We start from the raw sequence: 57,272 nt of genomic DNA, 5'->3' as shown, positions 1-57,272 counted from the left end.
GGTCGAACAGCTGGGTTGCGACCTGCTGATCAAGGACGTGCAGCACGAACCGGTGCTCAAGCGCCTGCTGGTAACGCCCCTGGACTGGCAGTTGCTCAAGGACAGCCCGGTCGCCGTGCACCTGGTCAGCGATATCCGCCTGCCCCTGCCGCGGCAGATTGCCGCCGCGGTGGACCTGAACAGCCATGGCGCTGGCGAGCACCTGGACGAGCAGGTCATCCACTGCGCCCATGCCCTGGCCCTGCAGTGCAATGCCGAGCTGCACCTGCTGCACGTGTGCGACGCGGCCAAGACCCACATTGCCGACTTCGGTGCCGGTACGGTGACCATGCCCGGCTTCGATGTCAGCGTGCGGACCGCGCAGCGGGCAGCGTTCAACCGGCTGGGCGACCAGCATCAGATCCCGCTGGAACGCAGGCACTTCCTGGAAGGGGCCGCGATCAAGGCCATTGCCCAGTTCGTCGGCCACAGCCGGGCGGATGTGATAGTGATGGGCAGCCATCGGCATGACACCCTGCAGACGTTCCTGGGCGGGACCACCGCGCATGTGCTGGAGCATCCGCTGTGCAATGTGCTGGCGATCAAGGCGGTTCGTTGAGAGCTGCTGCCCCTGAACTGGCCTATTCGCGGGCTCGCCCGCTCCCACAGGTTCGTCACAGGCTCAGGATTTGTGCATGACCTGTGGGAGCGGGCGTGCCCGCGAAGAATCCAGCACAAATTCCACGTGGTATCTGGCACACCAGTGCCACACAAAAAGAATGCATTTGATAATGATTCGTAGTAGTTTTTCGGCGTTTATCCACCCTACCCTCAGCGCCCTACTCCAGGATCGTACCGTCGATGCGTCGCACGTTCGTTTCGCTTTGTGTGCTTCATGCTGTCTCCCCGCTGGTCTTTGCCGAGCCTGAACCGCTCAGCGAACCCGCCCAGATCGAACTTCAGGCCCTGAACATTACCAGCAGCGCCGACAGCGAACGTGCCGATGGCCCGGTCGAGGGCTACAAGGCTTCCCGTTCGGCCAGCGCCACCCGCACCGACACCGCCCTGCACGAGACCCCGCAATCGGTCAGCGTGGTGCCCAAGGATGTTCTGCAAGACACCGGCGCCACGCGCCTTCAGGACGGCCTGGACTACGCCGGAGGTGTCGGCCGCGCCAACAACTTCGGCGGCCAGGGCCTGACCAGCTTCACCGTGCGTGGCTTCACCACCGGCGAATTCTACCGCAACGGTTTTCCGATCAACCGTGGCTACCCCAATGCGCCCGATGCCAACACTGTCGAGCGCCTTGAAGTGATCCGTGGGCCGGCCAGCAGCCTGTACGGCCGTGGCGACCCCGGCGGCACCTTCAACGTGGTCAGCAAGCAGCCGCTGCCAGAGTCCAAGGTCACCCTGGGCAGCCAGTTCGATGACCAGGGCATGCACCGCGCGACCCTGGATGCTACCGGGCCGCTGAACCAGGATGGCTCGCTGGCCTACCGCCTGAACCTGCTGGGCGAAGGTGGCGAGAGCTTCCGCGACGATGTGGAAAGCGAGCGCTATGACGTGGCGCCAGTGCTCAGCTGGCAGGTCAACGACAGCACCAGGATCGTCTTCGAAGGCGACTTCATGCGCAACAACCATCCGCTGGACCGCGGCCTGACCCGCTACCCGACCCAGACCGGCAGCGCCTCGCGTAACACTTACATCTGGGAAAAAGGCAGCGACAACCTACTGCACAACGACAACAACATGGCGCAGGTGCGCTTCGAGCACCTGCTCAACGACAACTGGACGCTGGGCGGTGGGTTCCAGTTCCTGGATGGTTCGCTCAAGGGTAATGCGGTTGAAGCCAACAAAGCACCTGCAGACGGCCGCACCCTGGAACGTAACTTCAACTACCGCAAGCTGGAGTGGACCGACCGCGACTGGCAACTGAACCTGACCGGGCATTTCGATACCGGAGCGTTCAGCCATACCTTGCTGACCGGCGTCGAATACGAGAACTACGACTACAACTCGATTATCCAACGCTCCTCCGCTGCTGATGGCACCTACCCCATCGACATCTACAACCCAGTCCTTGGCCAGACTCGACCTGCGCTCACCCGCACCACCACCTGGGACAAGGAAAACCTGCAGACCTGGGCCTTCTTCATCCAAGACCAGGTGGCCCTGACCGAGCGCCTGAAGGCGCTGGCGGGAGTGCGCTTCGAACGTTTCGAGCATGACTACGACGACAAGCTGCCGACCAACCGCGACTTCAACAAGGCCGAAAACGGCGTCACTCCGCGTTTCGGCCTGATCTACGACCTGACTGATACCGTGGCGGTCTATGCCAACACCGCGCGTTCGTTCAAGCCCAACACCGGCACGCCTGCCAGCGGCGGCGGTGGCTTTGACCCGGAAAAAGGCAAGTCCTACGAACTGGGCATGAAATGGGAGGCGCTCGACCGCCAACTCAGCATCGATGCCGCGATCTACCATATCGTCAAGGAAAACGTACTGGCCAACGACCCGAACGACACCACCAACACCTACAAAATCGCCGCCGGGGAGGTGCGCAGCCGTGGTCTGGACATCAACATCGCTGGCAATCTGACACCGGAGTGGCGCGTGATTGGTGGTTATGCCTACGTAGACGCCGAAGTGACCAAGGATACGACCCTGCCCAAGGGCACGCGCCTGGCCAACATCCCGCGCAACAGCTTCAGCCTGCTGAACACGTACGAGTTCCAGGATGGCCTGGCCAAAGGGCTGGGGTTGGGGGTTGGGGTGAAGTACGTGGATGATCGCGCCGGCCAGACGGCAGCCACGACCTACACCATGGAGCGCTACAGTGTGGTGGACCTGCTGAGTTACTACAAGGTCAACGAACACGTGCGGTTGAACCTGGACGTGAAGAACGTGTTCAACAAGGGCTATGATGAGGGGGCGTTCAACAACTACGTCTACCCGGGGGCACCGCGCACGGTGCAGGCCGGGGTTTCCTATACCTTCTGAATTGCCGGGGCTGCTTTGCAGCCCATCGCGACACAAGGCCGCTCCTACAAGGAAACCGCGATTTCCTGCAGGAGCGGCCTTGTGTCGCGAAAGGGCCGCACAGCGGCCCCAGGCATCAGAACCCTTTGCTGTAGAACAGCGAGTACGATTCGATGCCATCGTTAGGCTGCTTGAGCCCAGCGTTGGAGTAATGCATCGCGCGGATGCCCACCTTCTGCTCCCCCGGCAATTTCAGGCCAAAGCCGATGCGGTCTTCGAAGTTGACCGCCGAGCCCAGGCGCTGGTCGCCCACGTCGGTCTTGGAAAACGCTGCCAGGCCAATACCGGCTTCGATGTAAGGGGTATAGGTGAAACCACTGAACTCGTAAGTGAACACCGGGCTGAACGACAGCGAGTGCGCGCCACTGGCTTCACCACCTTCCCAATAGGTGTAGGCCGCGTCCCAATATCCGGTCAGATAACCGGTACTGCTTTCAAGCCATTTCTTGTCCCAGTCGAACGACAGGCCAATACGGTAGGTCATGTCGCCTTGGCCAGTGGCGCCAACGGCGCCGCTCACCTGCGCTGCCTGGGCCAGATTCGCCCCGGCAAAGGCCAGCACTGCAGCAGCCAGCGAAGCTGCTAGACGGGTTTTCATCAATGACTTCTCCTGATGGTCTACACGGCACGCGGGGGCTTGGGCCCCTCGACTTTATGCGGGACCGGCTGCATCCCGGCCGGTCACACGGAGTAATACTTTTCTGATTATTGTCCAGATAAACAGAAAGTTGAAAGTGAATTGCCACTATTGGCTAATTCCGTCTACCAGCATCTGCCCTGCCGAACGACAGCACTCAGTCGTATTCCGCCTCGTCGTGTTCGCCCAGCAGGCGCCTTTGCCTCGGTGTGGCCTCCTCCAGCACCTGCGGGTTGAAACGCCAGCTCAGGTATGGCGAAAACTTCTGTGCGACCATGCGCCGGCCATAGTGCACTTGCAGCATGTCGCGCACCTGCGACTGGCTGCAGTTGGCCGCGCCGCAGTGCCAGACATCGCTGCGAAACACCAGCGCATCGCCTGCCTTGCACAGCACCGGCTGTGCCTCACGGCCCTGCCAGTGTTGCTCGCCCGCCTGCGGTGGCCGCGCCGCGCGGTGGCTGCCGGGCACGATCCAGGTCGGCCCGATGTGATGGTCGATATCGCTGAGGTACAGCTGCGCAGTCAGGATCTGCGCAGGTTGGGTAAAGTCGCCGCGCTCGCTGAGCCAGGCGGGCAACTGCATGGGTAGATAGTCCAGGTGCAGGGCCATGCCAGGGTAGCCCGGGTGGCTACGCCAGGCGGTTTGCCCGATAACATGGCAGTCAGCGCCCAACGCTGCTTCGGCCAGGGCAATCAGCGGTGGCAGGTCGAGAAAAGGCAACCATAACGGGTTGCGGTTGAACACGCATTTATAGTGTTCCAGCAACCCTTGGTAATCCCAGTGAATGGGCTGCAGGTCATCGATGGCACAGCGCAACAAGGCGATACGCAAGGGTTCGAGCACACCGGGGAGCAACACATAGCCCCGCTCGTCCAACATCTCCAGCTGAAGGTCCAGGTTCATGGCGATGCGCTCCTTTCAGGCAGGAGCACATGCGTACTCCTGCCTGTGTTCCATCAACGCCAGTTCAGGTCCACGGTCGTCGGAGTCTTGCCATTCACGGTCACCAACTGTTGCACCGTCTGACCTTGGGCGTTGCCAGTGACTTTGTACTTGCCGGGAGGCAACTGCACGTACAGCAGCGGCCCGGCATCCACAAGGCTGAGCACGGACTGGCCCTGTGCATTCTGGATGTCGATGTTGGCACCGCTCTGGAATTTGCCTTCCGGGCCGGTGGAGAGTTCTACGTGCAGGTCATAGCCCGGAATCTTGCGCAGGGCATTGGCTTCATCCTGGCCGATGCCGCCTTGCAGATAACGGACGCCGTTCTGCTCCTGCTGTTGCAGTTGCACGGCCTGCATGTCGATTGGGGCATCGAGGTCGGCGGCGGCCGCCAGGGTCCATGGCAGCGCCAGGGCGATCAGCAGCGCCGTGCCGAGGGCATAATGGTGGTTACGCATGATACGACCCTCCTTTCGAGGATGGCTTACCTATTATCTGATCCTCCGGGCGTAACGGCGTTCGTGCTGATGCGTGGTCGTGCGGATGAATTTCACTTAAACAGTGTGAATATCCATGTAACTCCTCAGCTTGCACGCTTTTCTTCAAGTAACTTCACGAACATGCTCAGGCTGCGCGACACCGTACCCCGGCGCCACACCAGCCAGGTTTTCAGGTAGCGGAAATCCTCCGACATCGGCCAGGCACTGACGGTACTGCAACCAGGCATGTTGTCGAGCATGCTGCGCGGCATCATGGCTAGCCCGGCACCGGCGCTGACGCAGGCCAGCATGCCGTGATACGACTCCATTTCGTGGATCTTGCCCGGCACAGCCTGGTCCTGCACGAACCAGTTCTCGAAATGGTGGCGGTACGAACAGTTGGCACGAAAGGCATAAATGCTCTCGCCGTTGACGTCCTGGGCGCGGGTTACCGGGGCGTGGTTGAGCGGCGCGATGACCATCATTTCTTCCTCGAACACCGGCATGCCCTCCAGCGTAGGGTGCAACACCGGCCCGTCGACGAACGCCGCCACCAGGCGGCCGGACAACACCCCTTCGAGCATGGTCCCGGAAGGCCCGGTGGACAGGTCCAGGTCGACCTTGGGGTAGCGCTGGTTGTAGGCCGCCAGCAAGGCCGGGATGCGCACCGCCGCCGTGCTCTCGAGCGACCCCAGGGCAAAGGTGCCTTGCGGGTCTTCACCGGCCACGGTCAACCGCGCTTCGTGTACCAGGTCGAGGATGCGCCGGGTGTACTCGAGGAAATTCCAGCCTGCGGGGGACAAGCGCAGGCGGCTTTTTTCACGAATGAACAGCTCCACGCCGAGGTCTTCCTCCAGTTGCTTGATGCGGGTGGTCAGGTTCGACGGCACTCGGTGGATATGCTGCGCGGCAGCACTGATGCTGCCTTGCTCTGCCACGGCCTTGAAAATCTCCAGTTGCACCAGGTCCACAGCCTTTCTCCAAACGTGAATGTTTCGCTCATTATTATTCAGTTTTCATTAAAGCCCTAGCCCACTAGTCTGGCGTCACGGATCAACAACGAGAGTGTCCCAACATGAGCGCGATCAGCAGCCTGACCCACGCCATCTCCCTCGACCCCTACAGTGGCGAGCAGATCGGCGCCTACCCGTTCGACACCGACGCCGCACTGGAAGCGGCGCTGCAACGCGCCAAGGTTGGCTACCGCCAGTGGCGCCAGGTGTCACTGGGTCAGCGCAGCGAATACCTGCTTGCCCTGGCGAGCACCCTCGAAAACAAGGCCGAAGCCTTCGCGCAAATGATCAGCCGCGAAATCGGCAAGCCGATCGCCCAGGCTCGCGGTGAGGTCAGCAAGTGTGTCGGCCTGTGCCGCTGGTACGCCGAACACGGCCCGGCAATGCTCGCCGCCGAGCCGACCCAGGTCGAGAAAGCACGCATCGAGTACCGCCCGCTCGGCCCGATCCTGGCCGTGATGCCTTGGAACTTCCCGGTCTGGCAGGTACTGCGCGGCGCCGTGCCGGCGATCCTGGCCGGCAACACCTACGTGCTCAAGCACGCGCCGAACGTGATGGGCAGCGCCTACCTGCTGGGCGATCTGTTCAAGGACGCCGGCCTGCCGGAAGGCGTATTCGAGGTGCTGAACGTGACCCCGGACGGCGTCACCCGCGCCATCAATGACCCGCGCATTGCCGCAGTGACGTTGACCGGCAGCGTGCGTGCCGGCATGGCGATTGGTGCACAAGCCGGCGCCGCGCTGAAGAAGTGCGTGCTGGAGCTGGGCGGTTCCGACCCGTTCATCGTGCTGGCCGATGCTGACCTGGACGCCGCCGTGAAGGCTGCGGTGATCGGCCGCTACCAGAACACCGGCCAGGTCTGCGCTGCGGCCAAGCGCCTGATCGTGGAGGAAAGCATCGTTGACGAATTCACCCGAAAATTCGTCGAGGCTACTCGCGAGCTGAAAATCGGCAACCCACTGGAGGACGACACCTACATCGGCCCTATGGCCCGTTATGACCTGCGCGACGAGCTGGATGGCCAAGTCCAGGCAACCCTCGCCGAAGGCGCCACCCTGCTGTTGGGTGGCCACAAGGTGGATGGCGTGGCCAACTTCTATGCGCCGACCGTGTTCGCCAATGTCACCCCTGAGATGACCGCGTTCAAGCAGGAGCTGTTCGGGCCGGTGGCGGCGATCATCAGCGCACGGGATGCGGAGCATGCGGTGGAGCTGGCCAACGATAGCGAATTCGGCCTGGCCTCGACCATCTACACCGCCGATTACGCGCTGGCCGAACGCATGACCGCGGCGCTGGATACCGGCGGCGTGTTCATCAACGGTTATTGCGCTTCCGACCCCCGCGTGGCGTTTGGCGGGGTGAAGAAGAGCGGCTTCGGGCGTGAGCTGTCGCACTTTGGTGTGCGTGAGTTCACCAATGCCCAGACGGTGTGGCTGGACCGTAACTGATTCATGACCCTGGGGCTGCTTTGCAGCCCATCGCGGGCACGCCCGCTCCCACGGATTGGCGCATTACCTGTGGGAGCGGGCGTGCCCGCGAAGGGTCGCAAGGCGGCCCCAGGGCCTCAATCCCGAACCTGGTCCTTGACCCAGTCCAGCATCCCCCCCGGCACGATCAGTTCATGCCGCGCCCGCGAACAGGCGGTATACAACCCTGCCAGCATTCGCGCCCGCTCATTGCGGTTGCCCGCCACCTGCGGCGCCACCAGCAGCTCTGGCGACACCATCACCCGGGCGAACTCCAGGTTCTTCACATCCCGCACGCGCCCCAGGAACAGCTTGGGCGCCTTGTCCCAACGATAACGGCTCTTGGCCCTGGCAAAGTGCTCCGGCGTGTAGCCCTTGCGCAGCATGTTGGCCACGGCAACGAAGGCCTTGTCATCACCCTTGTCCTGCTCCAGCGCCTGCCAGCTGGCGTAGCGGAACAGCATCGGGTGACGCGGCCGGGTGCCATGGCGGTACAGCTCGATGCAGTCTTCGACGAACAACTCGAAGTCCTTGCGCGCGCTTTTCAGCAGCACGAACGGCACGCCTTGGTGGGTCAGGCGCTGGAACCAGCCAAACAGGCCCCATTCATCGTCGACGATAAGCGCCGTAGGCTGTTCCGGCACGCTCACCGTATCGAAGAAACTGACCCGGGTGTAATGCTCGGCGCTGCCACTGAAGGCCGCCTGGATCGCCGCCGGGTGTGCCTGGATCAATGGGTTGAGCACGTTGTCCATCGCCGGCCCGGCCCGCAGTGAATGGTCGATGTAACGCTGACGGATAAAGCCGCCATGGTGCGCGCTGAGGCCGTTGAGATTCTGCAGTTCGTCACCCAGGGCAATGATCGATTGCGGGCTGCGGTCGAGCACGGCAAGCATCGGAGCCGACAGCTCGTGGGCCTCATCGACGATTACATGGGTGTAGCGGCTGTCGATCACGTGGCCGGTCAGCGACAGCAGTTTGACCCGGTGGTAGTCGCGCACCGGCAACTGGATTTCCCGTGACGACGGGCGAATCAGCTCCTGCCAGTACAGGCGTGCCTTTTCCAGCAACACTTCCTGATCCAGCGGCGTGGTTCCCGGCCCGGCCCAGGGCAGGTGGTGCAACTGCAGCTGGGTGTCGGCGCTGTGACAGAACGTGCGTACCGCGCGAATGCACAACGCAACCACATCACGCGCGGCGAGCGGACCGATGTCGGGGATAGCCAGCCAACGTACCACCTGCGCATCCTGCGGGCGCCACGAAAGCCTGGTGCGATACGGGTCGCGCAAACGCCAGCCATTGCTGGTGAGATCGCGGTTGAGCAACTCGTCGGCGAGCTGGCCGAAGGTCAGCGCGGTGTAGGCGGCAGCATCCTTGACCCGCGCCTGCAAGGCGCGCAGCTGGCCTTCGGTCAAGGCCAGCAACAGCGTGCGCTGCGGCTCTAGCAGGCGGGCGAACTGGTGAATCAGGAACGTCTTGCCAGTGCCGGCAAAGCCCTGTACCGCCACCGACTCATCGATACCACTTAGGAATTCGCGCAGCAGGCGGTTCTGTTGGTCGCTGAGCATCAGGTCGCTGGCAAGGGAAGGCAGGTACACCGGGTGCAATGGGGTTGCTCGCTGGCGGTAGTTGTCGGCGAACTGGAAGTTCCACTGGCCCTCGGCGTCCAGCAACTCGTCGGCCTGGTACGCCACCTCGGTGGACAGCAGTGCGATACCGTTATCGCCCAGCATGCCGAGGCCCATGGCGAAGGCTTCGCGATCGAAGTGCTGTGCTACCTGGTCCTGGAAGCGCCCCGGTGCGGCGCTTTCGACTTCTTTGGCAATACGCACTATTTCGGCAAAGCGGCGTTCCTGCGCATCCGCCGAGGCGGTGGCGGGCTGGCGCGGCAGGTTTTGCACGAACAGCACTGCGGCCGCGTCGAGGACGCTTGCAGTGGTGAAGAAATCGGTAGTGGGCTCGCTGGCGAGGCTGTCAGCCTGGTCGCTGGGCAAAGGCAGGTAGAACATCGGCACCTCGGGTCGAATCAGGGCGGCACGATAGCAATTTTCGCGGTGGATTGCTGGGTTGTGTAGTGCCTGGGCCGGCCTCTTCGCGGGCTCGCCCGCTCCCACAGGATCACCTCAGGGCCAGGCATTGTGAGGTCCCTGTGGGAGCGGGCAAGCCCGCGAAGAGGCCAGCAGCTACACCATCAAACTACATCCCTAAACTCAGCCCCTGCCCCGCTTCAAAGTTTCACTGGGAAACTCCTTGAACAACTGACGATAACTCTCTGAAAACCTTCCCAAATGCCAGAAAGACCAGCGCATCGCCACCTCGGCCACGGTCACACCACCGCCACGCAACAGATCGCGCCGCGCACCGTTCAGCCGGCGCAGGCGCAACCAGTGCGCTGGCGGCATCCCGGTAAAGGCCTTGAAGGCTTGCTGCAATTGACGCAGGGAAACCCCGGCAACATCCGCCAGTTCCACCAGGTTCAGCGTTTCTTCCGGGCAGTCGGCCGCCCACTCGCTTACCCGGCGCATGATCGCCCGCTCCTCGTCGCGCCGCCCCAACGCCACACCCTGCAGGCGCTGGCAGGCGTTGTCGAGAATGAACAGGCAGTCCTCCAGCAGCTGCTCCGCCAGGGCCTGCCCCTGCAGCGGGCAATCCGCCTCACCCAGGCGGGTCAGTGTCGCGCTCAGCCAGCTGCCGAACAGCGCATTCTGCCCGCTGCCCAGTGGCACCATGAACAACCCTTCCAGGCGCTGCGGGTCAAGCCCATGGCGGGCCAGGAACGCCTGGTCGAATACCACCGCCACTTCCTGGTAGTTCTCAGGCGTGATCCAGATGTTGCGGCTCTGTTCGTTCAGCAGGTACAGGCTGTTCTCGCTGCGGTCGAAGCAGAACGCCAGCGAGCCGCTCGGCGCTCGGAAAAACTGCTCCACCCGGGTGTTCAGCCGCTCCTCGTACACCTCTACACCGTCCAGCCCCAGGCAACGCAGCTCACCGCTGAAATGCCCGGGTGACATCTGCCGGTACTGCTGCTGCCATCCGGGGGTAGCACGTACTTGTTCGGTAACGTCGGTGGTGTGGAAAGCCTGGACTTGCAGGGCATTGGCGGTTGTCACGCTCGGTCCTAGTTGCACTCTTTTAGTGCATTCATTGCCGGAGAAAGTGGATAGATCAGCCTTGCGGGCTGCGACCAAGATAGTCTGCAGTGCGTCACCTGGGAAGCGGGACGCCCTCGAAACCGGATGACGGTTCACGCTGGCATGCTCGCTCCCCCACTAAAACCCAACCAAGAGGTCTGTATGAACGCCCCCTTCGATCAGCTGTCCACCTGGCTGAAAGAACACCGGATCACCGAAGTCGAATGCGTGATCAGCGACCTGACCGGCATTGCCCGCGGCAAGATCGCGCCCACCGCCAAGTTCCTCCACGAGCGTGGCATGCGTCTGCCCGAGAGCGTGCTGCTGCAGACGGTCACCGGCGACTACGTCGACGATGACATCTACTACAACCTGCTCGATGCCGCCGACATCGACATGGTCTGCCGCCCCGACCCGGCCGCCGTGTACCAGATCCCGTGGGCGATCGAGCCGACCGCTATCGTGATCCACGACACCTTCGACAAGCAAGGCAACCCCATCGAGCTGTCGCCGCGCAACGTGCTGAAGAAAGTGCTCAAGCTGTATGCCGACAAAGGCTGGCAGCCGATCGTGGCCCCGGAGATGGAGTTCTACCTGACCCAGCGCTGCGAAGACCCGGACTTGCCCCTGCAAGTGCCGCTGGGGCGTTCCGGCCGTGCCGAAAGCGGCCGCCAGTCGTTCTCGATCGATGCCGCCAACGAGTTCGACCCGCTGTTCGAAGACGTCTACGACTGGTGCGAGATCCAGGGCCTGGACCTGGACACGCTGATCCATGAAGACGGCCCGGCGCAGATGGAAATCAACTTCCGCCATGGCGACGCCCTGGACCTGGCCGACCAGATCACTGTGTTCAAGCGCACCATGCGCGAAGCGGCGCTCAAGCACAACGTGGCCGCCACCTTCATGGCCAAGCCGATCACCGACGAGCCCGGCAGTGCCATGCACCTGCACCAGAGCGTGGTCGACATCGCCACCGGCAAGCCGATCTTCGCCAACGAAGACGGCAGCATGAGCCAGCTGTTCCTGTACCACATCGGCGGTTTGCAGAAGTACATCCCCAAGCTGCTGCCAATGTTCGCGCCCAACGTCAACTCGTTCCGCCGCTTCCTGCCGGACACCTCGGCACCGGTGAACGTCGAGTGGGGTGAAGAAAACCGTACCGCCGGGCTGCGCGTGCCCACTTCCAGCCCCGAGGCGATGCGCGTGGAAAACCGCCTGCCAGGCGCCGATGCCAACCCGTACCTGGCCATCGCCGCCAGCCTGCTGTGCGGCTACCTGGGCATGGTCGAGCACATCGAGCCCAGCGCACCGGTACAGGGCCGCGCCTACGAGCGGCGCAACCTGCGCCTGCCGATCACCATCGAGGACGCCCTGCAGCACATGGAAGACTGCGAAACCGTGCAGCAGTACCTGGGCAAGCAGTTCGTCCAGGGCTATGTGGCGGTCAAGCGGGCCGAGCACGAGAACTACAAGCGCGTGATCAGCTCGTGGGAGCGTGAATTCCTGATGCTCAGCGTCTGAACCACCCAAGGGGTGCTTTGCACCCCAACACACCGAACTCGAAGAACAAGACCAACGAGGTGTCTCCATGCGTCATCTGCAAACCCTGATCCCCGCCGCATTCACCCTGCTGTTCGCAACCACCACCCACGCCACCCCCTCGGTCAGCGTGTACAACTGGACCGACTACATTGGTGACACCACCCTGGCCGACTTCCAGGCCAGCAGCGGGATCAAGGTGGTCTATGACGTGTTCGATTCCAACGAAACCCTGGAAGGCAAGCTGCTGGCCGGGCGCACCGGCTATGACGTGGTGGTGCCGTCCAACCACTTCCTTGCGCGCCAGGCCCAGGCCGGTGCCTTCCTGCCGCTGGACCGCAGCAAGCTACCGAACTGGCAGCACCTGGACCCCAGGCTGCTAAAGCAGCTTGAACAGAACGACCCCGGCAATCAGTACGCCGTACCCTACCTGTGGGGCACCAACGGTATCGGCTACAACGTCGACAAGGTCAAGGCGGTCCTTGGCGTCGACCATATCGATTCGTGGGCGGTGCTGTTCGAGCCCGAGAACCTGAAAAAGCTCAAGCAGTGCGGCGTAGCGTTCATGGACTCGCCCGACGAACTGTTCCCGGCCATGCTCAACTACCTGGGCATGGACCCGCGCAGCGAAAAACCGGCCGACTATGCCAAGGCGGAAGCCCGCCTGCTCGAACTGCGCCCCTACATCACCTACTTCCACTCCTCCAAGTACGTTTCCGACCTGGCCAATGGCGATGTCTGCGTGGCCTTCGGTTACTCCGGTGACGTGTTTCAGGCCGCCAACCGCGCCGTGGAGGCGAAAAACGGCGTGAAAGTCGCCTACAGCATTCCCAAGGAAGGCAGCAACCTGTGGTTCGACCTGCTGGCCATCCCCAAGGACGCCAACAACCCCGAACAGGCCCTGGCGTTCATCAACTACCTGCTCGACCCCAAGGTGATCGCCAAGGTCAGCGCCACGGTCGGCTATGCCAACGCCAACCCCGACGCCAAGGCCTACATGGACGCGTCGCTGGTGCACAACCCCGAGATCTACCCACCCCAGGACGTGCTGGACAAGCTGTACATCTCCAGCACGCCGAGCCCGAAGATCATGCGCGTCATGACCCGCTCCTGGAGCAAGATCAAGTCAAACCGCTGAGTCGAGAACGCCCATGTCTTTCACTACCCAACACACCGCTTCGTACTATGCCGCCACGGCACGCGACGCGGCGCCCTACCCTGGCCTGGATGGCGACCTGACCGCTGATGTGTGCGTGGTTGGCGGCGGGCTCACCGGGGTCAATACCGCCCTGGAGCTGGCCGAGCGCGGGCTCTCGGTGGTGCTGCTGGAAGGCCGGCGCATCGGCTGGGGCGCCAGCGGCCGCAACGGCGGCCAACTGATTCGCGGCATCGGCCATGACGTCAGCGGCTTTGCCCGGCATGTCGGCCAGGACGGCGTGCGTTACCTGAAGCAGGCCGGCATCGACTCGGTGGCGCTGGTGGCCAGCCGCATCGCCCGGTACGGCATTGCCTGCGACCTGCGCTGGGGCTTCTGCGAACTGGCCAACACCTCTGCGCAGTTCGCTGCATTCAAGGACGAACAGGACGATCTGGCCGCACTCGGTTATCGCCCTGAAACCCGCCTGGTCAGTGCCGAGCAATTGCATGAAATCGTCGCCAGCGACCAGTACGCCGGCGGCCTGGTGGACATGGGCTCGGGCCACCTGCACCCGCTCGATCTGGTCCTGGGGGAAGCCCGCGCAGCCCAGGGCCTGGGCGTGCGCATCTTCGAGCAGAGCCCGGTGCTGCGCATCGAGCATGGCCCCCAGGTGACCCTGCACACGGCCCGCGGCAAGGTGCGGGCAAGCAGCCTGGTGCTGGGTTGCAACGCCCACCTCGATGAACTGGAGCCACGCCTGAGCGGCAAGGTGTTACCGGCCGGCAGCTATGTGGTGGCTACCGAGCCACTGCCCGAACCACTTGCCAGCAGCCTGATCCCGCAGAACATGGCGCTGTGCGACCAGAAGGTCGGCCTTGACTACTACCGCCTCACGGCAGACCGGCGCCTGCTGTTCGGCGGTGCCTGCCACTATTCCGGCCGCGACCCCAAGGACATCGCCGCCTACATGCGGCCCAAGGTGCTGAAGGTGTTCCCGCAACTGGCCAACGTGCGCATCGACTACCAGTGGGGCGGCATGATCGGCATCACCGCCAACCGCTTCCCTCAGGTCGGGCGCCTCAGCCAGCACTCCAATGTGTACTATGCCCAGGGGTATTCCGGGCATGGGCTGAACGTGACGCACTGGACGGCGAAACTGCTGGCCGAAAGCATCGCACTCGGCCACAGCCAGGGGCTGGACGTGTTCAGCGCCGTGCCACACCTGACCTTCCCGGGCGGCAAGGCACTGCGCTCGCCACTGCTGGCGCTGGGGATGTTGTGGTATCGATTGCGGGAGGTGCTGGGGTGAGGTGTCAGCGATCTTGCCTGCGAATCGGAAGTTAAACGAGATTTTTCAAAAATTACCGTAATCCACTGTTTTAAAAAGATTTTCAAACCAAACACAGCACTTAAAGAAGAACCTGCAACCCTTTGTTTTTAATGAGATTCAGCAACTTCAAAGCCGGTCCAGACGGGCGCGTCTCGCCCTGCTCCCATTTGCTAACGGGCATAGTTTTCCGAGGGCGGTAGTAACTGAAAAGCCAGCGAGGTCCCAAGACACTGTAGGAATTTGCGCGCCTGGGAACATTACCGCAGCCAATTCCCACTACAGATTGAACCTACCCACTGGCCAACTGTCGCGCACCTGCTAGCGTTGTTCTGGCCGACCTATCATGGATGCATTTTCATCATGAAATCATTGCCTCGCCTTACCTTGCTGTGCGCCGCATTGCTTACCGTCGCTGCCTGCTCCAGCAACCGCGTGGACCCCAAGGACTACTCCGGCTTCCTCAAGGATTACAGCCGGCTGCAAGAGACCAAGAGCCCTTCGGGCGACCCGGTGATGCGCTGGATCGACCCGAAGGTCAATATCAACCAGTACAGCCAAGTGTTCATCGAGCCCAGCCAGTTCTACCCCAGGCCGCAGCCGACGGAGGTCATCTCGACCCAGACGCTGCAGGAAATCACCCGCTACTTCAACGAAGCGCTGCGCCGTGAGATGGGCAGCGTGGTGCCATTGGCCAAGGGCCCCGGCCCGGGCGTGATCGTGGTGCGCCCGGCAATCACCGCAGTGTCCACCAGCAACGAGGGCCTCAAGCCCTATGAGGTGATCCCGATTGCGTTGATTTCAGCCGGTGTGAACACTGCAATGGGTGGCCGGGACCAGGAGGTGGATGTCGGTGTGGAGGCTGCGTTCCTCGATGGTTCCAGCCAGAAGGTGCTGGCCCAGGTGGTGCGCAAGGGCACGGGGCAGGAACTGGAGAACAAGACCACCAAGCTGACCCTGAATGACGTCAAGCCAGTGCTGGACGGCTGGGCCAAGGACATGCGCGCGAGCTTCCTGGAAGCGAAACAGAAAGCCCGCTAAAAGCCCACTGCCCCTGTAGGAGCGGCCTTGTGTCGCGAAAGGGCTGCGAAGCAGCCCCGGCTATTTCAGTGTAAACGCATGAATCTGGGGCCGCTGCGCGCCCCATCGCGACACAAGGCCGCTCCTACAGCTGACCGCGTCAGCACTCGACAAACGCAACGGCCAGGCCGCCGCGCGAGGTCTCCTTGTAGTTGGCATGCATGTCCGCCCCGGTATCGCGCATGGTGCGGATCACCCGGTCGAGCGAGATGAAATGCTCGCCATCCCCGCGCAACGCCATCTGTACGGCGTTGATCGCTTTCACCGCAGCAATCGCGTTGCGCTCGATGCATGGCACCTGCACCAGGCCACCAACCGGGTCGCAGGTCAGCCCAAGGTTATGCTCCAGGGCAATCTCGGCGGCATTTTCCAGTTGCGGCGGCGTGGCACCCAGCACCTGGGCAAGGCCGGCGGCGGCCATCGAACAAGCCGAACCCACCTCGCCCTGGCAGCCGACCTCGGCCCCGGAAATCGACGCGTTCTTCTTGCACAGGATGCCGACCGCCGCCGCCGCCAGCAGGAAGTCCACCACATCCGCGTCGCACGCGCCCGGGTTGAACTTCATGTAGTAGTGCAGCACGGCCGGAATGATGCCAGCCGCACCGTTGGTAGGCGCAGTCACCATGCGCCCGCCGGCGGCGTTCTCTTCATTCACCGCCAGGGCGAACAGGTTGACCCATTCCATGGCACTGAGGGTGGAACCGATCACGTTGGGCTTGCCCAGCTCCTGCAGGCTGCGATGCAGCCGCGCCGCGCGGCGCTTGACGTGCAACCCGCCAGGCAGGATGCCTTCGTTGCGCAAGCCATTGTCGACGCATTCGCGCATGGCGCCCCAGATCCGCAGCAGGCCCTCACGTACCTCGGCTTCCGGGCGCCAGGCACATTCGTTGGCCATCATCAGTTGCGCCACGCTCAAACCATGGGCCTTGCACAAGGCCAGCAACTGCGCAGCACTGTCGAATTCGTACGGCAGCACCAACGCGTTCACTTCGACTGCAGGCGCATCGATCTCGGCTTGCTCGACGATAAAGCCACCGCCTACCGAATAGTAGGTCTGGCGCAGCAGGCTGCCCTGCCCGTCCATGGCTTCCAGGCTCATGGCATTGGGGTGGTACGGCAGGTTTTCGTCGAGCAGCAGCATGTCGCGGCTGTACTCGAACGCCAGTGGGTGGCTGCCATCGAGCATCAGGCAGTGCTCCTGCATAACCTGGCCAATGCGCGACTCGATGGTGGCCGGGTCGATGCGGTCCGGCCATTGCCCCATCAGGCCGAGCAGGCAGGCGCGATCGGTGGCGTGGCCAACCCCGGTGGCCGACAGCGACCCGTATAGCCGCACCTCGACACGGCTTACCCTGGCCAACAGCCCCTGTTCACGCAGGGCCTGGGCAAAAGTAGCCGCCGCCCGCATGGGGCCGACGGTGTGGGAACTGGACGGCCCGATGCCGATTTTGAAAAGGTCGAAAACACTGATAGCCATGCTAATGCCTGACCGTGCCCGGGACTAATGCCGCAGCACGGATATCTGGAAAAATTGAGTGGTATTGCGATTTTGCGCGATACTGCCGCGCTGACTCACGGATGACCAACGAAACTTCCTAAGCAAGGCTTTAGTGGTACTAAACGATGCGACGACAACTCAATGGCCAGATGTTCGTCTGGCTGCATGTGTTCGCCTGTGCCGCCCGGCACTTGTCCTTCACCCGCTGTGCCGAAGAGCTGCATATCACCCCGGGTGCAGTCAGCCAACAGATGCGCCAGCTGGAAGAACGACTGGGCTACCGGCTGTTCCTGCGCCGGGCACGCGGCGTGGAACTGAGCGCCGAAGGGCAACGCCTGGCGCAGACGGTGGCCGAAGCCTACGGCAGCATCGAAGCCGAACTGCTGCGCCTGGACGCCGGTGAAATCCGCGGCACCTTGCGCCTGCGCTCGATCCCGTCGTTTCTGGCCAAGTGGCTCACACCCCGCCTGCCACGCTTTCAGCAACGCTACCCGGACATCGAGTTGCGGCTGGTGGCCGAAGACAGTGCCCAGGCCCTGAACCCGGGCGATTTCGACCTGGCCATCGACCTGAACGATGGCAGCTACCCCGGCATGCTCTCGACACCGCTGCTGGACGAACAGATCTTCCCCGTGTGTTCCCCCACCTTGCTGCGCGGGCGCCCACCGCTGCATGGGCCGGCGGACCTGGCACACTACCCGCTGCTGCACGACATCACGGCCTGGCGTGGCAGTTCGGAATATGCCGAATGGGAGTTCTACCTGGAGGGCATCGGCGCCATCGGCCTGGATGTACGGCGTGGGCACACCTTCAACCGCAACCACCTGACCATCGAGGCGGCGATTGCCGGCAGTGGCGTCGCGATTGCCCGGCGCACGCTGCTCAACGACGAACTGGAGCGCGGTGCGCTGATCGTGCCTTTCGGCGTGCCGATCGCCAATCACAAGCGTTATGTGGTGCATTACCCGCCGGGTGGGCTGAACCAGCCGGGGGCACGGGCGGTGCATGACTGGTTGGTGGAGGAAGCGCGGGTGTTCAGGGAGCTGCACCCATTGAACAAGGACTAGGCCAGCCAAGAGCCCTTGCACACTTTCATGGAATTGCGAATGACTCAATGAATTGGCAGGAACCCTGTGGGAGCGGCTTTAGCCGCGAACACCGGCGCAGCCGGTGCCATGCACCGCGTTGGATTCTTCGCGGGTAAACCCGCTACCACAGAGTGTGCAAGCGCTTGCGAGATTTTTGCGTCAGTAGGCCTGCTTGCCGGTAAACGCATTCAGCGTGCGCACCAGAATCACGAAGTCCAGCCATAGCGACCAGTTGTTGATGTACTCGATGTCCGAGTCCACCCGCTGAATCATCTGCTCGATATCCTTGGTTTCGCCCCTGAACCCGCGCACTTGCGCCAGGCCGGTCATGCCAGGCTTGATGTTGTGGCGGGCAAAGTAGTCGACGATGTCCTGCGAGTACAAGGTGTCATGTTGCAACGCATGCGGCCGCGGCCCAACCAGCGACATCTCCCCGGTCAGTACATTGAACAACTGCGGCAGTTCATCCAGGCTGGTGCGGCGGATGAAGGCGCCGACCCGGGTCAGCCGCGGGTCGTTCTTCTGCGCCTGCTTGATCACGCCCGCTTCCGGCTGGTGGACATGCATGCTCCTGAACTTCCAGATGCGGAACGCTTCCCCGGTCCAGCCGGTACGTTCCTGACGGAAGAACACCGGGCCGCGGCTATCGAGCTTGATCGCCAGCGCAACGGCCAGCAACACCGGCGATGCAAACAGCAGGATCAGCGCCGCCAATAGCCTGTCTTCGAGATTTTTCAGGAACAGGCTCATGCCCGTCAGCGGTGTTTCCGACAAGGTCAGTACAGGAATGCCGGCGATTTCCCTCACGCTGTGGTTGATCAGGCGCAACGAGAAGATGTCCGGCACCCAGTTCACCGCGATGCACTTGTCGAGAAGCTTCAAATACACATCGTTGATCACCTCGGAACCACCCAGCGGGGTCACCAGGTACACCGTGCGAATGCCGTGGCGGGCCACGATATCGTCGAGCTCGGCAATATGCCCGAGCACCGGCAGGCGCTGCTTGCCTTCGGTGTTTTCGCGCCCCGGCTCCTCGGCCGCGATCAGCACGCAACCCAGCACACGCTCGCCGAACCAAGGGTTGTTGCTGATTTTCTGATACAGGAAATTGGCCAGGTCACCGGCACCAATGATCAGGGCGTTGTCCAGGCGTGCATGGGCGGTAAAGCGCTTTTGCAACTCTCGCACGGCAAAATGCAGGAACAACTGGGCAATGTAGCCAATGATGAACAACTGCACGACCAACAGCCGCGAATAGGTTTCGCTCTGCTTGGTCAGGAATGCCATGACCACCAGGAAGCAAAAGGTAGCCGACCAGGCCTTGAACAGCCGGAACGCCTTGATGGAAAGCCCGACGTTGGTACGGTAGATCGCGTAATGATCGTAAATGACTGCCAGTGCGCCAACCAGCAACAGCATCATGATCACATAATCGGAAGTGATGTAGCCAAACTGGTCGTAGATCAGGTACCAGGCAATACTGGTGACTGCAATTCCGTCGAGACCGGCCTGAATGGCGTTACTTACGCTACTTCTTCTTTGCAGCAAGGAACGACTGCTTCTGGGTTCGAAAACCATTTCAGACCTCATCGATTTGCGCGCAGCACGTGGCTTTGGTCAAACAGCCAGTCTTGACGAAAGCTCATGCACAGCCAGTGAGCCAGAACCGTGCAGCCTCAGCCCATGATCTCACTGTAGCAGCCACCCGCCATCAGTGTGCCGTAATCACTGCCCGCCCCGGCGGTACCGCAAGGTGCGCAGCAGGAACAACGGGTTGCCCACCACGTAGCGCATGAACAAACGCTTGGGCTCGCGCCACAGCCGGTACAGCCACTCCCCGCCCAACCGCCGCAGCCACTCGGGCGCCCGGTTGACCTTGCCGCCGAGAAAATCCAGGATCGCACCGCCGCACACGATCAGGCACGGCCCGCCAGTGGCCGCCAGCCTCGCCGCCACTGCCTCCTGCCGGGGCATGCCCATGCCCAGCACGATCAGCTCCGGTTGCAGCTCCCTGGCCAGCTGCAGGTAGCTGTCGACGCTGGCGAAGCCATCGTGAACCGACACCGGCAGCACCCCGTACAGGGCAGCGCTGCGCTGCGCGGCCTGGTCCAGGTAAGGTTGCCGAGTGCCCCAGAAAGCGACCCGCCGCCCCCGGTAGGCGGCCATGAGCCTGGGAATGAAGTCGGTACCATTCATGTTGAGCCCGGGTTCAAGCCCCAGCCGGCGATACAGGATCGCCATGCCGGAGCCATCGCGCAGCAGCACGTCGGCAGCAGACAGTGCCTGGTGGTATGCACCATCGCGTACCACCAGGTTCATTGCATGGGCATTGACGAAGCCCAGCACGGTCGGCACCTGCGGGGTGGCAAGCCTGTCGAGCAGCTGCTGCGCGGCAGCGGCATCAGGCACCACGTCGAGCTTGCCGACCAGGGTATTCCAGCGTTTCTGCCACTCTGCCATCAGCCTTCATCCCGTTTCGAACGTACCCATTCAACCTGGCGCTTGATCACAAACCGCAGATACAAGGGGACCTTCCTTGCGACGTAAAACGGCGCATACAGCAACACGGAAAACGGGATCAGTTCGCGACAGAAGCGCGCCCAGGCCAGCACGATGGCAAGGCCCAGCAATGCCAGCGCGCAAAGGGCGATCCACGCCGGTGCCGCCAGGCCGAACAGCAGGTACGCCAGCCAGGCCACCAGGTTGAACCCGAGCAGGGCCAGTACCAGCAACGCCAGGGGCGGCACCAGCAGGTCCATGGTCATGGCCAGCAGGCTGCTGTTACGCTGGGTGATTGCGACCAGCGCACGCCTGGGCGCATCGGCCAGCATCAAGCCCAGATGCCCATGCTCCCAGCGCGTGCGCTGGCTAGCCAGGCCTTGCTGGCCGGCCGGGAACTGGCTGCTGACCACCGCCTCAGGGCAGAACACTGGGGGCTTGCCCCGTTGGCACAGGTCCAGTCCCAGCTTCACATCCTCTACCAGGTGCCCGTTGGCCAGGTCGATCAAGGCCAGGTCATGCCAGCCGAACGCCATGCCCGCGCCCATCAACTGGCAAGGCAGGCCCAGCCGTGCCCAGCCACGCGGGCGCACCAGGTTCTTGACCCGCCAGGCGAACTCGGCAACCTGCACCTTAAGCCCAGCCCCAGCCGGTGCACGCATCAGGTACAGTGCCTGCACCGGGCGGTCGACCTCACGGCAGCGCCGCGCCAGACGCTCGATTGCCCACTCGCCCACCTGGCAATCGGCGTCCACCACGATCACCACCTCGGGTGGCTGCCCGGCCAGGTGGCGCACGCCAAAGTCGAGGGCGTAGCCCTTGCCGCGCAACTGTGCGTCGTGGCGTTCCACCACTTCGGCACCAGCCTCGCGCGCCAGCCGCGCAGTGTCGTCCGTGCAGTTGTCCGCCACCACCAGCAAGCGGTCGCCAGGGCGCAACTGCGGAACAATGCTCGCCAGCGTGGCACGAATGATCGAAGCCTCGTCATGGGCTGGCACCAGTACTGCCACCTGCGGACGAGCATGGCTGCCCAAGGGCTGAACACGCGCCGGCAGGCAGGCCATCAGCACCTGCAGCAACAGCAGCAGCACCGGCAACAGGACGAGGGCCGCCACCACACCCAATAACCCAGCCAATACACTCATCATGCGGACGCCTTGAAGTAGCCGGCCAACCTGGCCGCCTCGGTATCGATGTCATGCCGTTGCAGCACCCGCTGGCGAGCCGCCTCGCCCATGCTCTGCAGCACTTCGGCGGGCTGCGCCAGGCACTCGGCCATGGCCGCCGCCAGCTCGTCCACGGCGCCGGCGGGGAACAACCAGCCGTTCTCGCCCGGCCGCACCAGCTCGGGAATGCCGGCCACGTAAGTGGTCAGCACTGGCCGGCGCAAGGCCATGGCCTCCATGATCACCACCGGTAAACCCTCGGCAAAGCTGGGTAGCACCAGCGCGCGGGCGGCGAGGATTTCCTCGCGCACCTGTGCGCTGCTGATCCAGCCAGTGATGCGCACCTGCTGCTGCAAGCCATGCCGTGCAATCAACGCCTCGATCTGCCCACGCATTTCACCGTCGCCGGCCAGCACCAGCTCGCAGGTGATCGACCGGCCGGCCAGTACCCGCACGGCCTCGAGCAACAGCAGCTGGCCTTTCTGCTCGCACAGGCGGCCGACGCAGACCAGGCGCGGCGCCGTGGGCACGCTGACCGGTGCCACCTGATGGAAACTGCGCTCAAGGCCACAATGCACCACCTTCACCTTGGCCCAGTGATCATGTGCCACCCAGCGAAACAACTGGCTGCGCCCGTACGAGCTGACCGCCGCGACAAATGCAGCACGCCGCACCTTCTCGCCCATGTGCAGGAACTGCGGCTTGTCGAACTCCTCCGGCCCGTGCACGGTAAAGCTGTAGGCTGGCCCGCCCAGCACGTTGGCCAGCATCACCACCTCGGTGGAATTGGTGCCGAAATGCGCATGCACATGTTTTGCCTCGCCTGCCTGCAACCACTGCAGTACCTGACAGGCTTCGGCCAGGTAGACCAGGTGGTAGGGCCAGGCGCGGTCGGCCCGCAGGCCAAGGCGCATGGCCAGCCATAGCGCCCGGAAGAACCGCCGCGGTTGCGCGCGCAGCACTTGCCAGGCCGGTGCCAGCAAGCCTTTGACGCCACGCTGCAGCACATAGCGGGTTCTGGCTCGTTCGCTCGCGTCCTCGGCGTCCTGCAACTCGGCGTCCCACCCGCGCAGGGCAATGCGCTGCACCTCTACCCCCTGGCGCTCCAGCGCCAGGATCTCGCGGCGGATGAAACTGTGGCTGACCTTCGGATACTGGTTTATGAAGTAAGCAATGCGCATAGGAATCCAGATCAAGACCCGCGTAGTGAACCTTCGGCCCTGCCGCAGCAGGGCCGGCCATTACTTCAGGCTGTCGACAACCGGTGGCCGGCGCCCCGCCGCTGCCACCTCGTCAGATGCATCCCCCTGTTCCTCTTGTAGTCCAAGCGTGTGACCGCTGCCTGGCAACGCGGCCTGCAAGCGGGCAAAAATCTTGTCGAGCAGCGCCTGGCGACGGCGGTACATTGCCCGTTTCTTCGCCGGAATATCCTGTTCCGCCCGCTGCGCCGCAGCCAGCGGAAGGGCGAAGAAGTCAGCATGGGTCGATGCCGTAGCGCCGTGCTCCAGCCAGATCAGGTCGTAATTGGCCGCCAGGTCGTGGCCTTTGTCGTTGCCAAAATACGCGTGCCGATGGTGGCGGCAGGCGTCACTGACGGCATACAGATGCACCACGCCCAGCGTCCTGGCCAGGCACTTCAATGCCTCCAGCAGCAGGCTGCGCGGGCGCAGCCCTTCGAAATCCTTGGTCAGGTCGCGGTAGATGGCCAGTGACGTTTCGCTGTCGATCCCCTTGTGGATGCCCTGCACGGCACCGATGAACAGGCACAGTTCGCCCTGGCTGCGGCACAGGCTGAATGCCAGGGATGCCACGCGCAGGTCGCCCTGGAACAGGTTCAATACCAGCTCGCCTTCGCGCTTGAACCAGATCGGCCGGTCCAGGACCAGGCGACAGGCCGGCGAATGGCTGGACAGCTCGCACAGCGTCAGGCTTTCGTCCCGCCCCAGCAGCAACAGCGCCGGAAACTGCCCGGCCAGCACTTCGAAGTGCGAAGCCACCACCTCCAGGCGCTGCGGGGCCTGCCAGCATTTGCTGAGGTAAGGCCACTGCACGACACCGATGCAATCCACCCCCAGCCGCTGCAAACCTTGCTGGCCCAGCGCCGCCGTCATGCGCCGCAGGAACGCCTTCAGCTCAGGCCATTGCCTGGCAATCTGCAGCGTCAACTTGCACTTGTTGTTCAGCGCCCGCAACGAATAGCCCGGTTGCAAGGTAAACACGCTTCTCACGATCGTGCCGAGCATCATGGGCCTCTCTCACTTGTACTCGATCAACGTCGGTTTGCCGGCCGCGATGCGGTGGCGCAAGAACTTCAGTTGCCCGAGCATTTCCGGGAACTTGCCCAAGACCAGAAACACCGCCTGTAGCCAGTTCTCCCGCACCGACTTGCCACCACGGCGAGCCAGGCGTACCACCTGCAGCGGGTAGACCAGCAGCAACAGTAGACACCAGCCACCCAGCAGCAGGCAGGCCAGCAGGATCACCAACGGGATACCCAGGCCCCACAGCCAGGCACGGCGTGATTCGCGCAGCCAGTGCCGTTCCGGCGCCTGACCATGCAGGTAGGCCCCTTCGGCGTAGGCGTGGCCAGCACGCAGGCTACGCCGCCACCATTGGCTGAAACGGGTCATGGCAGCGTCGTGCAGGGTCATCTCGGCGTCCAGGCGCCAGACCTTCCAACCCTTTGCCCGCAAGCGCACACACAGCTCGGGCTCTTCTCCGGCGATCAGCTCCGGGCGAAAGCCGCCAACAGCAGCCAAGGCATCTACCCGCATCAGGGCATCGCCACCACACGCCTTGGCCTCGCCGACGGGGGTGTCCCACTCCAGGTCGCACAACAGGTTGTACACCGAGCGCTGGGGGAAGCGCTCGCGCCGACGGCCACACACCACTGCCACGTCGGGATGTTCATCGAGAAACGCCTGCGCCGCGGCCAGCCAGCCGCCATCCACCTCGCAATCGCCATCGACGAACTGCACCCACCGCATCGTCGGCAGCCGCCGCTGCAAGGCGCAAAAGCCTTCGTTGCGTGCGCGCGCGGCAGTGAACGGTGTGCCCATGTCCAGCATCAGTACCTCTACTCCCAGGCTGCGGGCCAGCTGCGGTGAACCATCGCTGGAGCCCGAGTCGACGTACATGACCTTGTCCGCACCCTGCAGCAGCGAGTGCAGGCAACGCGCCAGGCGCTGGCCTTCGTTGCGGCCAATCACCACCACACCGATCCCACTCGCCATGGGGCTCACTCGACGGGTGCCGTGGCGGCCGGTTGCCTGGCCTTGATGATCGCCGGCACCCCCACCGCCAGCGAGTTGTCCGGCACATCCACCAACACCACGGCATTGGCACCGATGATCACGTTGTTGCCGATGCGGATGCTGCCCAGCACCTTGGCCCCGGTGCCAATATCGACGTTGTTGCCGAACACCGGCGCAATAGGCTCGTTGACGTTCTTCAGGCCCACAACCACGCCGTTGCGAATGCGGCAGTCATCGCCGAACCGGGCATAGCCGCTGATGACGATGCCGCCAAAATGGTCGATGACGAAGTTGCGGCCGATCACCGCTTCGCACGGCAGCTCCACACCGGTGACGATCTGCACGAACTTGAACAGGATCTTGTAGATGAACGAAAACAGCTTGCGCAGCAGTGCCGGACGCACGCCATAGCGCCAGCGGCCGAAACGGTACACCAGCAATACCCAGAAGCCCTGGGCGCCCCAGTCGCCGCCATGGGCACGCAGGTCGGCACGTATGTTCTCGAACATGGCTTCACCTACCTTGTCGGTTGGCTGGCGTACCGGGTCTTGAACAACAGAGACCAGGTCGTCCGGCAATGACGCCAGCAGGCCTGTATTGCGCCCCGGCCGCGTCGTTTCAACAGCGCCTTGAGTGCCAGCACCAGGTCGCCCAGGGTGACCAGCAGCATGTGCAAGGCAAGCCCCGCCAGCCCGTGATGCTTGCGAAAGTACAGCAGCTCGCTTTCGATCTGGTATGACGAGATCTGCCGGCTGGCCGCCTCCAGTTCGGCCACCGATCTGGAGCTTTCCCCACCGATGTGCACTACCGTGGTATGGGGGTAGAACACCACTTTCCAGCCGGCCGCCTTCACCCGCTTGCAGTGGTCGACCTCCTCGTAATAAAGAAAGTAGCGCGGGTCGAACAGGCCCACCTGGTCCAGCACTTCGCGGCGCACCAGGTAGAAGCAGCCCGGCAGCCAGTCGCACTCGCGGACCGAGGCGTGGTCCCAGTTCATTTCGTCGACCATCTTCAAGCCCGGGAAAAAGCGCCCCAGCCCGGTTCGCCCGACGAACACGTTGAGCGGTGTGGGGAAGTAGCGGCAGCTGGGCTGCAAATCGCCGTCGCGGCCTTCCAGGCGCACCCCCAGCACCCCGCACTCCGGGTGGGCATCCATGTAGTCGAGGGTTTTCTGCAGTGAGTCGGCGGCAACGAAGGCATCGGTATTCAGCAGCAAGGCGTACCTGCCCTTCAGGTGCGCCAGCAACTGGTTGTTGGCCCGGCCGAACCCCACGTTCTGCGAGTTGCTCAGCAGCAGCGCTTGCGGGCACACCTCGGCCAGGCGCTGCAGCGAGTCATCGACCGAGGCGTTGTCCACCACCAGGTAGCTGGCGAGCCGTTCGCTGTCGGCCCGGCGCAGTGCATCGAACATCGGCTGCAGCAGCCCGGCCGTGTTGAAGTTGACCACCATGACGTCCACAGGTTTGCTAGCCATGGTTGCCATCCCCGAAGAAGTACTGGCGCCTCTGCGCCAACAGTTGCGGCTCCAGCTGCGGGTCATAGGCGCCATTGCGCTGCTTGATCAGGTCGATCCACGGGTAGGCTTCGCAACGCGCCTCGACCCGTTTGATCAACGCTTCGGTGGTACAGATGAACGCTGCCGGGTTACCACCAACCACCGTGCCCGGCGGCACATCCTTGGTCACCACGGCGCCGGCAGCCACGATCGACTCAGGCCCGATGGTCACGCGAGGCATGACGATCGCACCATGGCCGATGAAGCAATTGTCCTTGATGTCGATGAAGCCGACCGAATCCAGGTGCTTGCCGAAGCGATGTTCGATCAACAATACCACCCCGTCGTGACCGATCAGCGTGCAGTCGGACAGGCCTACACTGTTGCCGATGCGAACCAGCGAGGGGTCGAGGAACTTGCAGCCTGTATTGACATAGAAATTGCTGCCTACCGAGTGAAAGTTGCCCCAGCGTGTAAGGTAGGCCCCCCATTCAAGCCCGGAAGGTTTGCAGAACTTCTTGTAGAACGCGCTTCCTCGCCCCGTTGTGTGAACATAGTGGGTCACTGCCTTGCGTATCCATCCCTTCATGTTGCCAGCCTCGCAATCAAAGCAATCTGGACTGTTCCTGAGGCGCATCCGGTCTCGTTCTTGTAGGTGCTGACCGCAGCGCACTCACCCCATGTACAACATGCATCACACTTGCGCGTCCCTGGCTGCGCTGAGCCTGGCATCGAGGTGGTCGGCCAGGCGTAGCGCAAACTGCAGCAGCGGCATGGTCGGGTTGGAGGCGCCGCCCGTGGCAAAGATGCTGCTACCGGCGACGTAGAGGTTTTCGGTACCGAACACCTTGCAGTTGGAATCGACAACACCGTATTGCGCCGATGACGCCATGCGCGTGGTCCCCATGTGGTGGGCATGGGGCGACAACTTCAGCGGTATCGAGGTGTCATGAACGAAATCATTGAGCTTGATGAAGCCCAGGTCCATGTCGGCCCACTGCTTGGCCAGTTCGCTGCCAATGCACTTGATGGTGTGTCGGTCATCAGCGCTCAGTGCCCAGTTGACATTGACCTTGGCCACGCCCAGTGCGTCCTTCTCATCCAGCAGCGAAATGCGGCTGCGCAGGTTGGGGAACTGCTCGATCATGGTGCTGATGACGCCGTCACCGGGGCAACTGAAACTGGCAACGAAGGCAATCTTGCTGGCGACCCCCATGTCACAGGCCAGGTTCTCGAGAAAATGCTTGACCTCGGCAGTGCGACCATAGGTTTGCACATCGGCCAACAAGGCAGCCCTGACATTGCCTTTGCCTGCCTTGTATTCATCAACGAAGGCATCGGTGGTGTAGTACTCGCGCGGCTCAGGGGCCAGTCCCGACTTGAGGATGAAAGTGCCAAGGTCAATGTTCAGATGCTCCATGAAGCACCCGCCGACCAGCCCATCCTTGCTCACGATCCCGGCCGCCACCAACGACTCGCTGTTGAGCAGTTGCCGGGCATTCTCGATGGCACCTGTGGCCAGCACGAAATTTCTTGCAACCAGGCGCTGACGATTGCCTTGGTAATCGCAGAGCATGACCGCGGCCAGGTGGCCGGATGCCGGGTCGAACTCCAGGTTCACGCAATTGCAGTTGATGAATACGTCCAGGCCTGGGGTCTGCTCGAGGGCCGTGGCGTACTTTTGCGCAAAACGCGTTGGCGGGCTGAGCAGAAAGCGGTCTGGCTCGAAGTCCCCGCCGTCCAGGCCTGCATTCAACGCGTGAAAATCCGACCCGGGCGGCAGGTCGACGATGTCCATGGCGGCAGGCAGGTAACCTGCAATCTCCGAGTAGGGAATCGGCCAGCCAGGCAAATCGCCAAGGGGGGGAATGGTGAAGTCCGAGGGGCTGAACGGCCGGCAACGGCCGGCCCAGTGGTTGGATGTGCCACCCAGGTAACGCAAGCGAGCTTCCTGGGCATACAGTTCCAGGCCGGTGGAGGCACAGGCGTACAAGGCTTGCGAGTTTGCCGAGTACTCACGCCCGCCGCCTTCGGCAAGCAGTACGCTCCAGCCGGCGGCGGCCAGGCGCAGACCAAGGGTGATACCTGCGGGGCCGGCACCGATGATGCAGACATCGTAACTGTCACGCAGCGCCTTCTGCTGTTGATAGTCCTTGATCATGCGGGCTCGTCCCTGAAGTAACGGGAGGGCAATACCCAGCCATTGATCACCACGAACCCGGACCTCTCGGCAGGTTGATTGGCAACGGCAGCCTTGGCGCCGAACACCGCACCACCCACGCCCAGCAATACACAACTCTGAAGAAAGCCTCTACGACCCATTTGCGCAGTACAGAAAATAAGCTTCCCCATGATCCCGTGACCTGTATCTTTGAAGTTCTCACCCGGCAAGCCGCCTTACAGCCAATTGAAAAAGGCTGTCAGCAGCGCCCCGCAAAGCGCTCCGACCAGCAGCATCGGCAACACCACCAGCTCACGTTTTAGGCTGAAGATATCCAGCTTGCGATTGACATAAACGATCAGTACCAGGGTTGGCACGGTGTGCAGGGCAACCCCCCAGATCGCCCAGTCCACACCGCCGATCGCAAGCAACAGCGGCAGCAACCCCCACAACGAGACCAGGCGGATGATGTTGTCCATGGCCTGGTACTTGGTCAGGCCCAAGGCAATCCACACCTGATGAGCCAAGGTATAGCGCAATGTGAGGAACGACAGCGAAAGAATCGCCAGCATCGGGCCGGCTTCACGGTAACGGTCGTCGTACATCCAGCCGATCAGCAGTGGGCTGGCGGTCAGGAAACCGCCACAGATGAACAGCACCAGCAGGTCGACCAGCAGACGGAAGCGGTGATACAGCGCCTTCAGGCGCTCCTTGTCATCAGCCCGAGCCGCTTCGCTGAAGGCGGGCAGCGCCACGGCGCCAAAAATTTTCATCAACGCGGTCTGCACGGCGCCGAGGATCAGCACGGCAATCGAGTACACCCCCAGTTGTGCCGCCGTCATGCTGGCACCAAACCACATGCGGTCACCGTACATGGCCAGCACGCCGACCATCGATGACAGCAGGATCCAGCGGCCAAACACGATCAGTTCGGTCAGCGCGCTGCGGTCCCACTCCAGGCGATTGCGCGGCCCCTCAAGGGCGGTGTGGCCCAGCAGGGTCCAGGCCAGGGCCGACACCAGGCCAGCGATCACCAGCGCCCAGACCGAGTGAGTCAGGTAGCCCAGCACCAGCATCACTACCAGGCCGACCACCTGCGAAGCCAGGTCGACCAGCACGACACGCTTCTGTTGGAAAGTTCGTACCGCCACATCTATCTTGGTGGACTGGAACCCCCAGATCACCGCCGACAGCCCGGTCACGGCCAGTACCATCGGCAACACCGGTGCAGCATAGGTAGAACCCGCCGGCCACACCTCGGCCAGCTGGGCAAGCCAGGCCCCCAGGGCCAGCAGCAAGGTCAGGGCAAACAGCACGAAGCCGCGGATGATCTGCACGGTCCATGCGGTATTGAGAAAGTGCGGGTCGTCACCGCGCTGGCTCTGGATGATGTTCTGGCGCAGGCCGACATCGGACAATAAATGCAGGAGTACCGAAACGGTGGTGGCGATGACCATCACGCCGAACATTTCTGGCAGCAGCAAGCGGGCCATGACCAGGTTGCCGCCAAGGCGCATCACCTGTGACGCCACTTGCGCAACCAGGTTCCACGACCCGGCCCTCAGGGCCCGCTCGCGCAGGCTCGCGGTGGCAGACACATCAATCGACGGCATGACATCAATCTCTGACTGACTGGCTAAAAGGTCACTATAGTTTCAATCAGCCACGACGCTAGCCGTTGCCCACCGATGCAAAGGTGCACATAGCCAATGCCTGAACATTTTCGTGCGTTGATCGTCATCCTGTTTCTGGCGAGCGTGGTCTTCCTGCTGGCGCGGCGGCCTGCCAGCGACCTGATCCCGCTGGCTGACTTCAAGCGCCGGCGCAACCTGTGGTTCCTGCTTACCCTGCTGGCCTTCTTTTCGCATAGCTTCTGGCTGTACCTGGGTGCTGGCGCCGTCATCCTGTACATCGCAGGGCGTCGCGAACACAACCCCATGGCGCTGTTCTACATGCTGCTGTTCCTGATCCCGCCGGCTTCGGTGCAGGTGCCCGGGTTTGGCGTGGTCAATTATCTGGTCGACCTCAACCATATCCGCCTGCTGACCCTGTGCGTGCTGTTGCCGGCGGCACTGGCCCTGCGCCGGCAAAGCGACACCCTGCGCTTCGGCCGCACCTGGCCCGACAGGCTGTTGGCGGCCGGCCTGCTGCTGATGAGCGTGCTGTACCTGCGAGAGACCACCCTGACCGACACCCTGCGCCAGACGCTGTACCTGTGTGTCGATGTGTTCCTGCCGTATTACGTGGCCAGCCGTGGCCTGCGCCAGATCAGCGAGTTCAAGGACACCCTGCTGGCGTTCGTGCTTGCCGCCTTCATTCTGGCCCTGATCGGCGTGGCCGAGTACGTGCGCCACTGGCTGCTGTACAGCGCCCTGGTCGACGCCATGGGTGTGCCGTGGAGCATGTCGGGCTACCTGAGCCGTGGCGGTTCGCTGCGCGCCAGCGTCACCACCGGGCAGGCGATTGCCCTGGGCTATGTCATGAGCGTGGCCATCGGCCTGTTCCTGTTTGTCCAGGGTTATGTGCGCCGCCCCCGGCAGCGGGTGCTGGGCGCCCTGCTGCTGGCCGCCGGGCTGTTCGCGCCACTGTCCCGTGGCCCGTGGATCGGCGCTGTGGTCATCGTGGTGGTGTTCATCGCCCTGGGCAAGGGGGCGGTCAGGCGCCTGGCGCTGCTTGCCGCGGCCGGCATGCTGGCCCTGCCCTTGCTGACCATCGTGCCCGGTGGCGAAAAGGTACTGGACCTGCTGCCGTTCATTGGCAGCCTCGAGAAAGAGAACATCACCTACCGCGAACGGCTGATGGACAACGCGTGGATCGTCATCCAGCGCAACCCGCTGTTTGGCTCGTTCGACTTCCGCAACACCCCGGAAATGCAATCGATGATTCAGGGTGAAGGCATCATCGACATCGTCAACACCTATATCAACCTGGCACTTCGGGTCGGGCTGGTCGGGCTTGGCCTGTTCGTGGCGTTCTTCGCCACCGTACTGCACGGCATTCGCAAGGCCATGCTCGGCTTCCCCGACAAGGATGACGAGCGACGCCAGCTCGGCCGGGTATTGCTGGCGACACTGCTCGGCATCCTGGTGATCATTTTCACCGTCAGCAGCATCACCTTCATTCCGGTGGTGTACTGGTCTGTCGCCGGGCTGGGCGTGGCCTACATCCAGATGGTCCGCAGCCTGCACGACAGCCAGGCGATCGCGCTGGCCGACCCCGGCCTTCAACCCAGGTAACGCCAATGAACGTGCTTACCCTACGCTGCCCGATTATTCAACCTCTGCTGCGGGTAACGGCCATTGCCGGCCTGGTCTTGCTGCCGCTCACCGGCTGGGCATCGGCGTGGCAAGTCAGCGTCGATGAACAGAATGGCCTGCCCATGGTGACCCACGGTGGTGGGCCGGTGATGAAAGCCAAGTTCGACTTCTGGGCAGCCGACTGGAGCTGGACGGGCTTCTCCACCACGTTCAGGGTCAATGGCCCCTACCACTACACGCTGCAGGGCCAGAACAAGGCGCTGGACTTCGACCTGGAGGCGGATATCCGCAAGGAGCAGGCACAAACCCTGAGCTGGGCCTTCGACCTTGACGCGCACAGCCGCCAGGCCGGGGTGATGGGCGGCGGCATGGTGTTCCAGTTCGACCCGGCGCAAATTGCCGGGGAAATGGGCGCCCCGCAGTTGCTGCCCGGCAACCGTGGCTGGTCGTGGGGCAAGGCAGGCCTGGGCCGGCGCGTCGAAATGCGCTTCGACCCGCCGCTGGCCAAGGTGTATTTCGAGCGCGGCAACCCGTCCGAACTGCGTGCGTTCATCTACAGCGACCCGATCAATGCCGGTCGGCAACAGATCAAGGCGGTGCTCAACGTCACCGGCGACATCGACCTGGGGCCCACGCCCAGCGAACGCTTCGGCCTGGTCGACCCGGCCGGTTGGCCGGACGATCAACTGGACTGGCGTACCTCGCCAGTAGACCTGTCATTCCTCAATACCGCAGAAAAACCCGCCGGCAAGCGTGGTTTCGTCAAGGCTGTCGGCGAACAGCTGATGTTCGAGGACAACACCCCGGTACGCTTCTGGGGCACCAACCTGTCCGCCTATTCGCTGTTCAAGAGCCCCGACGAAGAAATCCGCCAACAGGCCAAGCGCCTGTCCGCTCTGGGCTTCAACCTGGTGCGTCTGCACCACCACGACTCGCCCTGGGTGAGCCCGAACGTGTTTGGTGACGGCACCCTGGTGCGCGATACCCGGCAGCTCAGTGCCGAATCGCTACGCAAGCTCGACCTGTGGATCAAGGCACTCAAGGACGAAGGCATCTATATCTGGCTGGACATGCACGTGCAGCGAGCGCTTACCGCCAATGATGACATTGACGATTTCCAGGAACTGGCCAAGGGCGAGAACCAGGTTGACCTCAAAGGTTATGCCTATGTGAACCGAAGTATCCAACAGGCGATGAAACGCTTTGCCGAGCAGTACCTGACCCATGTGAACGAATACACCGGCCTGGCCTACAAGGACGACCCGGCGATTGCTGCAGTGCTGATCACCAACGAGAACGACCTTACCCAGCATTATGGCAATGCCCTGATGCCGAACAAGGATGTACCGCGCCACAGCGAACGCTATATGGATGCGGCCAAAGCTTTTGCCAAACAATATGACCTGCCCACCGACCTCACCTGGCGCGCCTGGGAGCATGGGCCTTCGAAGCTGTTCCTCAATGACCTGGAACAGCGCTTCAACGCCGACATGATCGCCCACCTGCGCGGCCTTGGCGTGAAAGTGCCGATCGCCACCACCAGCACCTGGGGTGGCAATGGCCTGAGCGCGCTGCCAGCGCTGACCGCAGGCGATGTCATCGACGCCCATGCCTACGGTGCCAATGGCCAACTGGAGAAGAACCCGCTGACCAGCGACGGCATGCTCGACTGGCTCGCCGCTGCCCAGGTGGTCGGCAAACCGCTGACCGTCACCGAGTGGAACGCCGAGCCATTCCCACTGCCCGACCGCCACTCATTGCCGCTGTATGTAGCCGGCACCGCCGCCCACCAGGGCTGGGACGCCATGATGCAGTATGCCTACAGCCAGCAGGCCTTCAACCCGGGCTGGCGCACGGCGGATAACTGGCACGCGTACAACGACCCGGCGATGATCGCCACCCTGCCCGCTGCCGCCCTGCTCTATCGCCGAGCGGATGTGAAGCCGGCCACTACCCGCTACGTGTTCGCGCCGACGCCCGCCACCCTGTACAACCAGGAGATCACCCCGCGCAACTCGCCGCTGCTGCGCACGGCCATGGAAAAGGGCCAGCTGCAGATCGCCCTGCCACAGACGCCGGAATTGCCCTGGCTGAAACCGGCCGCCATCCCTGCCGACGCGCAGGTGCTGCAGGACCCGGGGCAGTCCTTGCTGCCAGCCGACGCCACGGAGGCGGTCAGCGACACGGGCGAACTCAAGCGCAACTGGCAACAGGGCGTCTACACCATCGACACAACGCTGACCCAGGCCGCCACCGGATGGCTGGGCGGTCGCTCGATCAGCCTCGGCGCGATCCAGGTGCAAGCACAAACGCCGTATGCCAGCGTCGTGGTGCAAAGCCTGGACGGCAAACCCTTGGGCCACTCGCGCGAACTGCTGCTGTCGCTGGGCACCCGTGCCGTGCCCAAGGCCGATGACAAGACCCCTTTCAACGTCGAGCCGCTTGCCGGCACCTTGAGCATCAAGGCGCCTGCTGGCCTGAAACTGTTCGCGCGGGACGCACAGGCGCAGTTGAAACCGTTGCCGATGGCTTACCAGAATGGACGCTACAGCATCACCTTCGACGGCAAGTACATGTCCAATTGGCTGTTCTTGAAATAGGGGATATGGCCATCTACCCTCACAACAGACCGATAGCTGAAAAGCGCGGCTGTACAACAGCAGAGTCCAGGAGGCATGGATGAAGTTTCTGGTTGTCGGTGGCGCAGGCTACATAGGCTCGCATATGGTCAGGCACTTGCTTGCTGCGGGCCATGAGGTGGTGGTGGCGGACCTGGTCTCGCCCGGCCCCGGCGTCCAGTGGGCAAAGCTGGACATCGCCGACGAACCCGCCCTGGATGTGCTGTTTGGTGTTTGCCGTTTCGATGCCGTGTTCCACTTTGCCTCGTTCATCCAGGTGGGCGAGTCGGTCAGCGTGCCCGGCAAGTACTACCAGAACAACGTCGCGGCCACCCTTGCCCTGCTGCAGGCCATGGTAAATGCCGGTATCAGGTACCTGGTGTTTTCTTCCAGTGCTGCCGTCTACGGCAACCCGCAGTATGTGCCGATCGACGAAGCGCATGCCAAGGGGCCGATCAACCCGTACGGGCTGAGCAAATGGATGGTCGAGCAGATTCTCGAGGACTTCGACCGGGCTTACGGCTTGAAGTCGGTGTGCCTGCGCTACTTCAATGCAGCGGGTGCTGACCCGGAAGGCCGGTTGGGGGAGCGCCATGACCCGGAAACCCACCTGATCCCGTTGATCCTGCAAGCCGCGTCGGGCCGGCGTGAGGCGGTGACGGTGTTCGGCCGCGACTACGACACGCCGGACGGTACCTGCATCCGCGACTATGTGCATGTGGCCGACCTGGCAGCGGCACATGCGTTGGCAGTGGACTATTTGCTGGCAGGTGGCGAACGCACTGCGTTCAACCTGGGCAATGGCCTGGGCTTTTCGGTGCAGCAGGTGATCGATACGGCGCGGGCGGTGACCGGGCGGCAAATCAATGCCCTGGACGCGCCGCGCCGGGCTGGCGACCCGCCACGGCTGGTGGCGGATGCAAGCAAGGCACTGCAGGTGCTGGGCTGGCGGCCGGAGTTTGCCTCACTGGAGCAAATTGTGCGGCATGCGTGGCAGTGGGAGTTGCAGTACCCCTGGGCCACGCGGCAGACCTGAGGTTTGAAAGGCGCTGCGATTCCCTGTGGGAGCGGGCGCGCCCGCGAACACCGGTGCAACCGGTGCCATTCACCGCGTCGCCTGCTTCGCGGGCATGCCCGCTCCCACAAGGGCCCCGTCAGCTGAAGGAATACGCCATACCTGTGGGAGCGGCCTAGTAATATGTCCGCGGCTGCTCGTCGGCCTTGTTCAATACCGTCCCGACCAGGTTCACCCTGGCCAGGTGATGCAGGCAATCCTCGATTTCTTTCTTGTTGTTCATACCGTTGGCCACCACCAGCAGCACACAGTCGAACTTGGGTATCACGGTGATCGCATCGTCAGAGCTGAGCAGCGGCGGCAAATCGAAAATACAGATGCGAGACTCGTAGCGGTTGCGCAGTTCGCTGATCAGGTTGCTCACTTTGGGCGACGACAGCATTTCGGTAGACAACGGTACCGGTACCCGCGTCGGCAGCACCACAAACCGAGGCAAGCTCGGGTTGACCAGGCAATCCTGCAGTTGCGCCTCGTCCGACAGAAACTCGTTCAGCGCCTGGTCCATGGGCAGGCCCAGGGTGCTGCCGACCTTGGGCCGACGCAGGTCGAAGTCCACCAGCAACGCGGTCTTGGTGGTGTGGTGGGCGATGCTCATGGCCAGGTTGACCGCCAGCACCGTCTTGCCCGCTTCAGGGGTTGGCGAGGTGATGGCCAGCGTTCGCCAGCCATTTTCATCCATGGTCCTGAGCACCTGCGTGCGCAGCAGGTCGATCGGCCCGTTCATGTGGGAGTTCTTGTTGTAGGCGACGATGCGGTGACGTTCCAGGTGCTCGGCGCGCAGCGGCACCACCTTGGTGTTCACATAATCGAACTGGCCAGGCACTTCCGTCAGCGCCGTGCCAGGAGCAGGTGACAAAGCCTGCGGGGTACCCGGGGTGACCGGGTGAAGATTGTTGCCAACAGCCGGCTTGGTCCTGTCCATCACTGCTTCCCTATGCAAACCGAGACATGACTTTGATCAACAGCACATCCAGTGGCATGTAGAACACGTGCACCAGCACTACCATGATAGCCGCCAGCGCCAGCGCCGCCAGGATCAGCCAGTTGCGCCAACGCTTGCGCCTGGCCACGTCTGCCTTGGTATCGATATAAGGCAGCGCCACCAGCACCCGCCTGCCCAGCAGGTTTTCCAGGGCCCCGACGCCGCGAATACGCTGATTGAACATTTCCAGCAGCATCACCAGCGCACCGCCACCTGCCGGTGCCAGCACCAGACCCAGCGCGGCGATTTTCTTGCGGTTGGGCTTGATCGGTTTCTCCGGCAACAGCGGTGGTTCCAGCAGTACGAAACGCTCGGCCTTGTTTTCCTGTTCCAGGCTTTCGGTAATCTTCGCGCCCATTTCCTTGGCGCGGATTTCCTCGTACTTCTTGCGCGCGTTGTCGTGGTCACGCATCAGGGTCACCAGGCCACGCTCCACCTGCGGCGCCTCGAGGATTTCGGCCTCGTAGCCTTCCATCTTGCGGGTCAACTCGCGCTTCTGCTCGGCCAGCGAAGCTATACGCTCTTGCGCTGCGCTCATCTTGGCACGCACGCGAGCGACATCAAGGCCTAACGTGGACGCCACCGCCGTACGACTGCCACTGGCTTCGAGCGCCTGGATCCTGCGCTTGACCGCCACCACATCGGGGTGGGCTTCCTTGTAGCGGGTCAGCAGCTGGGCATATTCGGCCTTCAGGCTGGCCAGGTCCTGAGGCTGTTCGGCACTGGCCGCCCTGGGCCCTTCGCCGGCCTTTGTGGCCAGCCCGGCACTGGCGGCAGACAGTTCCAGTTCCAGGTAACGCAGTTCTTCCTGGGCCGCCTTGTAATCGCGGTCGACCTCGCGGAACTCCAGCTCCGAGCGCGACAGCATGTTCATGCGCAGGGTCTGGTGCTCGGGCAAGGCATTGGCGTGCGCCTGCTTGAAGTCCGCCAGCTGGTTTTCCAGGCTGGCCAGTTCGGCCCCCAACTTGTTCGCCTCCTGAGTGAGGAACTCGGTGGTTTCATTGGCCCGCTCGGTACGCTGCTTGAGATTCTCGTTGAGGAACAGCGTCACCAGTTCGTCGGCGACTTCCTTGGCCACTTCCGGCTGCTTGTGTTCGAAGGACACATTGAACGCCACGGTCGCTTCACCGCGCCCGCGTACGTAGGTGGTCAGGGTCTCGACCACGACGGCATTGCGCATGTGGTCGATCTTGTCGCTTTCGCTGAAGCGGTTGTCGGGGAACAGGTTGTACTTGCCGATGATGCGCAGCAGGTTCTCACGGGTCATCACCCGCTGGCGAATCACCTCGATGCGTTCATCGGCAAAGCTGGTGTTGTTGGTCGATACCAGCTCGGGCGAAATCTGCTGCGACTCCACCAGGATGGTGCCAGTCGACTGGTAGATCGGCGGTACCATCACGGCGACGGCGACGGTGGCGGCCAGGATGACTACGATGCTCACCCCCAATATCAGGCCCCGGTCCTTGATTATGGCGATGTAATCTCTGAGGGAGAGCTCGTAGTCAGACTTCATGGGGCCACCTGCCTGAAGTTCAGATGTCGGGGTACCTGTACGTCAACGTCAAACCCACGATAGTAGCGTTCGCATCAGCTTCGTGATCCTGCTGCCGTTCCTTGTACATCAGCGACAGGCGCAGGTCCCAGTACGGCGAGAACTGGCGGCTGGCCCACACACTGTAAGTCTGCAAGGTGTTGGGGGTCTGCCCTTTGCTGTCCTGCCAGGCAGCGTCCGCGCCTACCCGGGTCAGCTCGCTGACGGCGTAACTCCACACACCGCGCACCTGGTCAAGTTCGGCGAAGCCACCTTCGGCACTGGCCACCGTGCTGCGTTCGGCGGTGAAGCTGGCGTCGGCGCGCACACCGGTGTAAAGCAGCGCAACCCCACCTTCCCCGCGTCGGCCACCTTCGTCGCCGGACACTTCGGTGACGCCCACATGCGCATCGGCGCTGAGGCGTTCGGAGAACTGGTACTTGACCCCGACCGCCGGGCTGTAGCTGTTGGACGCCGTCGCCGTCTGGTCCTGCTCGGGCTCATAGCGCCGGGCGCCAAAGCGGCTGTACACATCAGCCCGCTCACTCCAGGCGTAGGTCCAGGTGAACACGTTGCCCAGTTCGTCGTAACCCGTCAGCGTACTGATGTCGTAACGGGCGCGGTTGTACGTGGTTTCGTTGCTCAAGGTGCTGCGTTCAGTAATCGCCTGGCTCCAGTTGCCGGTCAGCGTATACAGCTTTTGCGTGCCATCCGTGGTAACCACGCCGGTATCCAGCACGGTTCCCGACAGCGTCGAACTTTCGTTGTAACGCGCCAGCAGGCCGAATCGCCCGCGCTCGGTCTGGCGCTGCCAGCCTAGGCTCACATCCGGGTCCTCACGGTTGTCGACCACCGCCGTGTCGGACGAGCGCAATACATGCATACCCAGCCCCAACCTCAATTCGTCACGGTCGAAGGTACCGATCAGGGTGTAATCCGGCGCGATGATCGTGCGCGTTATGCCCTTTTCACCCGACGACAGCAGCAAGGGGTTGCTGTCGTATTCGACGGATGTCGGTACCACCACTGTAGACTGCCAATTTGCTGCCAGGACCGTGTCCGTGAACGGCAACACCAAGATTGCCGTTGCAATACCAGTTGTTCTTAGAAGAGGCATCAAGTGTTCTTATTAAAGGCAAGATCAAGGAACGACCAGCGTATCGCCAGCCTGCAGTTGGATGTTGGTGGACATATCCCGGCCAGACACCAGGTCTCTATATCGCACGGGCAGGATTTTTTGGGAAGTGCCGGCACCGCGTACCACTTTGATTTCGCTTTCGTCGGCAAACTTGTCCAGGCCACCCGACATGCTCAGGGCCTGCAGCACCGCGGTAGGGCCCGCCATTTGTACCGGCCCGGGCTTGATCACTTTGCCTTGTACATAGACCAGGTTGCCGGCGATGCTCTTGACGACAACGCTGACGTTCGGGTCGGGGAGAAACTTCTCGAGTTTGGCCGCCACTTGTTTTTCAACAGCCGTTACATCCAGCCCGGCAACATCGATGCGCCCGGCAAGTGGAAAAGTGATACTGCCATCGGGAAGTACGGTTGCCTCCTGGCGCAGGCTATCTTCCTGCCACACCGAGACCATCACCACATCGCCAGGGCTGAGCAGGTAGGCGGCACTGTTCGGGTCGGCCTTACCGGCACCAGACCACACCATCAGCATGCAGAACGCGACAAACATTGAACGCACCATGAGGGTCCCTCCGGCCGAAAAGGCCCGACAAAGAGCACTGAATGAGAACAACACACCAACTCTCGCTCCGCTTCGCGGCATACGCCAACCGCGATGGCCTCGAACTTCCGAAGGCCTTGCCTAGACGCTGTGCAGCCTGGGCTGTGCTGCCTGCAACCGTGGACCTGCACGGGCTACTGGCAATATAGCAACGGTTGGGGAATTGACAAGCCAAACCCCGGGCCGCTGGCATCAAGGGTAGAACCCAGGCTGGCGGAATCAGATATTTTTCCTGTTGGCGACTGCTACAAAGCCAACCACAGCAAATGCAAAGAACCACCCTGCAGTTGAACCAGGGATGATACTGCTCTGATTGAAATACGTATCCGCCGCGCGCGCCGCACCACTTAACAACACCAGCAAAGACATCGATTTGATAATCAGAGCCGTGCGCATACGCCCCTCCTTTAAGAGGAAAATCAACTGGTTGTTGGCGCGGTATTCGGGAGTTGTTTCGCTGTTGAATTGAGCTTATGGGCACCCTGACATTGCGTCAATGATTCGACACTATAATAAAATTCAATGAGCAACGGGCAGCATCGTCAAAATATCGACGCGCGAATTGAGAAGAGGAGCGCTGTTGTCATGGCGTCAGTGTTTCATGGCTGAGAAAGGCAAAAGCCTGGGGCGCGCGTGCGCCGCCGTCGTTTTACTCGTCTGCGTGATGTACCACGACCAGCAACTGCGCTGGCAGCGGCCCCACCGATCTTAGGCGGTGCGGAGTCTGGGCATTGAAATGCAGGGCATCGCCTTGCTCCAGCAGCACACGCTCATTCATGAAGTCCACTTCCACCTGGCCGACGTGGACGAACAGGAATTCTTCGCCCAGGTGCTCCTTGAACGTGGGGTCGCTGAAATCTGACGGTGGCTGGATCAGGAACGGCAGCAGGCTGCGCTGGCCGACCTGGCTGGTGAGGGCCGCGTACCCAGGCCCTGCCCCGTCGCCCACCAGTGCCTGGCGCTCGCCATGGCGCACCAGGCTGTAGCGGCGCTGGCCGGGCTGCTCTTCGGCGAACAGTTCTTCGACATTGACATTCAGTGCCCGCGCCAGCTTCAGCGCGGCTGCGATCGACGGCGTATTCAGGCCGCGTTCGACCTTGGACAGGTAGCTCTTGGTCATGCCGGTCTTGTCGGCCAGCAGTTCCAAGGTCATCCCCAGTTTCTTTCGCAGCAGTTTCAATCGGATAGACATGTGACACGGGTTTCCCAGGCGGAGGCAGCCTGGCCATCATACGTGGACTGCCAGGGAAATGCTGGGCCGCGCAGCGGCCCCAGCCTTTACGGCATCACCGGTGGGATGTACTGCAACGTCGTACCCAGTGCCCACAGCAATACCAGCACCAGCGGCACGTGCACCAGCAACTGCACGAACGAGAACCCGATCAGGTCGCGCGCCTTGAGACCCAGCACCCCCAGCAGCGGCAGCATGTAGAACGGGTTGATCAGGTTCGGCAAGGCTTCGGCGGCGTTGTAGATCTGCACTGCCCAGCCCAGGTGATACTGCAGGTCATTGGCCACCAGCATCACGTAAGGTGCCTCGATGATCCACTTGCCACCACCCGACGGGATGAAGAAGCCCAACACCGCCGAGTACACGCCCATCAGCACGGCATAGGTGTCATGCGTGGCGATCTGGGTGAAGAACAGCGAAATGTGGTGGGCCAAAGTCTGCTCGTCCACGCCCTTCACCTGGGTGAGAATGGCCGCGATCGAACCATACAGCGGGAACTGGATCAGCACCCCGGTGGTGGTCGGCACCGCACGCGCCACCGCGTCGAGGAAGCTGCGCGGGCGCCAGTGCAGCAAGGCACCGAGCATGATGAACAACAGGTTGTAGGTGTTCAGCCCGGAAATGGCGGTAATCGCCGGCTTGGTGGCGAACTCCTGGTACAGCCAGCCGGCGGCCAGGGCCACCAGCAACAGGATCAGGATCGGGCTGTGTTCCAGCCACTCGCCCGGGCGAGTGCGCTGGGGTGCCGGTGGTGCGGTGAAGCTGGGGTCTACCCCGCAGTCCTGGGCGCTGCGCGCGCTGTTCGGCCCTGGGGCCGTGGCGTAGGCGATCACCAGCGAGACCACCACCAAGGCCGCCAGCATTACGCCGGACTGCCAGAGGAAGATGGTTTCAGTGAACGGAATCACCCCGGTAATCGACAGGATCGACGGTGGCAGGCTAGCCGGGTTGGCCTGCAGTTGCGCCGCCGACGAAGACAGGCCCAACGCCCACACGGCGCCCAGGCCCAGATAGGCGGCGGCGCCGGCAGCGCGGTAGTCCATCTTCAGTTCGGTGCGCCGGGCCAGGGCGCGCACCAACAGGCCGCCGAACACCAGCGACAGGCCCCAGTTGAGCAGCGATGCCAGCATCGAGATCAGCGCCACCCAGCACACTGCCGAACGGCCATTGCCAGGGATGCGCGCCAGGCGGTCGATCAGGCGCGCGGCAGGCGGCGAGCTTGCCACCACATAGCCGCCGATGACCACGAAGGCCATCTGCATGGTGAACGGGATCAGGCTCCAGAAGCCATCGCCAAAGGCCTTGGCGGTATCGGTCGGTTTGGCCCCCATGGCCAGGGCGCCGATGCACACTAGCAGTACCGCCAGGGCGGCAAACACCCAGGAATCGGGGAACCAGCGTTCGGCCCAGTTGGAGCAGCGCAAGGCAAAGCGCGCGGAACGGCTGTCTTGGATTTCAGCGGCCACGGTTCAATTCCTTTTATTGGTTTTATGAGGTGAAGCAGTACTACCAGACTACGCAAAACCCTGTGGGAGCGGGCGTGCCCGCGAATGCGTCGGTAAATTCACCGTAGCATTCGCGGGCACGCCCGCTCCCACAGGGCAGGATCGCATGATGCGTTAGAAGGTCATTTCCTTCACATCATCCGGCACGATCAGCTTGCCGGCGGTTTTTTCGATGATTTCTTCAATGCTCACCCCGGGCGCGGTCTCGCGCAGGATGAAGGCGCCGTCTTCGATCTCCAGGTAGGCCAGGTCGGTCAGCACCTTGCGGATGCAGCCAGCGCCGGTCAACGGCAGGCTGCACTGCGGCAGCAGCTTGGACTCGCCGTCCTTGGAGGCATGGGTCATGGTGACGATGATGTTCTCGGCACCGGCTACCAGGTCCATGGCGCCGCCCATGCCCTTCACCAGCTTGCCCGGGATCATCCACGAGGCGATGTTGCCTTGTACGTCCACTTCGAAAGCGCCGAGCACGGTCAGGTCGACATGGCCGCCACGGATCATGGCGAACGACTGTGCCGAATCGAAAATAGAGGCACCGCGGCGGGCGGTGACAGTCTGCTTGCCGGCGTTGATCATGTCGGCATCGATGGTGCCTTCGGTGGGGAATTCGCCCATGCCGAGCAGGCCGTTTTCCGACTGCAGCATCACATCCATGTCGGCGGGTACGTAGTTGGCCACCAGGGTCGGAATGCCGATGCCCAGGTTGACGTAGTAGCCGTCCTTCAGTTCACGGGCGACGCGTTGCGCCATCTGTTCGCGGGTCAGTGCCATGGTCAGGATCTCTTTGTTGTTCTGGTGGATGGCGCTCAGGCCTTGACGGTGCGCTTTTCGATACGCTTTTCGAAGGTGCCGACGATGACGCGGTCCACGTAGATGCCCGGGGTATGGATCTCGCTGGGCAGCAGCACGCCAGGTTCGACGATCTCTTCCACTTCGACCACGGTGATCTTGCCGGCGGTGGCCGCCAGCGGGTTGAAGTTTTGCGCAGTGTTGCGATACACCACGTTGCCGTAGTGGTCGGCCTTCCAGCCCTTGACGATGGCGAAGTCGCCGGTGATGGATTCTTCAAGAATGTACTTGCGGCCGTTGAATTCGCGCACTTCCTTGCCGTCGGCAACCGGGGTGCCGTAGCCGGTGGCCGTGTAGAAGGCCGGGATGCCGGCGCCACCGGCGCGCATTTTCTCGGCGAGGGTGCCTTGAGGGGTCAGTTCCACTTCCAGCTCGCCGCTCAGCAACTGGCGTTCGAACTCGGCGTTCTCGCCCACGTACGAAGCGACCATCTTGCGGATCTGCCGGTCTTCCAGCAGCACGCCCAGGCCAAAGCCATCGACACCGCAGTTGTTGGAGACCACGGTCAGGCCCTTGACGCCACGGCGCCTGATTTCGCTGATAAGGTTTTCCGGGATGCCGCACAGGCCGAAACCACCCGCCAGTACCGTCATGTTGTCGGTCAGGCCTTCGAGGGCCTGTTCATAAGTTGCAACGCGCTTGTCCAGTCCGGCCATGCTGATCCGCCTTTTGTAGTTGTTGAACCGACGAGGCTGTCGGTGAGCGTGTGGGGACATCTTCACCGCAAGCGACTGATTTGTTAATTTTGTTTTCATCATCGATTGATAATTTTTCCAAAACAACCAACAGGCCAGTCATGAACGTCAAGCAACTGCGCGCCTTTGTCGCTGTGGCCAAGTACCAGAGCTTCGCCCAGGCCGGTGAACACCTGCATGTCTCGCAACCGGCCCTGAGCCTGACCATCAAGGCCCTGGAAGAAAACCTTGGCGGCGCCCTGCTAAGCCGCACCACCCGCAGCGTCAGCCTGACTGCCGAGGGTGAGGTGCTGTTGCCGCTGGCGCGTCGTCTGCTGGCTGACTGGGACGACACCGAAGAAATGCTGCGCCAGCGTTTCACCCTGCAACTGGGCCGGGTTTCGGTGGCGGCCATGCCGGCCTTTGCCGGCAACCTGCTGCCCCATTCGCTCAAGGTATTTCGCCAGCGCTACCCGAAGGTCAACGTCACAGTGCACGATGTGATCAATGAACAGGTGCAGGAACTGGTGCGCCATCGCCGCGTCGAACTGGGCATTGGCTTCGAACCGGACAACATCGATGGCCTGGATTTCCACCCGTTGTACATGGACCGCTTCGTCGCCGTGGTGCCGGCCGATTCGCCCTTGGCCCAGCTACCCCAGGTCAGCTGGGCACAGTTGCTGGCCGAAGACTTCGTGGCCCTGCAACGCCCGTCGGCGGTGCGCCTGCTGATGGAGCAGAACGTGGCCGCCCGCCACGGCAAGCTGGCGGTGGCTTTCGAGAGCCACCAGCTGTCGACCATCGGCCGCATGGTCGCCAGTGGCCTGGGGGTCAGTGCCGTGCCTGCGCTGTGCATCAACCAGATGCAGGAGCTAGGCGCTCGCTGCGTAACCCTGGTCGAGCCCACGGTCGAGCGGCGCATCGGCGTGATCGCCCTCAGCGAACACAAGCTGTCCACGGCGGCGCAAGCGCTGCTTGAGGTTCTGCTTTCCAATACCCGCATCCCGGAGGTGACATGCGTTACGTGAATCTGGCAGGTTCGAGCGTTCCGGCCATTGGCCAGGGCACCTGGTACATGGGCGAAGATCCGGCCCGCAAGGCGGCCGAGGTGGCGGCCCTGCAACAAGGCATCGAACTTGGCCTGAACCTGATCGATACCGCCGAGATGTATGCCGAAGGTGGTGCCGAAGCAGTGGTCGGCCAGGCCATTGCCGGGCGCCGCGACGATGTGTTCCTGGTCAGCAAGGTGTACCCGCACAATGCCAGCCGGCGTGGTACGGCGGCGGCCTGCGAGCGCAGCCTCGCTCGCCTGGGCACCGACTGCATCGACCTGTACCTGCTGCACTGGCGTGGCCAGTACCCGCTGGAGGAAACCGTCGAGGCCTTCGAGCGCTTGCGCGAGCAAGGCAAGATCAAGCGCTGGGGCGTGTCCAATTTCGACGTCGACGACCTGCGCGAACTGCACAACCCCGATTGCGCCACCAATCAGGTGCTGTACAACCCGGCCCAGCGCGGCATCGAGTTCGACCTGTTGCCATGGTGCGAAAAGCGCGCGCTGCCGATCATGGCCTACTGCCCGCTGGCCCAGGCCGGGCGCCTGCTGCAGCACCCGGTGCTGGCGGAAATCGCCGAGCGCCATGGTGCCACGGCGGCCCAGGTCAGCCTGGCCTGGGTGACCCGGCATGACGGGGTGATAGCCATCCCCAAGGCCGTGGCGCCCGAGCATGTGCGGTTGAATGCGGCTGCGGGTACGCTGACCTTGACCAGCGAAGACCTGCGGGCGATCGACCGGGCGTTCCCGGCGCCGACGCGCAAGCAGCGGTTGGCGATGGTGTAACAGAACTGAATTCGCAAGCAATCCTGGTACCCTGTGGGAGCGGCTTTAGCCGCGAAGAATCCAACGCGGCGCATGGCACCGGCTTCGCCGGTGTTCGCGGCTAAAGCCGCTCCTACAGGTGTGCCGGGGATCAATGGAAATCCCGGCTGCGCACGTCCAGCCCTTGCAACAGCGGGCTTACATCCTCCAGCCGCCGTGCTATCAGGTGGCGCACGCCATCCTCCTGCTCCAGCCGCCCGCTGACCTTGAGCAACTGCGCCCCCACCAGCGCCCGCCGCTGCCGTTCGGCAAGTTCCCGCCACACCACCACATTGACCATGCCGTGCTCGTCCTCCAGGGTGACGAAGGTCACGCCACTGGCGGTCTGGGGCCGCTGGCGGCCCACCACCAGCCCGGCCACGGCAATGTTGTCACCATGCCCGACACCCTGCAGCTCGCGCGAGCTGCGACAGCCCAGCGCCCGCAGGCGTGGGCGCAACAAGGTCAAGGGATGCGGCCCAAGCGTGGTACCCAGGGTCTGGTAATCGGCCATCAGGTCCTCGGCCACGCTGGGCACAGGCAGTGCAACGGTGCTTTCCGGCAAGGCATCCACGTCGGCGAACAAAGGCAGTTGCGGCTGCACCGCCGCCACCTGCCAGCGCGCCTGGTGCCGATCGCTGGCCAAGCCGCGCAGCGCGCCGGCATCGGCCAGGTGGGCGCGGGCACGCGCGTCGAGCCCGGCACGCAGGCACAGGTCTTCGACATCGCGCCATGGCCGCTGCGCCCGCGCCTGCGCCAGACGCCTGGCATCGGCCTCGGCAAGACCACGCACCAGGCGCAAACCCATGCGAATGGCCAGGGCATCTCCAGGCTCCGGCTCGAGCGTGCAGTCCCAGTCACTGTGGCACACATCCACCGGCCTGACCTCGATACCCTGGCGCCGGGCCTCTTGCAGCAACTGGTCGGGGCTGTAGAAGCCCATGGGCCAGCTGTTGATCAGCGCACAGGTGAAAATTGCCGGTTCATGGCACTTGAGCCAGCTGCTGGCATAACACAACAAGGCAAAGCTGGCCGCGTGCGATTCCGGAAAACCATAACTGCCAAAGCCCTTGATCTGTTCGAAGATGCGCTCGGCAAACGCTAGGTCGTAACCATTGCGCAACATGCCCTGCACCAGCCGCTCGCGGTGCGGCTCCAGGCCGCCGTGGCGCTTCCAGGCGGCCATGCTGCGGCGCAACTGGTCAGCCTCGCCAGGGGTGTAGTCGGCCGCGACCATCGCCAGTTCCATCACCTGCTCCTGGAACAGCGGCACGCCCAGGGTGCGCTCGAACACGGCCTTCAGTTGCGGCGAGGGGTACGTCACCGGTTCCTGCTTCAGGCGCCGGCGCAGGTAAGGGTGGACCATGTCGCCCTGGATCGGCCCGGGGCGGACGATGGCTACCTCGATGACCAGGTCGTAGAACGTTGCGGGCCGCAGCCGCGGCAGCATGGCCATTTGCGCGCGGGACTCGATCTGGAACACACCCATGGTCTCGGCACGGCTGATCATGGCGTAGGTGGCCGGGTCTTCGCCGGGGATGGTCGCCAGGGTCAGGTGACGGCCACGGTGGCGTTGCAGCAGGTCGAAGCAACGGCGCAAGGCGCTGAGCATGCCCAGCGCCAGCACGTCGACCTTGAGCAGGCCGACCATGTCCAGGTCGTCCTTGTCCCACTGGATCACCGTGCGCTCCGGCATCGCGGCGTTTTCCACCGGTACCAGTTCGTCCAGGGGTTGCTGCGAGATGACGAAACCGCCCGGGTGCTGGGACAGGTGCCGCGGGAAGCCGATCAGTTCGCCGGCCAGCACCAACACCCGGCGCAGCGAAGGGCTGCCAGCCTCGAAACCGGCCTCGGCCAGGCGCTGGTCATCGGGTATGCGATCGCTCCAGCGGCCACAGCATTTGGCCAGGGCGTCCACCTGGTCGGCGGGCAGCCCCAGCACCCGTGCCACATCCCGCACCGCACCGGCAGCATGGTAGGTGTTGACCACCGCCGTGAGCGCCGCCTGGTGCCGGCCGTAGCGACGGAATACATACTGGATCACCTCCTCGCGCCGGTCGTGCTCGAAGTCCACGTCAATGTCTGGTGGCTCGTTGCGCTCGCGCGACAGGAAACGCTCGAACAGCAGGTGGTGTTGCATGGGGTCGAGCTCGGTGATGCCTAGCACGAAGCACACCACCGAGTTGGCAGCCGACCCCCGCCCCTGGCACAGGATGCGCTGGCTACGGGCGAAGGCGACGATGTCATGCACTGTCAGGAAGTAGCTTTCGTAGCCCAGCTCGTCGATCAGCGCCAGCTCCTTGGCCAGCACCTCCCGCACCATGCTGCTCGGCCCTTCTGGCCAGCGCAACGGCAAACCCTGCTGGCACAATTCGCGCAACCAGCTTGCCGGGGTATGCCCCTGGGGCACCAGTTCGCATGGATACTGATATTTCAACTCGCTCAATTCGAACTGGCAGCGCGCTGCGATGGCCAGGGTCTCGGCCAGCAGGTCGGTGGGATAGAGTTCGCCCAGTTGCGCCTGGCTGCGCAGGTGCCGCTCGCCATTGGCAAACAGGAAGCGCCCGGCCTCGGCCACCAGGCAATGTTGGCGAATGGCAGTCATGCAATCCTGCAAGGCGCGGCGACCGCGCACGTGCATGTGCACGTCGCCACAGGCCACGGCGCGGATGCCGACCGTGGCCGCCAGGCCGCGCAAGCGTTCAAGGCGCAAGGTATCGTCACTGCCACGGTGCAGGTGCACGGCCAGCCACAGGCGCTCGCCGAACACGTTGCGCAGCCATTGCCCGGGGGCGGCATCGCCGCTGTCATCGGCTACCCACAAGGCCAGCAAGCCCTGATGGTGCTGCTGCAGGTCATCGCGAAACAGTTGGTACTCGCCCTTCTGCGCCCGTCGCCGGGCCCGGGTGATCAGCGCGCACAGGTTCTGGTAGCCGGCCAGGTCCTGCACCAGCAGCACCAGCCTGGGGCCGTCCTGCAACTGCACTTCACTGCCCACGATCAGCCGCAGCTGGTGTTCCTTCGCTGCTTGCCAGGCCCGGACAATGCCAGCCAGGGTGCATTCATCGGTGATCGCCAGCGCCTGGTAGCCCTGTTCACGCGCGCGCCGGAACAGCTCGTCGGCGCTCGACGCGCCGCGCTGGAAACTGAAGTTGGACAGGCAATGCAGCTCGGCATAACCCGGGGTGCTCATGCGAACCAGCCCTGCAGCCACAACGGGCCGGCGTTGCTCAGATCGCGGTAGGCCCAACCGCGCAGGCCATCACGGGTCTCGATGCGGTAATAGTCGCGGCGCACATCGCCGCCATCCCACCAGCCCGACTCGATACGTTCGGCATGGCCTTGCACGCGATAGCCGGCTTCGTCCAGTGCCACGGGGGCCGACAGCAGCCAGCCAGGGCGGCTGCCAGGGGCCACCGGCATGTTGCCCTGGGCCCCCTGCTCTAGCGCTTGCCAGGCACATTCGGGGCGATGATCGGCTGCCGCGCTCAGGCCCTTGACCGCCTCATCACCCAGGCGGGCACGCAGCCGTTCGCGCAATTGCTCCCAGGGTTGCGCCTGTTGCGCACGCGGATCGAACAACGCCTGGTGTTGCGGCACGAAGGGTGGCAGGTCCTCGGCGACCAGCCGCAGGTTGCGCACCGGTGCGGGAATGCGCAGCGGCTCCAGGCGCCCGCGCGCCAGTTCGAACAGCATCGCGGCGTCGCGTTCGGCGGCCAGCAGGCCTACCTTCAGCACGGTATCCGGCCCTTCGGCGTGCTCCAGGTACAGGCAGAAACGCTGCACGCCACAGTCACGCCCGGCGAGGAACGCGGCAAGGTCGTTGAGCATGCGCCGCAGCGGGAACAGCAGGGCCTGGTGCGATTCGACATCGAAGTTCAGCTCCAGCCGGCTCTCGAACCGGTCCGGTGGCTGGTAGAAGCCCAGCCCCAGGTTGCGCAGGCCGAGCAGCTGGTCAAGGTGTAACTGCACCTCGGCCGGAAAGCGCCTGGCCAGGCTGTCACGGGGCAAGGCCAGTACCTGGCCCAACTGGCGCAGCCCCATGCGAACAAAGGCTTCGGCAGCCTGCGCAGGCAAGCCGATACGCTCGATGGGCATGCCCAGCAGCGCCGCACGGGTGGCGTCGGCATCGCTTACGGCCAGGCCATCGTGGCCGTTGGCGAGCATGCGCGCCGCCACCGGGTTGCTGGCCAGCACGATGCGTTGGCGCAAGCCCAGTTCCGCCAGTTCCTGGCGCAGGCGTGCCTCGAACAGCGGCCACGGGCCGAACAGTTGCAGGCTGGAGCCCACCTCCAGCAACAGCGCCCGTGGGTAGTGCAGGCTGACCTGGGCACTGAAGCGGTAGGCCCATGCCGCCAGCAACTGCTGCACCTGGTCGATGCGCCTGGGGTCGGCTTCGACACAGCTGAAGCCATCGGCCAGCGCACGCGCCGCCGTCAGGGTCTGCCCGGCCCGCAGGCCGAGCGCGGCCGCCGCCGGGTTGACCGCCTGCAGTACGCGTCGCTGGGTCGGCCCGCCAAGCAGCACCAGAGGGGTATCGGGGTCGTCACGCTCACGCAGGACCGTGTCCAGCGCCAGCTGGGGGAACAGGATGCAGGCCCAGAGCATGTTGCATCAGCCCCGCCCCGGGCAGGCGATGGGCAGCGCCGGTGGCATGCCGCCACGGCTTTTCAGCACGCGCCATTGTGCCGGGCGGGTGTCGACGGCAATGCGCAGTGCTGCGGGTGAGGGGTTGTGCGCCGCCTGTTGCGGCCGGCAGGCGAAGGCCAGCGCCTGGCCGGTTTCGGCAGCCACCTGCAAGCGCCGCAGGGCACGGTCATCGGCACGTTCCGGCCAGCACAGCACTGCCGCACAGCTGCCGGAACGCAGGCACTGCTCGGCGGCCCACAGGGCATCGGCAGGTTCGGCGTCCACGTGCACCAGCCAGCGCAGGTCCACCCCCGCGGCCTGCCAGGCCGGGGCATAAGGAATGAATGGCGGTGCCACCAGCACGATCCGGCTGGCTTCAGCGCTCAAGCGGGCCAGGGTTGGCCACAGCAGCTGCAATTCGCCACAGCCTGGGCTGGCCAGCAACAGTTCGCTGAGGGCAGCCGCAGGCCAGCCGCCTTCCGGCAGGCATTGATCAAGGGCCGCATGCCCTGTGGGCTGCAGGCCGAGCGGCCGCGCCTGGGCCTGCCGGCCGCGCCATACCCGGCGCTGGTCGAGCAGCCTGTCGAGGTCGACCACCGCGCCCATCAGTCACGCCTCAGCAAGCCGCAGAACACGCCTTCGATGAAGAACTCCTGTTCAGGCCGCACATCGATGGGCGCATAGGCCGGGTTGCGTGGCAGCAGCCGATAACCGCCGCCCTGGCGTTGCAGGCGCTTGATGGTCACCTCGCCGTCCAGGCGCGCGACCACGATCTGGCCATCGCGGGCGTCGGCCTGCTGGAGGATGCCGACCAGGTCGCCGTCGAAAATGCCGTCGTCGATCATCGAGTCGCCACGCACCTTCAGCAGGTAGTCGGGGGTACGGCGGAACAGGCTGGGGTCGAGCAGCAACTGCTCGTGAATGTCGAGGTCCGGGCCGATGGGGGCCCCTGCCGCCACCTGGCCCAGCACCGGCACTTCGAGGATTTCCGGGCGGCGCAGCCGTTCGGCCAGGCGTATGCCCCGCGCCTGGTTCGGCGTGACGTCGATGTAGCCGGCCTGGCACAGGGCGGTGATGTGCTTGCGCGCGACACTACGCGAGGCAAAACCGAAGCGCGTGGCGATATCGGCCAGGCTCGGCGGCTGGCCGTGATCGGCAATGCGCTCACGGATGAACTCGAAGATGGCGCGGCGTTTTGGGGTTAGATTGTCCATGGAGCACATTTGTACTCTTTTCGGGGCACGCTGAACAGCCCCCTTCGTCGACGGCTTGGCGGCTACGATCAATTGCGTCAGGTTCCTGGACTGATACTCCGGGGAAAAGGCAGAAGCTTCTGGATAGCGAAACGGGTTTACTTACCCCTGTGTCACCCAGCCACAGGCGCATGCTCGGCAAACAACTCGATTATCCAGTCGATAAATACCCGCACCTTGGCGCTGACGTGGCGATTCGGTGGGAATGCCAGATACATCGGCATTGGCGCCATTTGCCAGTCTTCAAACAGCGGCAGCAGCTCGCCGCTGGCCAGGTGAGGTTTGGCCATGTACTGCGGTAGCCAGATTACCCCCAGGCCAGCCAGGCCGGCGGCAAGGTACGCATTGCCGTCGTCTACCATCAGCTGCGAGCGGCCCTGGGCCTCCACGCGCTCCTCGCCCCGCTGCATCGCGTAGGGCAAGGCTTTGCCTGTACGAAACCAGAGAAAGCCGACGGTGTTGTGGCCGCTCTCCCCTAGCTCACGGGGGTGCACCGGTGTACCGAAGCGCTGCACATAGCCGGGTGCGGCATAGATGCCGAGTTTCAGATCGCCCACATGCCTTGCCACCAGGGATTGATCGGTGATCTCGCCGCCACGCACCACGCAGTCGACGTTTTCACCAATGATGTCGACGATACGATCGCTCACGCCCACGGTCAGCTGAATTTCCGGATAACGTGCAAAGAACCCTGGCAAGGCTGGTATGAGCAGCATTCGCGCCAGTGGGCTGGGGACATCCACTCGCAGCCGCCCGCGCGGTGACATCGAGGCGCTGGACAAGCTGGTCTCGGCATCGTCCATGTCGACCAGTAGCCGGACGACGCGTTCGTAGTAGGCCGCACCGTCGGCGGTGACATTGACCTTGCGTGTGGTGCGGTTGAGCAGGCGCACTCGCAGCCTCGCTTCCAGTTGCTGAACGAGCTGCGTCACGGTGGTCTTGCTCATGTGCAGTGTGGCTGCCGCCTTGGTGAAACTGCCAGTTTCCACCACACGGACAAATGCCTGCATTGCATCGAAACGGTCCATTACACGTCTCGCTCGCCCCTGGATTGTCTGGATTATACAAACAGTCATGGCCAGCACTGCCCGTTTATTCAGCTCGGTGGCCTTTTTATAGTGGCTTCACCGTAAACACCGGGCCGCCCGGGCCCCGAACGAGGTATGCAATGTCCAGTAAACGTGATGTGGTTTTCCCGCCTGAGCGCCATGCATTGTATGAGCTCCACCGCTACTCGCCGGCGATTCGCTCCAACGGTTTTCTGTTCGTATCCGGTCAGGTCGGTAGCCGCAAGGACGGCTCGGCAGAGCCGGACCTCGCGGCGCAGGTTCGCACGGCCTTCGCCAATCTCAACGCGATCCTGGCCGAAGCCGGCAGTACTTTCGAGGATGTGGTTGACACGACCATCTTCATGGTCGACCCCGACTCGAAATTCGAAACCATCTGGGGGGTAGCGGCCGAATATTGGGGTGAGGCGCCCTATCCAACGGTGACCGCCATCGGCGTGACCTGGCTGTCGGGCTTCGACTTCGAGATCAAGGTGATCGCAAAATTACCGCAATGATGCTGAAGGCTATATAGCTGGTGGCAGAAGTTCATTTACTGGCCGATGCCATCAGAACACCAAAACAGAAGAAGGTGATGCCGGAGAGTTTGCCGACAATTCGCCCACCGCGGTCGCTCGACAACCAGCCCCTCGCGCTATTGGCCATCAGCGCATACCCAGTGTGTACCAGCAAGACCAGCAACGCGTAGGATGTAACCAGCAAGAAGAATTGACGGTAGTAGTTGTCCTGCGCACTGATGAACTGTGGAAACACCGCCAGGAAGAAGAATCCAGCCTTGGGATTCAGCAGCTGGATCGACAACGCTTCGACCAAGCGCCGCCAGGGTTGCGTGGCAGTCACGGTAAACTCCGGGATGAAACGCTGGGTACGCCACATCTTCACCCCCAGGTACAACAGGTACAACGCGCCGGCGTACTTGAGCACGGTGAACGCCGTTGCCGAGGTCGCCAGGACCAACCCCACGCTGCTGGCCGAGAGCCCGGCGACGATGAAAGCGCCCAAGGCGATGCCAAAGATCCCCGGCAGCGCTCCGCTCCAGCCGTGGCGCAGGGCATTGGAGAGAGTCAGCACCACCCCGGGACCGGGGCTTAACACAGTGAAAGTCGCGAGGACAAGGAACAATCCATAGCTAGCCATGCAAAATGCCTCCTGGCATCGAACTGAAGAGCGTCAGGGCTGCCAACGGCACCCGAGGATCAATGCCGCATGCAGCAAAGTCCGATCAGCGAAGCGGATGCTTGTTGCGCACATGGACGAAGACCAGAACAGAGCGGCGTCAGAGTGGCGTGAAACACCATCGCTTACAAACGCTTTATTTGCGCCCCTGATGTGACAAAATTAGACACATGAGCAGAGACCTCCCCCCCTTGAATGCCCTCCGGGCCTTTGCCTCGGCTGCGCGTCACCAGAGCTTCAGCCGTGCCGCCGAGGAGCTGCATGTCACCCACAGTGCTGTCAGCCGCCATATACGCCTGCTCGAAGAGCACCTTGGCGTAATGTTGTTCGAACGCCGAAGTCGGCAGTCGGTACTTACCCCGAGTGGCCAGACTTACTATGAACAGATCAGCCTGGGCCTGGCGCAGATCGCCAACGCCACCCAGGCCCTGACCCGAAGCAGTGCATCGAGCAAGGTGATCATCAATGTGCGCCCGTCCTTTGCCGTGCGCTGGCTGATCCCTCGGTTACCGGATTTCATGACGCAGTTTCCGGAGATTCAGCCCGAGATCTCGACCAGCACCCTGGCCCCCGACCCATCGCGTGAGGCCTTCGATTTGGTAGTGCGCCGTGGCAGCGCCGGCTGGGCGGCCAACCTTGAACCGAGCATGCTGTTCGAGGACGAGCTGCTGCTGGTTGCCGCGCCTTCTCTTCTGGAGGCAATACCGGTTCAGGCGCCGTCGGATGTGCTGCACCATACCCTGCTCTCGGGCAGGACACGCAGTGGGGATTGGCAGGCCTGGTGCAAGCTGGCCGGTATCAGTCAGGCAAGACAACGGCCAGCGCTGCAGTTCGATCACATGCACCTGGTGCTGCAAGCTGCCGTCGACGGCCTTGGCCTGGCGCTGTGCCCGACCACGCTGCTGGGCAAGGATCTTGCCACCGGCCGACTGCACACCCCGCTGCCTCATCTACGGCTGCCCCTGACTCGCTATTACTATGGGGTGTCGAAAGATGCGGTCGCCGGGACCCAGGTATTTATCGACTGGATGCGCTCGCAGCTCCAGCATGACACCTGTGCACATCCTTGATCAGCGCCCGCTGCCAAGACGTGTGCCAGCGCAGACTGCCCCCAGGTCACCTCGGATTGACATCCCGTTCGTAAGCGGAATCAACGACCAGCCACGACTGGTTTCCGATGCAGCGCTCCAATAGACCAGATAGTGGAAATATATTTTGCGCGCTAATTATTAGCGCGCATTATCAGACCCAGGCAGCAAGCATTCGCTGATCCCACTACCCAAGCTAACGGAGAATGATCATGACCTTCATCAAAGCAATCGCCATCGCCACCCTGACCTTCGGCAGCAGCGTCGTCGCCTTCGCCGAGACCGCCTCTCCGTACCAGTACGGCATGAACCTGGACATCGCCCAAGTGATCGCGGTGGAAGCCTCGAGCCACGCCAACGGCCAAGCAGACACCGCCACCCTCACCTACCGTGACAGCGACGGCAAGGTGCAGAAGATAAGCTACCTGCGCCCAGCCACCTACGCCAACCAGAACTGATGACCAAACCTCGAAGGCCGGTGCGCGACAACGGCCGGTTACTCAGTTGGCTTTCCAGCTTTGGCAGTTGCTGACTCGATGCGCAGGCGCCAATCCCGAGCTCGAGCACAGCCCTGCCAAGGCTGCCGTACTCCAGTACACTCAGGACAGTGGAGTTCACGTAACTCCAAAGGCGAAGAGTCTCCCTTCTGGCCTGCCCACGATTTCTGGACCTGGATACCCAATGCTGACTGCCCTGCTTTTCGACCTCGACGGAACCCTCACCGACACTGACACCTTGCACCTGCAGGCCTTCCGCCAACTGCTGCGCGAGCATGACGGCCGCGAGCTGAGCCAGGCGCAGTTCGATACCCAGGTCAGCGGCCGTGCCAATGGTGAACTGTTCGCCGAGCTGTTTGCCGGTGCCAGTGCCGAACAGTGCCGGGTGCTGGCTGACCGCAAGGAAGCGCTGTTCCGCGACATGGCGCCGTCTCTGCAGCCGATGCCGGGCCTTTTGCGCCTGCTGGAACATGCCCGGGCCCGAGACATCGGCATGTGCGTAGTGACCAACGCGCCGCGGCTGAACGCCGAGCACATGTTGAATGCCATGGGCCTGGGCCAGCGCTTTGAACATGTGCTGGTGGCCGAGGAACTGGCACGGGCCAAGCCGGACCCGTTGCCCTACCTGACCGGGTTGCAACGGCTGGGTGCCGAGGCCGGGCAGGCACTGGCCTTCGAGGATTCGCTGCCGGGGGTGGCGGCAGCGCGTGGCGCGGGGATTTTTACCGTGGGCGTGGCCACTACGCAGGCGCCGGAGCGGTTGCTGGCGGCGGGGGCCGGGTTGGTGATCGATGATTTCAACGAGCCGGCGTTGTGGGCGTTGATCGGATCCATGCAATGAGCATACGGGGCCAACCCATGCTGATCGACGAAGAACTGACCCTCAAGAAGCTGGAAACCTTCCTCGCCTTCATGCGCACCGGCAACCTCGGCCGCGCCGCCGCCGAGCTGGCCACCAGCGCCGTCAGCGTGCACCGCGCCATCCACTCGCTGGAAAGCGCACTGCGCTGCCCGCTGTTCAAGCACGAAGGCCGCCAGCTGATCCCGCTGGAAAGCGCCTACGTGCTGGAAAAGAAAGCCCGCCAGCTGATCCTGGACGCCGAGCAGCTGGTCCGTCAGACCCGCGAGGCCGCCGGTTTCTACGCCGAGCGCTTCCGCCTGGGCGCGCTCTACTCGCTGACGGTGAAAACCGTGCCCAAGCTGGTCATGGGCCTGAAGCTTCGCCGCAGCGAACTCAACATCGACCTGACCCTGGGTTCCAACGTCGACCTGCTGCAGCGTCTGAAGAACCACGAGCTGGAGGCCATCCTCGTGT

Annotated in this window: 51 protein-coding genes and 1 pseudogene (2 of these 52 cut by a window edge); 18 read left to right on the top strand and 34 right to left on the bottom strand. The window is 63.1% G+C overall.

Annotated features, from left to right (window positions below; translation table 11 throughout):
- Both CAF70_RS12430 and CAF70_RS12425 read left to right on the top strand, forming a co-directional pair.
- Positions 1-598: the 3' portion of a universal stress protein gene (locus CAF70_RS12430; RefSeq protein WP_085624949.1), read on the top strand. 293 nt of this gene lie to the left of the window's left edge; only the last 598 of its 891 coding nucleotides appear in the window; its start codon lies off the left edge, out of view; the stop codon is at positions 596-598.
- Positions 599-840: 242 nt separating this feature from the next.
- Positions 841-2,979, top strand: a complete 2,139-nt coding sequence (locus CAF70_RS12425; RefSeq protein WP_085624947.1) for a TonB-dependent siderophore receptor — start codon at positions 841-843, stop codon at positions 2,977-2,979.
- Between the two features lie 115 nt (positions 2,980-3,094).
- Here the strand turns inward: CAF70_RS12425 and CAF70_RS12420 are convergent, their stop codons facing one another.
- The 4 genes from CAF70_RS12420 to CAF70_RS12405 all read right to left on the bottom strand — a co-directional run bounded on the left by CAF70_RS12420 (position 3,095) and on the right by CAF70_RS12405 (position 6,048).
- Positions 3,095-3,616: an acyloxyacyl hydrolase gene (locus tag CAF70_RS12420; protein WP_085624945.1), complete on the bottom strand. Its 522-nt coding sequence runs from the start codon at positions 3,614-3,616 to the stop codon at positions 3,095-3,097.
- A gap of 196 nt (positions 3,617-3,812) precedes the next feature.
- The gene (locus tag CAF70_RS12415) at positions 3,813-4,559 is read right to left on the bottom strand and encodes a phytanoyl-CoA dioxygenase family protein (protein ID WP_085624943.1); all 747 of its coding nucleotides are present in this window, start codon (positions 4,557-4,559) and stop codon (positions 3,813-3,815) included.
- Positions 4,560-4,612: 53 nt separating this feature from the next.
- Positions 4,613-5,056: a hypothetical protein gene (locus tag CAF70_RS12410; protein ID WP_085624941.1), complete on the bottom strand. Its 444-nt coding sequence runs from the start codon at positions 5,054-5,056 to the stop codon at positions 4,613-4,615.
- A 125-nt stretch (positions 5,057-5,181) separates the two neighbouring features.
- Positions 5,182-6,048 (bottom strand): LysR family transcriptional regulator, encoded by an 867-nt coding sequence (locus tag CAF70_RS12405; protein WP_085624939.1) that lies wholly within the window; start codon positions 6,046-6,048, stop codon positions 5,182-5,184.
- A 104-nt stretch (positions 6,049-6,152) separates the two neighbouring features.
- Between CAF70_RS12405 and CAF70_RS12400 the strand changes: the two genes are divergently transcribed.
- Entirely contained in the window at positions 6,153-7,538 is a 1,386-nt protein-coding gene (locus CAF70_RS12400; protein ID WP_085624937.1) for an aldehyde dehydrogenase family protein, read from the top strand.
- A gap of 116 nt (positions 7,539-7,654) precedes the next feature.
- Here the strand turns inward: CAF70_RS12400 and CAF70_RS12395 are convergent, their stop codons facing one another.
- The gene (locus CAF70_RS12395; protein WP_085624935.1) at positions 7,655-9,565 is read right to left on the bottom strand and encodes an AAA family ATPase; all 1,911 of its coding nucleotides are present in this window, start codon (positions 9,563-9,565) and stop codon (positions 7,655-7,657) included.
- A 201-nt stretch (positions 9,566-9,766) separates the two neighbouring features.
- On the bottom strand, positions 9,767-10,666 hold the full coding sequence (locus CAF70_RS12390) for a helix-turn-helix domain-containing protein (RefSeq protein ID WP_085624933.1): 900 nt from the start codon (positions 10,664-10,666) through the stop codon (positions 9,767-9,769).
- Between the two features lie 183 nt (positions 10,667-10,849).
- Here CAF70_RS12390 and CAF70_RS12385 point away from each other — a divergent pair, with 183 nt between their 5' ends.
- From CAF70_RS12385 to CAF70_RS12375, 3 genes are all read left to right on the top strand, one after another.
- Positions 10,850-12,208: a glutamine synthetase family protein gene (locus CAF70_RS12385; RefSeq protein ID WP_085624931.1), complete on the top strand. Its 1,359-nt coding sequence runs from the start codon at positions 10,850-10,852 to the stop codon at positions 12,206-12,208.
- 67 nt (positions 12,209-12,275) lie between these two features.
- Positions 12,276-13,364, top strand: a complete 1,089-nt coding sequence (locus CAF70_RS12380; RefSeq protein ID WP_085624929.1) for a polyamine ABC transporter substrate-binding protein — start codon at positions 12,276-12,278, stop codon at positions 13,362-13,364.
- A gap of 13 nt (positions 13,365-13,377) precedes the next feature.
- Positions 13,378-14,673, top strand: a complete 1,296-nt coding sequence (locus CAF70_RS12375) for an FAD-binding oxidoreductase (protein WP_085624927.1) — start codon at positions 13,378-13,380, stop codon at positions 14,671-14,673.
- 100 nt (positions 14,674-14,773) lie between these two features.
- Here the strand turns inward: CAF70_RS12375 and CAF70_RS27900 are convergent.
- A pseudogene (locus CAF70_RS27900) lies at positions 14,774-14,869 on the bottom strand (helix-turn-helix domain-containing protein); the annotation flags it as partial.
- 185 nt (positions 14,870-15,054) lie between these two features.
- On the opposite strand from CAF70_RS27900, the gene CAF70_RS12365 reads away from it, so the two are divergent.
- Complete coding sequence (locus CAF70_RS12365) at positions 15,055-15,732, top strand: DUF3313 domain-containing protein (RefSeq protein WP_085624925.1); 678 nt, start codon at positions 15,055-15,057, stop codon at positions 15,730-15,732.
- A 139-nt stretch (positions 15,733-15,871) separates the two neighbouring features.
- Here CAF70_RS12365 and CAF70_RS12360 read toward each other — a convergent pair whose 3' ends face one another.
- Positions 15,872-17,248, bottom strand: coding sequence for an L-serine ammonia-lyase (locus CAF70_RS12360; protein WP_085624923.1), 1,377 nt, complete (start codon positions 17,246-17,248; stop codon positions 15,872-15,874).
- A gap of 146 nt (positions 17,249-17,394) precedes the next feature.
- Between CAF70_RS12360 and CAF70_RS12355 the strand changes: the two genes are divergently transcribed.
- Positions 17,395-18,336 carry a LysR substrate-binding domain-containing protein gene (locus CAF70_RS12355; protein WP_085624920.1) on the top strand — a complete coding sequence of 314 codons (942 nt, stop codon included), beginning with the start codon at positions 17,395-17,397 and terminating at the stop codon, positions 18,334-18,336.
- A gap of 180 nt (positions 18,337-18,516) precedes the next feature.
- Here the strand turns inward: CAF70_RS12355 and CAF70_RS12350 are convergent, their stop codons facing one another.
- The 11 genes from CAF70_RS12350 to CAF70_RS12295 all read right to left on the bottom strand — a co-directional run bounded on the left by CAF70_RS12350 (position 18,517) and on the right by CAF70_RS12295 (position 30,545).
- On the bottom strand, positions 18,517-19,935 hold the full coding sequence (locus CAF70_RS12350; protein ID WP_085624918.1) for an undecaprenyl-phosphate glucose phosphotransferase: 1,419 nt from the start codon (positions 19,933-19,935) through the stop codon (positions 18,517-18,519).
- A gap of 147 nt (positions 19,936-20,082) precedes the next feature.
- Positions 20,083-20,817: a WecB/TagA/CpsF family glycosyltransferase gene (locus CAF70_RS12345; protein WP_085624916.1), complete on the bottom strand. Its 735-nt coding sequence runs from the start codon at positions 20,815-20,817 to the stop codon at positions 20,083-20,085.
- Entirely contained in the window at positions 20,817-22,004 is a 1,188-nt protein-coding gene (locus CAF70_RS12340) for a glycosyltransferase family 2 protein (RefSeq protein WP_085624914.1), read from the bottom strand. The genes CAF70_RS12345 and CAF70_RS12340 overlap by 1 nt, the downstream gene beginning before the upstream one ends.
- Positions 22,001-23,203 carry a glycosyltransferase gene (locus CAF70_RS12335; RefSeq protein ID WP_085624912.1) on the bottom strand — a complete coding sequence of 401 codons (1,203 nt, stop codon included), beginning with the start codon at positions 23,201-23,203 and terminating at the stop codon, positions 22,001-22,003. Before CAF70_RS12335 ends, CAF70_RS12340 begins: the two co-directional genes overlap by 4 nt.
- A gap of 60 nt (positions 23,204-23,263) precedes the next feature.
- Positions 23,264-24,268, bottom strand: a complete 1,005-nt coding sequence (locus tag CAF70_RS12330; protein ID WP_085624910.1) for a VirK/YbjX family protein — start codon at positions 24,266-24,268, stop codon at positions 23,264-23,266.
- Between the two features lie 9 nt (positions 24,269-24,277).
- Positions 24,278-25,255 (bottom strand): glycosyltransferase family 2 protein, encoded by a 978-nt coding sequence (locus CAF70_RS12325; protein WP_085624908.1) that lies wholly within the window; start codon positions 25,253-25,255, stop codon positions 24,278-24,280.
- A 5-nt stretch (positions 25,256-25,260) separates the two neighbouring features.
- Positions 25,261-25,785 carry a serine O-acetyltransferase gene (locus CAF70_RS12320; RefSeq protein WP_085624906.1) on the bottom strand — a complete coding sequence of 175 codons (525 nt, stop codon included), beginning with the start codon at positions 25,783-25,785 and terminating at the stop codon, positions 25,261-25,263.
- Between the two features lie 8 nt (positions 25,786-25,793).
- Positions 25,794-26,750: a glycosyltransferase family 2 protein gene (locus CAF70_RS12315; protein WP_085624904.1), complete on the bottom strand. Its 957-nt coding sequence runs from the start codon at positions 26,748-26,750 to the stop codon at positions 25,794-25,796.
- Positions 26,743-27,360 carry an acyltransferase gene (locus tag CAF70_RS12310; RefSeq protein ID WP_085624902.1) on the bottom strand — a complete coding sequence of 206 codons (618 nt, stop codon included), beginning with the start codon at positions 27,358-27,360 and terminating at the stop codon, positions 26,743-26,745. The genes CAF70_RS12315 and CAF70_RS12310 overlap by 8 nt, the downstream gene beginning before the upstream one ends.
- A 105-nt stretch (positions 27,361-27,465) precedes the next feature.
- Positions 27,466-28,932 (bottom strand): FAD-dependent oxidoreductase, encoded by a 1,467-nt coding sequence (locus CAF70_RS12305; RefSeq protein WP_085624900.1) that lies wholly within the window; start codon positions 28,930-28,932, stop codon positions 27,466-27,468.
- A gap of 236 nt (positions 28,933-29,168) precedes the next feature.
- Positions 29,169-30,545, bottom strand: a complete 1,377-nt coding sequence (locus CAF70_RS12295; RefSeq protein WP_085624896.1) for an oligosaccharide flippase family protein — start codon at positions 30,543-30,545, stop codon at positions 29,169-29,171.
- A gap of 96 nt (positions 30,546-30,641) precedes the next feature.
- Here CAF70_RS12295 and CAF70_RS12290 point away from each other — a divergent pair, with 96 nt between their 5' ends.
- The 3 genes from CAF70_RS12290 to galE all read left to right on the top strand — a co-directional run bounded on the left by CAF70_RS12290 (position 30,642) and on the right by galE (position 35,843).
- A complete protein-coding gene (locus tag CAF70_RS12290; RefSeq protein ID WP_085624894.1) occupies positions 30,642-32,168 on the top strand; it encodes an O-antigen ligase family protein in 1,527 nt (508 codons plus the stop codon).
- Between the two features lie 5 nt (positions 32,169-32,173).
- Entirely contained in the window at positions 32,174-34,789 is a 2,616-nt protein-coding gene (locus tag CAF70_RS12285; protein WP_085624892.1) for a cellulase family glycosylhydrolase, read from the top strand.
- A gap of 79 nt (positions 34,790-34,868) precedes the next feature.
- Positions 34,869-35,843, top strand: a complete 975-nt coding sequence (gene galE / locus CAF70_RS12280; protein ID WP_085624890.1) for a UDP-glucose 4-epimerase GalE — start codon at positions 34,869-34,871, stop codon at positions 35,841-35,843.
- Between the two features lie 154 nt (positions 35,844-35,997).
- Here the strand turns inward: galE and CAF70_RS12275 are convergent, their stop codons facing one another.
- The 9 genes from CAF70_RS12275 to CAF70_RS12240 form a co-directional block, all read right to left on the bottom strand.
- Positions 35,998-36,804, bottom strand: a complete 807-nt coding sequence (locus CAF70_RS12275; RefSeq protein WP_085624888.1) for a CpsD/CapB family tyrosine-protein kinase — start codon at positions 36,802-36,804, stop codon at positions 35,998-36,000.
- Positions 36,805-36,814: 10 nt separating this feature from the next.
- On the bottom strand, positions 36,815-38,377 hold the full coding sequence (locus tag CAF70_RS12270) for a Wzz/FepE/Etk N-terminal domain-containing protein (RefSeq protein WP_085624886.1): 1,563 nt from the start codon (positions 38,375-38,377) through the stop codon (positions 36,815-36,817).
- 19 nt (positions 38,378-38,396) lie between these two features.
- Positions 38,397-39,512 (bottom strand): hypothetical protein, encoded by a 1,116-nt coding sequence (locus tag CAF70_RS12265; protein ID WP_085624884.1) that lies wholly within the window; start codon positions 39,510-39,512, stop codon positions 38,397-38,399.
- A 24-nt stretch (positions 39,513-39,536) separates the two neighbouring features.
- Positions 39,537-40,094, bottom strand: a complete 558-nt coding sequence (locus tag CAF70_RS12260) for a polysaccharide biosynthesis/export family protein (protein ID WP_085624882.1) — start codon at positions 40,092-40,094, stop codon at positions 39,537-39,539.
- A 258-nt stretch (positions 40,095-40,352) separates the two neighbouring features.
- The gene (eppA, locus tag CAF70_RS27700; RefSeq protein WP_178076380.1) at positions 40,353-40,529 is read right to left on the bottom strand and encodes an EPS-associated small membrane protein EppA; all 177 of its coding nucleotides are present in this window, start codon (positions 40,527-40,529) and stop codon (positions 40,353-40,355) included.
- Positions 40,530-40,782: 253 nt separating this feature from the next.
- Complete coding sequence (locus CAF70_RS12255; protein WP_085624880.1) at positions 40,783-41,325, bottom strand: helix-turn-helix domain-containing protein; 543 nt, start codon at positions 41,323-41,325, stop codon at positions 40,783-40,785.
- An 86-nt stretch (positions 41,326-41,411) separates the two neighbouring features.
- Positions 41,412-42,830, bottom strand: coding sequence for a short-chain fatty acid transporter (locus CAF70_RS12250; RefSeq protein ID WP_085624878.1), 1,419 nt, complete (start codon positions 42,828-42,830; stop codon positions 41,412-41,414).
- A 153-nt stretch (positions 42,831-42,983) separates the two neighbouring features.
- Entirely contained in the window at positions 42,984-43,640 is a 657-nt protein-coding gene (locus CAF70_RS12245) for a CoA transferase subunit B (protein ID WP_003260585.1), read from the bottom strand.
- A gap of 35 nt (positions 43,641-43,675) precedes the next feature.
- Positions 43,676-44,374 (bottom strand): CoA transferase subunit A, encoded by a 699-nt coding sequence (locus CAF70_RS12240; protein ID WP_085624876.1) that lies wholly within the window; start codon positions 44,372-44,374, stop codon positions 43,676-43,678.
- Between the two features lie 140 nt (positions 44,375-44,514).
- Between CAF70_RS12240 and CAF70_RS12235 the strand changes: the two genes are divergently transcribed.
- Together CAF70_RS12235 and CAF70_RS12230 are read left to right on the top strand one after the other, a co-directional pair.
- Entirely contained in the window at positions 44,515-45,420 is a 906-nt protein-coding gene (locus CAF70_RS12235; RefSeq protein WP_085624874.1) for a LysR family transcriptional regulator, read from the top strand.
- Positions 45,408-46,229, top strand: a complete 822-nt coding sequence (locus CAF70_RS12230) for an aldo/keto reductase (protein ID WP_085624872.1) — start codon at positions 45,408-45,410, stop codon at positions 46,227-46,229. The genes CAF70_RS12235 and CAF70_RS12230 overlap by 13 nt, the downstream gene beginning before the upstream one ends.
- Positions 46,230-46,359: 130 nt before the next feature.
- On the opposite strand, the gene CAF70_RS12225 is transcribed toward CAF70_RS12230, so the two are convergent.
- The 5 genes from CAF70_RS12225 to CAF70_RS12205 all read right to left on the bottom strand — a co-directional run bounded on the left by CAF70_RS12225 (position 46,360) and on the right by CAF70_RS12205 (position 53,157).
- Complete coding sequence (locus CAF70_RS12225) at positions 46,360-49,440, bottom strand: error-prone DNA polymerase (RefSeq protein WP_085624870.1); 3,081 nt, start codon at positions 49,438-49,440, stop codon at positions 46,360-46,362.
- Positions 49,437-50,855, bottom strand: coding sequence for a DNA polymerase Y family protein (locus tag CAF70_RS12220; RefSeq protein ID WP_085624867.1), 1,419 nt, complete (start codon positions 50,853-50,855; stop codon positions 49,437-49,439). Before CAF70_RS12220 ends, CAF70_RS12225 begins: the two co-directional genes overlap by 4 nt.
- Positions 50,856-50,861: 6 nt before the next feature.
- Entirely contained in the window at positions 50,862-51,482 is a 621-nt protein-coding gene (imuA, locus tag CAF70_RS12215) for a translesion DNA synthesis-associated protein ImuA (RefSeq protein ID WP_085624865.1), read from the bottom strand.
- The gene (gene lexA / locus CAF70_RS12210; RefSeq protein WP_063914159.1) at positions 51,482-52,099 is read right to left on the bottom strand and encodes a transcriptional repressor LexA; all 618 of its coding nucleotides are present in this window, start codon (positions 52,097-52,099) and stop codon (positions 51,482-51,484) included. The genes imuA and lexA overlap by 1 nt, the downstream gene beginning before the upstream one ends.
- Positions 52,100-52,242: 143 nt before the next feature.
- Complete coding sequence (locus CAF70_RS12205) at positions 52,243-53,157, bottom strand: LysR family transcriptional regulator (RefSeq protein WP_085624863.1); 915 nt, start codon at positions 53,155-53,157, stop codon at positions 52,243-52,245.
- Positions 53,158-53,297: 140 nt separating this feature from the next.
- Between CAF70_RS12205 and CAF70_RS12200 the strand changes: the two genes are divergently transcribed.
- Entirely contained in the window at positions 53,298-53,693 is a 396-nt protein-coding gene (locus CAF70_RS12200; protein WP_085624861.1) for a RidA family protein, read from the top strand.
- A gap of 31 nt (positions 53,694-53,724) precedes the next feature.
- Here the strand turns inward: CAF70_RS12200 and CAF70_RS12195 are convergent, their stop codons facing one another.
- Positions 53,725-54,333, bottom strand: a complete 609-nt coding sequence (locus CAF70_RS12195) for a LysE family translocator (protein WP_085624859.1) — start codon at positions 54,331-54,333, stop codon at positions 53,725-53,727.
- 209 nt (positions 54,334-54,542) lie between these two features.
- Here CAF70_RS12195 and CAF70_RS12190 point away from each other — a divergent pair, with 209 nt between their 5' ends.
- The 4 genes from CAF70_RS12190 to CAF70_RS12175 form a co-directional block, all read left to right on the top strand.
- Positions 54,543-55,442, top strand: a complete 900-nt coding sequence (locus tag CAF70_RS12190) for a LysR substrate-binding domain-containing protein (protein ID WP_085624857.1) — start codon at positions 54,543-54,545, stop codon at positions 55,440-55,442.
- 230 nt (positions 55,443-55,672) lie between these two features.
- Positions 55,673-55,918 (top strand): DUF2790 domain-containing protein, encoded by a 246-nt coding sequence (locus tag CAF70_RS12185; RefSeq protein WP_085624854.1) that lies wholly within the window; start codon positions 55,673-55,675, stop codon positions 55,916-55,918.
- Between the two features lie 223 nt (positions 55,919-56,141).
- Complete coding sequence (locus CAF70_RS12180) at positions 56,142-56,798, top strand: HAD family phosphatase (RefSeq protein ID WP_085624852.1); 657 nt, start codon at positions 56,142-56,144, stop codon at positions 56,796-56,798.
- Positions 56,799-56,815: 17 nt separating this feature from the next.
- Positions 56,816-57,272: the 5' portion of a LysR family transcriptional regulator gene (locus tag CAF70_RS12175; protein WP_085624850.1), read on the top strand. Its footprint extends 455 nt past the window's final position; only the first 457 of its 912 coding nucleotides appear in the window; its start codon is at positions 56,816-56,818; its stop codon lies off the right edge, out of view.

This window comes from Pseudomonas sp. B19(2017) (assembly GCF_002113165.1).
Taxonomy (GTDB): Bacteria; Pseudomonadota; Gammaproteobacteria; order Pseudomonadales; family Pseudomonadaceae; genus Aquipseudomonas.
This window is presented reverse-complemented; position numbering and strand designations above follow the sequence as displayed.

Bases quoted from the DNA above. Each gene is read 5' to 3' on its own strand.
- galE (WP_085624890.1), top strand. From the start codon at position 34,869: ATGAAGTTTCTGGTTGTCGGTGGCGCAGGCTACATAGGCTCGCATATG.
- CAF70_RS12205 (WP_085624863.1), bottom strand. From the start codon at position 53,157: ATGGACCGTTTCGATGCAATGCAGGCATTTGTCCGTGTGGTGGAAACT.
- CAF70_RS12180 (WP_085624852.1), top strand. From the start codon at position 56,142: ATGCTGACTGCCCTGCTTTTCGACCTCGACGGAACCCTCACCGACACT.
- CAF70_RS12335 (WP_085624912.1), bottom strand. From the start codon at position 23,203: ATGCGCATTGCTTACTTCATAAACCAGTATCCGAAGGTCAGCCACAGT.
- CAF70_RS12270 (WP_085624886.1), bottom strand. From the start codon at position 38,377: ATGAAGTCTGACTACGAGCTCTCCCTCAGAGATTACATCGCCATAATC.
- CAF70_RS12345 (WP_085624916.1), bottom strand. From the start codon at position 20,817: ATGGCAGAGTGGCAGAAACGCTGGAATACCCTGGTCGGCAAGCTCGAC.
- CAF70_RS12340 (WP_085624914.1), bottom strand. From the start codon at position 22,004: ATGATGAGTGTATTGGCTGGGTTATTGGGTGTGGTGGCGGCCCTCGTC.
- CAF70_RS12305 (WP_085624900.1), bottom strand. From the start codon at position 28,932: ATGATCAAGGACTATCAACAGCAGAAGGCGCTGCGTGACAGTTACGAT.
- CAF70_RS12325 (WP_085624908.1), bottom strand. From the start codon at position 25,255: ATGGCGAGTGGGATCGGTGTGGTGGTGATTGGCCGCAACGAAGGCCAG.
- CAF70_RS12425 (WP_085624947.1), top strand. From the start codon at position 841: ATGCGTCGCACGTTCGTTTCGCTTTGTGTGCTTCATGCTGTCTCCCCG.
- CAF70_RS12380 (WP_085624929.1), top strand. From the start codon at position 12,276: ATGCGTCATCTGCAAACCCTGATCCCCGCCGCATTCACCCTGCTGTTC.
- CAF70_RS12255 (WP_085624880.1), bottom strand. From the start codon at position 41,325: ATGTCTATCCGATTGAAACTGCTGCGAAAGAAACTGGGGATGACCTTG.
- CAF70_RS12290 (WP_085624894.1), top strand. From the start codon at position 30,642: ATGCCTGAACATTTTCGTGCGTTGATCGTCATCCTGTTTCTGGCGAGC.
- CAF70_RS12410 (WP_085624941.1), bottom strand. From the start codon at position 5,056: ATGCGTAACCACCATTATGCCCTCGGCACGGCGCTGCTGATCGCCCTG.
- CAF70_RS12185 (WP_085624854.1), top strand. From the start codon at position 55,673: ATGACCTTCATCAAAGCAATCGCCATCGCCACCCTGACCTTCGGCAGC.
- lexA (WP_063914159.1), bottom strand. From the start codon at position 52,099: ATGTGCTCCATGGACAATCTAACCCCAAAACGCCGCGCCATCTTCGAG.
- CAF70_RS12295 (WP_085624896.1), bottom strand. From the start codon at position 30,545: ATGCCGTCGATTGATGTGTCTGCCACCGCGAGCCTGCGCGAGCGGGCC.
- CAF70_RS12385 (WP_085624931.1), top strand. From the start codon at position 10,850: ATGAACGCCCCCTTCGATCAGCTGTCCACCTGGCTGAAAGAACACCGG.
- CAF70_RS12350 (WP_085624918.1), bottom strand. From the start codon at position 19,935: ATGGTTTTCGAACCCAGAAGCAGTCGTTCCTTGCTGCAAAGAAGAAGT.
- CAF70_RS12230 (WP_085624872.1), top strand. From the start codon at position 45,408: ATGCGTTACGTGAATCTGGCAGGTTCGAGCGTTCCGGCCATTGGCCAG.
- CAF70_RS12375 (WP_085624927.1), top strand. From the start codon at position 13,378: ATGTCTTTCACTACCCAACACACCGCTTCGTACTATGCCGCCACGGCA.
- CAF70_RS12310 (WP_085624902.1), bottom strand. From the start codon at position 27,360: ATGAAGGGATGGATACGCAAGGCAGTGACCCACTATGTTCACACAACG.
- CAF70_RS12275 (WP_085624888.1), bottom strand. From the start codon at position 36,804: ATGGACAGGACCAAGCCGGCTGTTGGCAACAATCTTCACCCGGTCACC.
- CAF70_RS12190 (WP_085624857.1), top strand. From the start codon at position 54,543: ATGAGCAGAGACCTCCCCCCCTTGAATGCCCTCCGGGCCTTTGCCTCG.
- CAF70_RS12355 (WP_085624920.1), top strand. From the start codon at position 17,395: ATGCGACGACAACTCAATGGCCAGATGTTCGTCTGGCTGCATGTGTTC.
- CAF70_RS12330 (WP_085624910.1), bottom strand. From the start codon at position 24,268: ATGATGCTCGGCACGATCGTGAGAAGCGTGTTTACCTTGCAACCGGGC.
- CAF70_RS12400 (WP_085624937.1), top strand. From the start codon at position 6,153: ATGAGCGCGATCAGCAGCCTGACCCACGCCATCTCCCTCGACCCCTAC.
- eppA (WP_178076380.1), bottom strand. From the start codon at position 40,529: ATGCGCACGGCTCTGATTATCAAATCGATGTCTTTGCTGGTGTTGTTA.
- CAF70_RS12260 (WP_085624882.1), bottom strand. From the start codon at position 40,094: ATGGTGCGTTCAATGTTTGTCGCGTTCTGCATGCTGATGGTGTGGTCT.
- CAF70_RS12315 (WP_085624904.1), bottom strand. From the start codon at position 26,750: ATGGCTAGCAAACCTGTGGACGTCATGGTGGTCAACTTCAACACGGCC.
- CAF70_RS12200 (WP_085624861.1), top strand. From the start codon at position 53,298: ATGTCCAGTAAACGTGATGTGGTTTTCCCGCCTGAGCGCCATGCATTG.
- CAF70_RS12245 (WP_003260585.1), bottom strand. From the start codon at position 43,640: ATGGCACTGACCCGCGAACAGATGGCGCAACGCGTCGCCCGTGAACTG.
- imuA (WP_085624865.1), bottom strand. From the start codon at position 51,482: ATGGGCGCGGTGGTCGACCTCGACAGGCTGCTCGACCAGCGCCGGGTA.
- CAF70_RS12415 (WP_085624943.1), bottom strand. From the start codon at position 4,559: ATGAACCTGGACCTTCAGCTGGAGATGTTGGACGAGCGGGGCTATGTG.
- CAF70_RS12285 (WP_085624892.1), top strand. From the start codon at position 32,174: ATGAACGTGCTTACCCTACGCTGCCCGATTATTCAACCTCTGCTGCGG.
- CAF70_RS12240 (WP_085624876.1), bottom strand. From the start codon at position 44,374: ATGGCCGGACTGGACAAGCGCGTTGCAACTTATGAACAGGCCCTCGAA.
- CAF70_RS12365 (WP_085624925.1), top strand. From the start codon at position 15,055: ATGAAATCATTGCCTCGCCTTACCTTGCTGTGCGCCGCATTGCTTACC.
- CAF70_RS12320 (WP_085624906.1), bottom strand. From the start codon at position 25,785: ATGTTCGAGAACATACGTGCCGACCTGCGTGCCCATGGCGGCGACTGG.
- CAF70_RS12195 (WP_085624859.1), bottom strand. From the start codon at position 54,333: ATGGCTAGCTATGGATTGTTCCTTGTCCTCGCGACTTTCACTGTGTTA.
- CAF70_RS12360 (WP_085624923.1), bottom strand. From the start codon at position 17,248: ATGGCTATCAGTGTTTTCGACCTTTTCAAAATCGGCATCGGGCCGTCC.
- CAF70_RS12220 (WP_085624867.1), bottom strand. From the start codon at position 50,855: ATGCTCTGGGCCTGCATCCTGTTCCCCCAGCTGGCGCTGGACACGGTC.
- CAF70_RS12235 (WP_085624874.1), top strand. From the start codon at position 44,515: ATGAACGTCAAGCAACTGCGCGCCTTTGTCGCTGTGGCCAAGTACCAG.
- CAF70_RS12420 (WP_085624945.1), bottom strand. From the start codon at position 3,616: ATGAAAACCCGTCTAGCAGCTTCGCTGGCTGCTGCAGTGCTGGCCTTT.
- CAF70_RS12265 (WP_085624884.1), bottom strand. From the start codon at position 39,512: ATGCCTCTTCTAAGAACAACTGGTATTGCAACGGCAATCTTGGTGTTG.
- CAF70_RS12395 (WP_085624935.1), bottom strand. From the start codon at position 9,565: ATGTTCTACCTGCCTTTGCCCAGCGACCAGGCTGACAGCCTCGCCAGC.
- CAF70_RS12225 (WP_085624870.1), bottom strand. From the start codon at position 49,440: ATGAGCACCCCGGGTTATGCCGAGCTGCATTGCCTGTCCAACTTCAGT.